Source organism: uncultured Shewanella sp. (genome assembly GCF_947497935.1).
Lineage (GTDB): Bacteria > Pseudomonadota > Gammaproteobacteria > Enterobacterales > Shewanellaceae > Shewanella.
The window spans coordinates 57,672-115,342 of record NZ_CANMIO010000009.1 but is presented as its reverse complement, the minus strand read 5'-3'; the positions used below and the strand labels follow the sequence as shown (position 1 = coordinate 115,342).

General features: G+C 43.4%; 57 protein-coding genes (2 of these 57 cut by a window edge). 34 read left to right on the top strand and 23 right to left on the bottom strand.

The window, feature by feature from the left end; all coding sequences use genetic code 11:
- Both Q1A86_RS12345 and Q1A86_RS12340 read right to left on the bottom strand, forming a co-directional pair.
- On the bottom strand, nt 1-493 hold the 5' end (the start) of the coding sequence (locus Q1A86_RS12345) for a GGDEF domain-containing protein (protein WP_299806939.1). Its footprint begins 869 nt before the window's first position; 493 of the gene's 1,362 nt are visible here — the first part of the coding sequence; it begins with the start codon at nt 491-493; its stop codon lies off the left edge, out of view.
- 300 nt (nt 494-793) lie between these two features.
- Nucleotides 794-1,375: a nucleoside triphosphate pyrophosphatase gene (locus Q1A86_RS12340; RefSeq protein ID WP_299806937.1), complete on the bottom strand. Its 582-nt coding sequence runs from the start codon at nt 1,373-1,375 to the stop codon at nt 794-796.
- Between the two features lie 252 nt (nt 1,376-1,627).
- Between Q1A86_RS12340 and Q1A86_RS12335 the strand changes: the two genes are divergently transcribed.
- The 12 genes from Q1A86_RS12335 to Q1A86_RS12280 all read left to right on the top strand — a co-directional run bounded on the left by Q1A86_RS12335 (nt 1,628) and on the right by Q1A86_RS12280 (nt 10,792).
- Nucleotides 1,628-1,828 carry a hypothetical protein gene (locus tag Q1A86_RS12335; RefSeq protein ID WP_299806935.1) on the top strand — a complete coding sequence of 67 codons (201 nt, stop codon included), beginning with the start codon at nt 1,628-1,630 and terminating at the stop codon, nt 1,826-1,828.
- Nucleotides 1,829-2,241: 413 nt separating this feature from the next.
- Nucleotides 2,242-2,766: a 23S rRNA accumulation protein YceD gene (gene yceD, locus Q1A86_RS12330; RefSeq protein ID WP_299806933.1), complete on the top strand. Its 525-nt coding sequence runs from the start codon at nt 2,242-2,244 to the stop codon at nt 2,764-2,766.
- A gap of 17 nt (nt 2,767-2,783) precedes the next feature.
- Entirely contained in the window at nt 2,784-2,954 is a 171-nt protein-coding gene (gene rpmF, locus Q1A86_RS12325) for a 50S ribosomal protein L32 (protein ID WP_020913118.1), read from the top strand.
- Between the two features lie 15 nt (nt 2,955-2,969).
- Nucleotides 2,970-3,998 carry a phosphate acyltransferase PlsX gene (gene plsX, locus Q1A86_RS12320; RefSeq protein WP_299806931.1) on the top strand — a complete coding sequence of 343 codons (1,029 nt, stop codon included), beginning with the start codon at nt 2,970-2,972 and terminating at the stop codon, nt 3,996-3,998.
- Between the two features lie 10 nt (nt 3,999-4,008).
- A complete protein-coding gene (locus tag Q1A86_RS12315) occupies nt 4,009-4,968 on the top strand; it encodes a beta-ketoacyl-ACP synthase III (protein WP_299806929.1) in 960 nt (319 codons plus the stop codon).
- A 78-nt stretch (nt 4,969-5,046) separates the two neighbouring features.
- Nucleotides 5,047-5,973, top strand: a complete 927-nt coding sequence (gene fabD / locus Q1A86_RS12310; protein ID WP_299806927.1) for an ACP S-malonyltransferase — start codon at nt 5,047-5,049, stop codon at nt 5,971-5,973.
- A gap of 9 nt (nt 5,974-5,982) precedes the next feature.
- The gene (fabG, locus tag Q1A86_RS12305; RefSeq protein WP_299806925.1) at nt 5,983-6,729 is read left to right on the top strand and encodes a 3-oxoacyl-ACP reductase FabG; all 747 of its coding nucleotides are present in this window, start codon (nt 5,983-5,985) and stop codon (nt 6,727-6,729) included.
- Between the two features lie 156 nt (nt 6,730-6,885).
- The gene (gene acpP, locus Q1A86_RS12300) at nt 6,886-7,119 is read left to right on the top strand and encodes an acyl carrier protein (RefSeq protein ID WP_011496723.1); all 234 of its coding nucleotides are present in this window, start codon (nt 6,886-6,888) and stop codon (nt 7,117-7,119) included.
- Between the two features lie 242 nt (nt 7,120-7,361).
- Nucleotides 7,362-8,600: a beta-ketoacyl-ACP synthase II gene (fabF, locus tag Q1A86_RS12295; protein ID WP_299806922.1), complete on the top strand. Its 1,239-nt coding sequence runs from the start codon at nt 7,362-7,364 to the stop codon at nt 8,598-8,600.
- A gap of 247 nt (nt 8,601-8,847) precedes the next feature.
- Nucleotides 8,848-9,216 carry a hypothetical protein gene (locus Q1A86_RS12290; RefSeq protein ID WP_299806921.1) on the top strand — a complete coding sequence of 123 codons (369 nt, stop codon included), beginning with the start codon at nt 8,848-8,850 and terminating at the stop codon, nt 9,214-9,216.
- 65 nt (nt 9,217-9,281) lie between these two features.
- Nucleotides 9,282-9,782 (top strand): acyl-CoA thioesterase, encoded by a 501-nt coding sequence (locus Q1A86_RS12285; RefSeq protein ID WP_299806919.1) that lies wholly within the window; start codon nt 9,282-9,284, stop codon nt 9,780-9,782.
- Between the two features lie 134 nt (nt 9,783-9,916).
- Nucleotides 9,917-10,792 carry an NAD(P)-dependent oxidoreductase gene (locus tag Q1A86_RS12280; protein WP_299806917.1) on the top strand — a complete coding sequence of 292 codons (876 nt, stop codon included), beginning with the start codon at nt 9,917-9,919 and terminating at the stop codon, nt 10,790-10,792.
- A gap of 78 nt (nt 10,793-10,870) precedes the next feature.
- Here Q1A86_RS12280 and cdd read toward each other — a convergent pair whose 3' ends face one another.
- Together cdd and sbcB are read right to left on the bottom strand one after the other, a co-directional pair.
- Complete coding sequence (gene cdd, locus Q1A86_RS12275) at nt 10,871-11,761, bottom strand: cytidine deaminase (RefSeq protein WP_299806915.1); 891 nt, start codon at nt 11,759-11,761, stop codon at nt 10,871-10,873.
- A 96-nt stretch (nt 11,762-11,857) separates the two neighbouring features.
- The gene (sbcB, locus tag Q1A86_RS12270) at nt 11,858-13,270 is read right to left on the bottom strand and encodes an exodeoxyribonuclease I (protein ID WP_299806913.1); all 1,413 of its coding nucleotides are present in this window, start codon (nt 13,268-13,270) and stop codon (nt 11,858-11,860) included.
- Between the two features lie 484 nt (nt 13,271-13,754).
- Here sbcB and rlmA point away from each other — a divergent pair, with 484 nt between their 5' ends.
- The 3 genes from rlmA (at nt 13,755) to Q1A86_RS12255 (ending at nt 15,904) form a co-directional block, all read left to right on the top strand.
- Nucleotides 13,755-14,561, top strand: a complete 807-nt coding sequence (rlmA, locus tag Q1A86_RS12265; RefSeq protein WP_299806911.1) for a 23S rRNA (guanine(745)-N(1))-methyltransferase — start codon at nt 13,755-13,757, stop codon at nt 14,559-14,561.
- Between the two features lie 302 nt (nt 14,562-14,863).
- Entirely contained in the window at nt 14,864-15,070 is a 207-nt protein-coding gene (locus tag Q1A86_RS12260) for a cold-shock protein (RefSeq protein WP_012155714.1), read from the top strand.
- A 669-nt stretch (nt 15,071-15,739) separates the two neighbouring features.
- Entirely contained in the window at nt 15,740-15,904 is a 165-nt protein-coding gene (locus Q1A86_RS12255) for a hypothetical protein (RefSeq protein ID WP_299806909.1), read from the top strand.
- Nucleotides 15,905-16,122: 218 nt separating this feature from the next.
- Here Q1A86_RS12255 and Q1A86_RS12250 read toward each other — a convergent pair whose 3' ends face one another.
- From Q1A86_RS12250 to Q1A86_RS12235, 4 genes are all read right to left on the bottom strand, one after another.
- Nucleotides 16,123-17,028: an ABC transporter ATP-binding protein gene (locus Q1A86_RS12250; protein WP_299806907.1), complete on the bottom strand. Its 906-nt coding sequence runs from the start codon at nt 17,026-17,028 to the stop codon at nt 16,123-16,125.
- Entirely contained in the window at nt 17,025-17,834 is an 810-nt protein-coding gene (locus Q1A86_RS12245; RefSeq protein ID WP_299807067.1) for an ABC transporter, read from the bottom strand. Before Q1A86_RS12245 ends, Q1A86_RS12250 begins: the two co-directional genes overlap by 4 nt.
- Nucleotides 17,835-17,959: 125 nt before the next feature.
- Nucleotides 17,960-18,616 (bottom strand): DUF480 domain-containing protein, encoded by a 657-nt coding sequence (locus Q1A86_RS12240; RefSeq protein ID WP_299806905.1) that lies wholly within the window; start codon nt 18,614-18,616, stop codon nt 17,960-17,962.
- A gap of 118 nt (nt 18,617-18,734) precedes the next feature.
- Complete coding sequence (locus Q1A86_RS12235; RefSeq protein ID WP_299806903.1) at nt 18,735-19,568, bottom strand: S1-like domain-containing RNA-binding protein; 834 nt, start codon at nt 19,566-19,568, stop codon at nt 18,735-18,737.
- A 623-nt stretch (nt 19,569-20,191) separates the two neighbouring features.
- On the opposite strand from Q1A86_RS12235, the gene speA reads away from it, so the two are divergent.
- The 7 genes from speA (at nt 20,192) to Q1A86_RS12200 (ending at nt 27,938) form a co-directional block, all read left to right on the top strand.
- Entirely contained in the window at nt 20,192-22,105 is a 1,914-nt protein-coding gene (speA, locus tag Q1A86_RS12230) for a biosynthetic arginine decarboxylase (RefSeq protein WP_299806901.1), read from the top strand.
- Nucleotides 22,106-22,370: 265 nt separating this feature from the next.
- The gene (locus tag Q1A86_RS12225) at nt 22,371-23,291 is read left to right on the top strand and encodes an adenosylmethionine decarboxylase (protein WP_299806899.1); all 921 of its coding nucleotides are present in this window, start codon (nt 22,371-22,373) and stop codon (nt 23,289-23,291) included.
- 24 nt (nt 23,292-23,315) lie between these two features.
- Nucleotides 23,316-24,245 carry an agmatinase gene (speB, locus tag Q1A86_RS12220; protein WP_220767540.1) on the top strand — a complete coding sequence of 310 codons (930 nt, stop codon included), beginning with the start codon at nt 23,316-23,318 and terminating at the stop codon, nt 24,243-24,245.
- Between the two features lie 141 nt (nt 24,246-24,386).
- A complete protein-coding gene (gene pdxH, locus Q1A86_RS12215; protein WP_299806896.1) occupies nt 24,387-25,025 on the top strand; it encodes a pyridoxamine 5'-phosphate oxidase in 639 nt (212 codons plus the stop codon).
- A gap of 206 nt (nt 25,026-25,231) precedes the next feature.
- Entirely contained in the window at nt 25,232-25,807 is a 576-nt protein-coding gene (locus tag Q1A86_RS12210; protein WP_299806894.1) for a YceI family protein, read from the top strand.
- A 332-nt stretch (nt 25,808-26,139) separates the two neighbouring features.
- Nucleotides 26,140-26,493, top strand: coding sequence for a DUF3802 family protein (locus tag Q1A86_RS12205; protein ID WP_299806892.1), 354 nt, complete (start codon nt 26,140-26,142; stop codon nt 26,491-26,493).
- Nucleotides 26,494-27,062: 569 nt separating this feature from the next.
- Complete coding sequence (locus Q1A86_RS12200; protein ID WP_299806890.1) at nt 27,063-27,938, top strand: RimK/LysX family protein; 876 nt, start codon at nt 27,063-27,065, stop codon at nt 27,936-27,938.
- Nucleotides 27,939-28,025: 87 nt separating this feature from the next.
- Here the strand turns inward: Q1A86_RS12200 and Q1A86_RS12195 are convergent, their stop codons facing one another.
- Together Q1A86_RS12195 and Q1A86_RS12190 are read right to left on the bottom strand one after the other, a co-directional pair.
- A complete protein-coding gene (locus Q1A86_RS12195; protein ID WP_299806888.1) occupies nt 28,026-30,626 on the bottom strand; it encodes a cache domain-containing protein in 2,601 nt (866 codons plus the stop codon).
- Between the two features lie 191 nt (nt 30,627-30,817).
- A complete protein-coding gene (locus Q1A86_RS12190; protein ID WP_299807065.1) occupies nt 30,818-32,314 on the bottom strand; it encodes a methyl-accepting chemotaxis protein in 1,497 nt (498 codons plus the stop codon).
- 451 nt (nt 32,315-32,765) lie between these two features.
- On the opposite strand from Q1A86_RS12190, the gene pheS reads away from it, so the two are divergent.
- The 4 genes from pheS to lpxM all read left to right on the top strand — a co-directional run bounded on the left by pheS (nt 32,766) and on the right by lpxM (nt 37,470).
- The gene (gene pheS / locus Q1A86_RS12185) at nt 32,766-33,749 is read left to right on the top strand and encodes a phenylalanine--tRNA ligase subunit alpha (RefSeq protein WP_220761390.1); all 984 of its coding nucleotides are present in this window, start codon (nt 32,766-32,768) and stop codon (nt 33,747-33,749) included.
- Between the two features lie 16 nt (nt 33,750-33,765).
- Nucleotides 33,766-36,153, top strand: coding sequence for a phenylalanine--tRNA ligase subunit beta (gene pheT, locus Q1A86_RS12180; RefSeq protein WP_299806886.1), 2,388 nt, complete (start codon nt 33,766-33,768; stop codon nt 36,151-36,153).
- 4 nt (nt 36,154-36,157) lie between these two features.
- On the top strand, nt 36,158-36,454 hold the full coding sequence (gene ihfA, locus Q1A86_RS12175; RefSeq protein ID WP_012142935.1) for an integration host factor subunit alpha: 297 nt from the start codon (nt 36,158-36,160) through the stop codon (nt 36,452-36,454).
- A 77-nt stretch (nt 36,455-36,531) separates the two neighbouring features.
- A complete protein-coding gene (gene lpxM, locus Q1A86_RS12170) occupies nt 36,532-37,470 on the top strand; it encodes a lauroyl-Kdo(2)-lipid IV(A) myristoyltransferase (protein WP_299806881.1) in 939 nt (312 codons plus the stop codon).
- A gap of 200 nt (nt 37,471-37,670) precedes the next feature.
- Here lpxM and Q1A86_RS12165 read toward each other — a convergent pair whose 3' ends face one another.
- The 9 genes from Q1A86_RS12165 to hisG all read right to left on the bottom strand — a co-directional run bounded on the left by Q1A86_RS12165 (nt 37,671) and on the right by hisG (nt 46,409).
- On the bottom strand, nt 37,671-38,774 hold the full coding sequence (locus tag Q1A86_RS12165; protein ID WP_299806879.1) for a phosphoribosylaminoimidazolesuccinocarboxamide synthase: 1,104 nt from the start codon (nt 38,772-38,774) through the stop codon (nt 37,671-37,673).
- A 241-nt stretch (nt 38,775-39,015) separates the two neighbouring features.
- The gene (gene hisIE, locus Q1A86_RS12160) at nt 39,016-39,654 is read right to left on the bottom strand and encodes a bifunctional phosphoribosyl-AMP cyclohydrolase/phosphoribosyl-ATP diphosphatase HisIE (protein WP_299806877.1); all 639 of its coding nucleotides are present in this window, start codon (nt 39,652-39,654) and stop codon (nt 39,016-39,018) included.
- Between the two features lie 36 nt (nt 39,655-39,690).
- Nucleotides 39,691-40,464: an imidazole glycerol phosphate synthase subunit HisF gene (hisF, locus tag Q1A86_RS12155; RefSeq protein WP_299806875.1), complete on the bottom strand. Its 774-nt coding sequence runs from the start codon at nt 40,462-40,464 to the stop codon at nt 39,691-39,693.
- Nucleotides 40,446-41,183: a 1-(5-phosphoribosyl)-5-[(5-phosphoribosylamino)methylideneamino]imidazole-4-carboxamide isomerase gene (hisA, locus tag Q1A86_RS12150; protein ID WP_299806873.1), complete on the bottom strand. Its 738-nt coding sequence runs from the start codon at nt 41,181-41,183 to the stop codon at nt 40,446-40,448. The genes hisF and hisA overlap by 19 nt, the downstream gene beginning before the upstream one ends.
- 2 nt (nt 41,184-41,185) lie before the next feature.
- The gene (hisH, locus tag Q1A86_RS12145) at nt 41,186-41,959 is read right to left on the bottom strand and encodes an imidazole glycerol phosphate synthase subunit HisH (RefSeq protein WP_299806871.1); all 774 of its coding nucleotides are present in this window, start codon (nt 41,957-41,959) and stop codon (nt 41,186-41,188) included.
- Entirely contained in the window at nt 41,956-43,035 is a 1,080-nt protein-coding gene (gene hisB / locus Q1A86_RS12140) for a bifunctional histidinol-phosphatase/imidazoleglycerol-phosphate dehydratase HisB (RefSeq protein WP_299806869.1), read from the bottom strand. The genes hisH and hisB overlap by 4 nt, the downstream gene beginning before the upstream one ends.
- A gap of 89 nt (nt 43,036-43,124) precedes the next feature.
- On the bottom strand, nt 43,125-44,177 hold the full coding sequence (gene hisC / locus Q1A86_RS12135) for a histidinol-phosphate transaminase (RefSeq protein ID WP_299806867.1): 1,053 nt from the start codon (nt 44,175-44,177) through the stop codon (nt 43,125-43,127).
- Nucleotides 44,177-45,505: a histidinol dehydrogenase gene (gene hisD, locus Q1A86_RS12130; RefSeq protein ID WP_299806865.1), complete on the bottom strand. Its 1,329-nt coding sequence runs from the start codon at nt 45,503-45,505 to the stop codon at nt 44,177-44,179. The genes hisC and hisD overlap by 1 nt, the downstream gene beginning before the upstream one ends.
- A gap of 4 nt (nt 45,506-45,509) precedes the next feature.
- Nucleotides 45,510-46,409 carry an ATP phosphoribosyltransferase gene (gene hisG, locus Q1A86_RS12125; protein ID WP_299806863.1) on the bottom strand — a complete coding sequence of 300 codons (900 nt, stop codon included), beginning with the start codon at nt 46,407-46,409 and terminating at the stop codon, nt 45,510-45,512.
- Between the two features lie 560 nt (nt 46,410-46,969).
- Here hisG and Q1A86_RS12120 point away from each other — a divergent pair.
- Nucleotides 46,970-48,895: an ATP-dependent DNA helicase gene (locus tag Q1A86_RS12120; protein WP_299806861.1), complete on the top strand. Its 1,926-nt coding sequence runs from the start codon at nt 46,970-46,972 to the stop codon at nt 48,893-48,895.
- On the opposite strand, the gene Q1A86_RS12115 is transcribed toward Q1A86_RS12120, so the two are convergent.
- Nucleotides 48,888-49,313 carry a hypothetical protein gene (locus tag Q1A86_RS12115; RefSeq protein WP_299806859.1) on the bottom strand — a complete coding sequence of 142 codons (426 nt, stop codon included), beginning with the start codon at nt 49,311-49,313 and terminating at the stop codon, nt 48,888-48,890. The two genes, Q1A86_RS12120 and Q1A86_RS12115, sit on opposite strands and share 8 nt — an antisense overlap.
- 362 nt (nt 49,314-49,675) lie before the next feature.
- On the opposite strand from Q1A86_RS12115, the gene tsaB reads away from it, so the two are divergent.
- From tsaB to rnd, 7 genes are all read left to right on the top strand, one after another.
- Nucleotides 49,676-50,392 (top strand): tRNA (adenosine(37)-N6)-threonylcarbamoyltransferase complex dimerization subunit type 1 TsaB, encoded by a 717-nt coding sequence (gene tsaB, locus Q1A86_RS12110; RefSeq protein WP_299806857.1) that lies wholly within the window; start codon nt 49,676-49,678, stop codon nt 50,390-50,392.
- Between the two features lie 49 nt (nt 50,393-50,441).
- Entirely contained in the window at nt 50,442-50,750 is a 309-nt protein-coding gene (locus tag Q1A86_RS12105; RefSeq protein ID WP_299806855.1) for a hypothetical protein, read from the top strand.
- Nucleotides 50,743-51,465 (top strand): M50 family metallopeptidase, encoded by a 723-nt coding sequence (locus tag Q1A86_RS12100; RefSeq protein WP_299806853.1) that lies wholly within the window; start codon nt 50,743-50,745, stop codon nt 51,463-51,465. Before Q1A86_RS12105 ends, Q1A86_RS12100 begins: the two co-directional genes overlap by 8 nt.
- A gap of 75 nt (nt 51,466-51,540) precedes the next feature.
- Nucleotides 51,541-52,371, top strand: a complete 831-nt coding sequence (locus Q1A86_RS12095; RefSeq protein ID WP_299806851.1) for a methyltransferase — start codon at nt 51,541-51,543, stop codon at nt 52,369-52,371.
- An 8-nt stretch (nt 52,372-52,379) separates the two neighbouring features.
- The gene (locus Q1A86_RS12090; protein ID WP_299806849.1) at nt 52,380-53,255 is read left to right on the top strand and encodes an alpha/beta fold hydrolase; all 876 of its coding nucleotides are present in this window, start codon (nt 52,380-52,382) and stop codon (nt 53,253-53,255) included.
- A gap of 186 nt (nt 53,256-53,441) precedes the next feature.
- Nucleotides 53,442-55,109 carry a long-chain-fatty-acid--CoA ligase FadD gene (fadD, locus tag Q1A86_RS12085; RefSeq protein ID WP_299806847.1) on the top strand — a complete coding sequence of 556 codons (1,668 nt, stop codon included), beginning with the start codon at nt 53,442-53,444 and terminating at the stop codon, nt 55,107-55,109.
- A gap of 94 nt (nt 55,110-55,203) precedes the next feature.
- Nucleotides 55,204-56,313: a ribonuclease D gene (gene rnd, locus Q1A86_RS12080; protein ID WP_299806845.1), complete on the top strand. Its 1,110-nt coding sequence runs from the start codon at nt 55,204-55,206 to the stop codon at nt 56,311-56,313.
- Nucleotides 56,314-56,381: 68 nt separating this feature from the next.
- On the opposite strand, the gene minE is transcribed toward rnd, so the two are convergent.
- The 3 genes in view from minE to minC are tightly spaced (at most 31 nt apart) and all read right to left on the bottom strand, a layout consistent with a single transcriptional unit that may run on beyond the window.
- The gene (gene minE, locus Q1A86_RS12075) at nt 56,382-56,642 is read right to left on the bottom strand and encodes a cell division topological specificity factor MinE (RefSeq protein ID WP_220761325.1); all 261 of its coding nucleotides are present in this window, start codon (nt 56,640-56,642) and stop codon (nt 56,382-56,384) included.
- A gap of 3 nt (nt 56,643-56,645) precedes the next feature.
- Complete coding sequence (gene minD / locus Q1A86_RS12070; protein ID WP_299806842.1) at nt 56,646-57,455, bottom strand: septum site-determining protein MinD; 810 nt, start codon at nt 57,453-57,455, stop codon at nt 56,646-56,648.
- 31 nt (nt 57,456-57,486) lie between these two features.
- Nucleotides 57,487-57,671: the 3' portion of a septum site-determining protein MinC gene (gene minC / locus Q1A86_RS12065; RefSeq protein WP_299806840.1), read on the bottom strand. Its footprint extends 481 nt past the window's final position; 185 of the gene's 666 nt are visible here — the last part of the coding sequence; its start codon lies beyond the right edge, outside the window — the gene reads right to left on this strand; its stop codon occupies nt 57,487-57,489.

Sequence of the window (57,671 nt, the reverse complement as noted above, 5' to 3'; positions counted from 1 at the left end):
GCTGCTCAAGTTCAAGATTTATGGTATGGCGCTGGTATTCAACTCCTATTCGCTGCGCAACTAGCCTGAAAAATCCGTTTGATTTGTTGTCTTCTTTTTGGGGTTTTGAATCCAGTACGAAAATATGACCGATTATTTCCCCTCTTTCGTTTAAAATTTGCTCCGCCTGATAACTATCGGCGCCAAGTGTTTTTATTAAATCAAAATCAGGAAAGAGGCTCTGAAGGTTGCGGTTAAAGATCAAGTGACATTGTTCGTTCAGATACACCTGTTCGCAAGGTGAACCATTTAGTTCAAACTCAAAGCTAGGTAGGTTTTCTTCACCATCTAAAAAAGCAATGACTTCGCCGAATCCTTCTTGAGGGGTAGGGCGGCCAAACCCTGCCCAGCGACAACCCGTGACTAAGGTTAACGCTTTTAGGGCTCGAGTAAAAAAATGTTCATCGGTATAAGGTGCAGCGAGTAGAGCGAGCGCTTGTTCTATATTGGTCATATCCCTATCCCAGATACATATACGGTCAGTTAGTCCATTAATCTGTGCTAAGTAAATTGAAGTTTGAATGACTTTAACTTACTCCGCGACGCTCTCTTAAGTCACACGCGAGCATAATCAAAATTAGGCAATTTATTTATTCGTCATATAGTAAAAAACTGACAAATCGAAGTTAATGATATTATTCGTTGATTAAGGCCTCTAACGAGCAAGCTTAATTTGTTAGCACTGATTTTAGTTTAACAGTACTAGATTTGCTTTTTATTTACTCGGTGTCACTGGGCTGATTAGCCATAGGCGTTATAAAACATGAACGCCCTGAGTTTCTAGCAGATCGATAAGAGAAATTAACGGTAGTCCAATAAGGGTGTTTGGATCTTTACCTTCTAACCTTTCAAATAAGGCAATACCCAAGCCTTCACTCTTAAAACTCCCAGCACAGTAAAAAGGCTGCTCGATATCAACATAGTTACAGATCTGCTTTGAAGTCAATGAGCGAAAGTGGACAGTAAAGGGTTCGACAATCGCTTCAACCGAGCCGGTATTTGCATTATGAACGGCGAGGCCTGTATAAAAAGTTATAGCCTGACCACTGGCAGCCGTTAGCTGTACTATGGCTGTTTCACGGTTGAGTGGTTTACCGATGATTTGGTTGTTTATCACTGCGACTTGATCTGAGCCGATAACAATAGAGTTTGGGTGTTGTATTGCTCCAGCCTCGGCCTTTAGTTTCGCTAACCGCAAAACCAGTTCGCTAGGGGACTCATTCTCAAGTGGTGTCTCGTCGACATCAGGCGAGCAGCAGCTAAACTCCAACTCGAGCTTTTTAAGGAGCGCTTGCCTAAAAGTAGAGGTTGAAGCTAGAACGATAGGTATGGACATAGTAAGGCCTTGTAATATTCGGGAATGCTTGAGAAGCCATTCAGTATTGTCACTAAAGTTGCCGCTGGTTAGCAAGGGGTATCGTGATAACTTCAGCTGTTTTAGATATCGCAATAACTCTTTGCTTAGTAATTGATTCGTTGAGCTTACATTCAAGCGGAGTTCTGGTTGACTCGATGAAACAGTATTCAGCTTGCATACAGGCCTTAAACCGTATTCTGTGTTGGAACTTAAACGCTGAGGAGCAAGGTTATGCTTAAATTATGGATTGCGATTTTAATCATGTTGTCTGTAGTCGTTCACTTAAGTGGGGATGTGAGCCGCCCGTTTTATCCGACCATTCTAATTGCGATGGTATTAGGTGCACTTGCACGAGAAGGGATTGCGCGTCTTGATCATGTCGTCGTTCACTGGGCCTCAGGTACTCATCATCTCAATAAGGGTGAAAATTAGCCTATAGTTTGTCGTGTGGAGTTGACTATATAGCTTCATGTTCCAAGCATTGCCGAGTTAAAAGCTAGGGCGGCTACGATCTTATTAGGTGAATAGAAGTGAAATTTAAAATATTCAACTGCTTAAGTTAAAGGCGCTGGTGTTGCAATAAAGTGATTTATTTAGGGGGAAACCAAGGCTACCTAGCTGTATTTATCGAGCCGCTTTATTAACAGCATCACAAAAATAGAATTAGCCGATGGAATTACGAACACTTAAACGCATTTATAGGCGAAATATAATGTATTGGCGGCTTTGTTTCTTGTACAATGTGGTTACCTAACAACTCACTTAGCTGAATCAAACAGTGGTTATTCATCTTGAACGTACAAGAGTATTGACTTCTGCTAAAATTCACCTAAAATGCGCGCCTTATGCAAACAGTAAAGATACCGGTTTCAATTGATCCCGTTCGCGCTGCCAGTAGCCAGATTTCATATGAAGGCTCGGTGCCTGGTAAGCAGTTAAAGCGATTAAATGAATTATGTGCCGGCGACTGTTCTGATGTGGCAGTGTCGCTTGAATGTGGCGTCGATATACAGGGGATAGTCTACCTTAACGGGAAGGCTGTGACGGAGCTCACTCTGGATTGTCAACGTTGTATGACACTATTTACCACTGAGGTTACGGTCGAGTTTAGCTTTGGACTTTGTAAGACTGAAGCTGAAATCGATGAGCTCCCGGATGCGTATGAGCCTATTGAGTGCAATGAAATTGGCGAAATTCGTCTGCATCAATTGATCGAAGATGAATTGATAGTCGCTATGCCTTTGATTGCCATGCATGAGAATGAAGATTGTCATCTTGGTAAGCAAGATATAGTAGTAGGCGAGATCGAACCCGCTCAAGAGGAGCGTCCAAATCCGTTTGCAGTGTTAGAAAAACTGAAGAGCAAGTAATCTAGGAGACAGGGCCAATGGCTGTACAACAGAATAAAAAATCTCGTTCTAAGCGCGGTATGCGCCGTTCACACGATTCTTTGAGCACAGCTCAATTATCTGTGGATGCAACGAGTGGTGAACTTCACCGTCGTCACAACGTGACTGCGGACGGTTTCTACCGTGGTCAAAAGGTTATCAACAAGTAATTTGTTGAGACCCTTATGACAAATCTGACGCTTGCGTTAGATGCGATGGGGGGCGACTTTGGTCCCCGCATCACAGTGCCTGCATCCTTGCAGGCACTTCGCTTAAACCCCCTCCTAAAAATCGTACTCGTGGGCGATAAAACCCTGATAGACGAGTATATAGCATCTGCCGAACCAGCGATAAAACGTCGCATTGAGATTAAACATACGACCGAAGTGGTTGCGATGTCCGATCGACCTGTCCATGCCTTAAGAAACCGTAAGCAAAGCTCGATGCGCCTAGCCATTGAATTAGTGCGTGACGGTAAAGCACAAGCATGCCTGAGCGCAGGTAATACTGGTGCATTGATGGCGATGTCCAAAGTGCTACTTAAGACCTTGCCGGGGATCGACCGCCCAGCACTGGTAAGCTGTTTACCAGCGGTGAATAACACGCCTGTATATTTACTCGATTTAGGTGCCAATATCTCCTGTGACTCCGAAACTTTATTCCAATTTGCGGTGATGGGCTCGGTGCTTTGTGAAACCGTCGATAAAACGGTGTCACCTAAAGTTGCTTTACTCAATGTGGGCATTGAAGAAATTAAAGGTAATGATCAGGTTCAACAGGCTGGTCAGTTGCTGCAACAAATTCCTCAAATAAACTATACCGGTTTTATTGAGGGTGATGAGATTTACTCTGGTAATGTAGACGTGATTGTTTGTGATGGCTTTGTGGGTAATATTACTTTGAAAACCTCAGAGGGTATTGCGCGTTTGTTGATCCATCAACTGAAAAAGAGCCTAAGTGACGGTTTTTTTGTCAAACTCCTCGCTAAAATCATCGCTCCACGTATACGTTCTTTGTTAAATCAGATGAACCCCGACCACTATAATGGCGCAAGTCTGATAGGATTGCGCGGAATTGTAGTAAAAAGTCATGGGTGCGCAGATGAAGCTGCTTTTTTACAAGCAATTACTTTGGCAGTAACCGAAGCGCAACGTCGACTCCCACAGATGATCGAAGATCGTCTAGAGTCGATTCTTTTAGACATTAATAGCTGATAAATTCCTTATGTATACAAAAATTCTTGGTACTGGTAGTTATCTACCGGTGCAGGTGCGTAGTAATCTCGATCTAGAAAAAATGGTCGAAACCACAGATCAATGGATTGTGGAGCGCACGGGCATTTCAGAACGCAGAATCGCGGCAGCGGATGAGACTGTTTCGACTATGGGGTATCAAGCTGCGTTAAAAGCCATTGAAATGGCGGGTATCGAAGCTTCTGAAATCGACATGATCATTTGCGGAACGACCAGCGCTAGCAACGCGTTTCCGGCGGCAGCATGTGAAATTCAAGCCATGTTAGGCGTTCATACCATTCCTGCATTTGACATCGCAGCAGCTTGTTCTGGTTTCGTGTATGCACTGTCTGTCGCGGATCAGTTTGTAAAATCAGGTGCAGCTAAAAATGTACTGGTGATTGGTGCTGACGTGCTTTCTCGTTTGTGTGAACCTGAAGATCGTTCAACCATTATTTTGTTTGGTGACGGCGCGGGAGCTGCTGTTGTTGGTCGCTCAGAAGAACCGGGTATCATTTCTACACACATTTATGCTGATGGTCGACAAGGCGATCTGCTTAAATGTTCAATCCCACCGCGTAAAGGAGAAACCTCTGAAGCTGTGGGTTATATGACAATGAAAGGCAATGATGTATTTAAAGTTGCCGTCACTCAGCTGTCTCATGTGGTGACAGAAACATTACGTCATAACAATATCGATAAATCAGAGATTGACTGGCTTGTACCGCATCAGGCTAACTTTAGAATTATTAAAGCCACGGCTAAAAAGCTCGATATGAGTTTAGATAAAGTGGTGTTGACCCTTGCTAAACACGGTAACACTTCTGCAGCTTCTGTACCGATTGCACTTGATGAAGCCGTGAGAGATGGCCGTATACAGCGTGGCCAGCTATTGTTGCTTGAAGCCTTCGGTGCAGGATTTGCCTGGGGAAGTGCTTTAGTTCGTTTTTAATTTTTGTCTTAGATATCATCTTTGATAAGGCCTTATTGATAATAATCAAAAGGCGTCGATTTAAAAAGGTAGAATAATATGGAAAATACGGCTTTTGTATTCCCAGGACAAGGTTCTCAAGCAATAGGAATGCTAGCTGAGTTAGCCGAAGCTCATAGTGTGATCGGTGAGACTTTCGCTCAAGCAAGCAGTGTTCTAGGATACGATTTATGGGCTTTGGTTCAGCAAGGTCCAGTTGAAACACTTAATGAAACCGATAAGACACAGCCTGCTCTATTAGCAGCAAGTGTTGCTATTTACCGTGCTTATATCGCTTCTGGTAAAGAATTACCAAAGGTGATGGCAGGGCATAGTTTAGGTGAATACTCGGCACTTGTTTGTGCGGGCGTGATCGATTTTGAAGCAGCGATCAAATTAGTTGAACTACGTGGTCAACTGATGCAGCAGGCTGTTCCTGCTGGCACTGGCGCTATGTTTGCTATCATCGGCTTAGATAATGATGCTATAGCAAAAGCCTGTGAAGAAGCCTCTGAAGGCGCTGTTGTTAGCCCTGTTAATTACAACAGCCCTGGCCAAGTGGTTATTGCTGGTGAAAAAGCGGCTGTCGAGCGCGCTGCAGCACTATGTAAAGCCAACGGTGCTAAGATGGCTGTTGCATTGCCTGTAAGCGTACCGTCACATTGTCAATTGATGAAGCCAGCTGCAGATAAACTTGCCGTAGCACTTAACGAAATAGAGTTTAATGAGCCAGCGGTTACAGTTATCAATAATGTTGATGTGGCTAGCGCTCAGTCTGCCGCTGATATTAAAGATGCCTTGGTTCGTCAACTATATTGTCCGGTTCGTTGGTCTGAGACTGTCGAGCTGATGGCTTCTGAAGGGATCACTAATCTGTTTGAAATGGGACCTGGTAAAGTATTGACAGGCCTAACAAAACGCATTGATCGTTCGCTTTCAGCGCAAGCTGTAAACGACGTGGCATCATTAACGGCGTTGACCGAATAAGGAAATCTGATGAGTATAAGTTTTGATCTGACTGGTAAAGTTGCCCTAGTAACAGGCGCTAGCCGTGGTATTGGCCGCGCAGTTGCAGAAACATTAGTTTCAGCTGGTGCCGTTGTTATTGGTACAGCAACCAGTGAGCGTGGCGCTGAAGCGATTCAAGCGTATTTAGGCGATAAAGGCCATGGTCTTGTTTTAAATGTGACTGACGCTGATTCTGTAAAAAGCTTGTTTGAAACGATTAAAGAGAATGCTGGCGATGTTGATATTCTTGTTAACAACGCTGGCATCACCCGTGACAACTTGTTGATGCGAATGAAAGATGACGAATGGCAAGATATCGTAGATACTAACCTAACGTCTATCTTCCGCACTTCAAAAGCGGTAATGCGTCCTATGATGAAAAAGCGTCACGGCCGTATTATCAATATTGGCTCTGTGGTAGGTACCATGGGCAATGCAGGCCAGACTAACTACTCTGCAGCAAAGGCTGGTTTGATTGGATTTACAAAATCTCTTGCAAGAGAGGTTGCATCTCGTCAAATTACAGTTAATGCTATTGCTCCTGGATTTATCCAGACTGACATGACAGATGAGCTGACGGATGAGCAGCAACAAGCTATTATGTCTCAGGTACCAATGGAAAGACTTGGTCAGGCGCAGGAAATTGCTAACGCAGTCCTCTTTTTAGCGTCGGACTCTGCTGCTTACATTACTGGAGAAACTCTCCACGTAAATGGTGGCATGTACATGGTTTAAAGGGAACGGCAGACTGTTATCGCCCTAGGGTGATCTGCATCAACTGCAGGCTTGATTGTGGTTAGACCACGAAATTTGAGCTTGCAATGTCTGCCAAATTCAATAAACTACTCGCAATCTTGCGCAAGTGCGTAATTTGAATAGGAAAGAAAACTAATGAGCAACATCGAAGAACGTGTAAAGAAAATCATCATCGAGCAACTAGGTGTTAAAGAAGAAGACGTTAAATCAGCAGCATCTTTCGTTGACGATTTAGGTGCAGATTCTCTAGACACTGTTGAGTTGGTTATGGCTCTAGAAGAAGAGTTTGACACCGAGATCCCTGATGAAGAAGCTGAAAAGATCACTACTGTTCAAGCAGCGATCGATTACGTTTCTAAGAATCAGTAATCTAGAATTCTTGAAAACAGGCGGCATTTTTGCCGCCTGTTTTTGTTTGTAAAAGCCGCTGGTTGACATAACGTTTTAATCTTCGCTTTCTCAATACTTATTGACCTAGATGAGTATTATTCCAACCAGAACTGGCACATACCCTTTGACACCATGTTTTCAAATACAGGGTATAGGTATTGGTAGTTCAACTTCTTTGCAGCTATCATCATTATTCATTTTTAAAGTAAAAAGGTGACCGCGTGTCTAAACGTCGAGTAGTCATAACGGGCTTAGGCTTAGTTAGCCCAGTGGGAAATACAGTGGACTCTTCTTGGAAGGCCCTGATTTCTGGTAAGAGTGGTATCGCGCCGATAACTAAATTTGATGCTAGCGAGTTCACGACTCGTATTAGTGGTTCTGTAAAAGACTTTGATGTCGAGCAGTACATGTCTCGCAAAGACGCGCGTAAGATGGACTTGTTTATTCAGTACGGCATGGCTGCTGGTATTCAAGCTGTTGAAGATTCTGGCCTTGAGATGGACAAGCTAGATCCTGCACGTGTCGGTACCGCTATTGGTGCGGGTATGGGCGGTATGCCACTGATTGAGCAAAACCATTCGGCTATGCTTAAGGGCGGACCTCGTAAAATCTCTCCATTTTTTGTGCCAAGCACCATCATCAACATGATTGCTGGTCACTTGTCGATTAAATATGGCATGACCGGGCCAAATTTTGCGGTGACTACCGCTTGTACTACAGGTGTTCATAATATCGGTTTTGCCGCGCGTACTATCGCTTATGGCGATGCTGATGTTATGGTTGCAGGCGGCGCAGAAGACGTCACATGCCCATTGGCAGTTGGCGGATTTGGCTCTGCTAAAGCACTTTCTACTCGTAACGACGACCCTGAAGCGGCAAGTCGCCCTTGGGATAAAGACCGTGATGGTTTCGTTATTGGTGATGGCGCGGGCGTGATGGTTGTCGAAGAGTACGAGCACGCTAAAGCACGTGGTGCGACTATCTATGCAGAGCTCGTTGGTTTTGGTATGAGTGGTGATGCGTTCCATATGACATCGCCACCAAGTGACGGTGCTGGCGCAGCTGCAGCTATGGTGAATGCGATTAATGATGCCAAAGTTGCCCGTGAACAGATTGGTTACATCAATGCTCACGGTACTTCGACGCCTGCAGGCGATAAAGCAGAAGCGGCAGCGGTTAAGTCAGTGTTTGGCGATCACGCCTATGACTTACTTGTTAGCTCGACTAAGTCAATGACAGGCCACTTGCTTGGTGCTGCCGGCTCTGTTGAAGCGATTATCACTATTTTGGCATTGAAAGATCAAATTATCCCACCGACATTGAATCTTGATAACCCAGATGAAGGCTGTGATTTAGACTTTGTGCCACACACCGCTCGTGATTATAAGTTTGACTACGGTCTATGTAATTCGTTTGGTTTTGGTGGTACTAACGGCTCACTACTTTTCAAAAAAGTGTAAATGAGCTCCGTTGGTAGCTAATCCGTATATTTTAAAGCGCCACAAGGCGCTTTTTTATTGCTAGAGCCAAGGCAAAATCATGAACAAGTTCACACAATTTTGACGCATTATTAAAAGAGGATAACGCTAAGATTAACCTTAGTTAATTTGCTAAAAAGCCGCTAGAAAATAGAGATCTTTAGGCAGATACTGCAAGCGTCAGCTCAAGCGATGAGCTTAATGCAGGTCTTACCTAAGGGACACGAAAGTGCTTAATCCAATTGTTATTCCTATTATGCCAATCCTAGGCATTATTACAGCCAACATTAATGAACTTATTCGTGGTGAGTCAGCAACCCGTTTTCCCAAACTGCAATTAGGTGTTAAAACCTTCAACTTAGCTGTAGCAGCTTTTACAGTTGTTTGGTTTGCCTTACTTATTGCCGCAATTGATGTGAGTAATGCCAATAGTGTCCTTGCTGGTATTGAAGTAATGGGACTGTTTTTAGCTGGCGTGGCAGCATATACCTTGTTTAACGGCGGCCGTCTTTTAAGAGAGAAATCTCAACTATGGCTTTATCGTTTAGCCTTACCATCAGTGTTAACCGGCAGCTTTTTAGTCAGTCAGTTTGGTTAATAGGTGCTGATGTAAAGAATTTGACGTAAAATACTCAATAGTCAGCAAAATTATTGAGGCCAATCATGGCAGGCGAAGAAAGACAATTAACACTGAGGTTCTTAGCTGAACCTGCGGATGTGAACTTTGGCGGTAAAGTACACGGCGGCGCCGTGATGAAATGGATTGACCTTGCTGGTTACGCTTGTGCAGCAGGTTGGAGCGGTAAGTATTGTATTACCGCTTATGCTGGCGGAATTCGATTTGTTAAGCCTATTCATGTGGGCAACATAGTTGAAGTGACGGCAAAAGTGATTTATACCGGGCGCACTTCAATGCATCTAGGTGTTGATGTAAAAGCGGGCGATCCTAAAGATCAAGATAGGCACTTAACCACTCACTGTGTATTAGTGATGGTGGCGGTTGACGATGAAGGCCAGCCGACTGAAGTACCAGATTGGAAGCCTGTACTGCCGGCGGATATTGAATTAAGAGAATCTGCAATTCGCCTGATGGAAATGCGTAAAAAGATTGGTGCAGAAATGCAAGCCCACGTTGATTTACAGCCTTCTTTACAAGTTCCTTAATTGCGTGTTAATGCTGTTATGAGAGCTAGCCCTTGGGCTGGCTTTTTTATTGCCTGTTTTTCCTGTTTTATTTAAGGGCTAGCCATTAGAATAAGTCAAAACTCGAAGAACCTCACTCTACAGTAGGAAGCAAAATGGCTAAAGTCGCATTTATTGGTTTAGGTGTAATGGGTTACCCAATGGCCGGGCACCTTGTTAATCATGGGCATCAAGTCACAGTATACAACCGCACAGAAGCCAAGGCACAAGCCTGGGCTAAAGAATATGGCGGGGATTACCAACTCACTCCAAGAGCGGCGGCCGAAGGGCAAGAGTTCGTTTTTGTTTGTGTTGGTAATGATGACGATTTACGTCAGGTAACCTTAGGCGATACAGGCGTTTTGTCTGGTATGGACTCAGGCAGTATTTTAGTTGATCACACTACCGCTTCTGCTGATGTTGCCCGAGAAATTAACGCGGTCGCGCTGTCATTAAATATTGGTTTTATGGACGCACCTGTATCTGGCGGACAAGCGGGTGCTGAAAATGGTGTCTTGACCGTGATGACCGGTGGCGAGCAGTCAATATTTGATAGCGCAAAACCTATCATCGACGCTTATGCTCGCTGTGTGGAGTTACTAGGAGAGGTGGGCGCAGGACAGCTGACAAAGATGGTCAATCAAATTTGTATCGCAGGTGTAGTACAGGGGCTTGCTGAAGGCCTGCATTTTGCCCGCAGCGCTGGATTAGACGGCGAAAAAGTTGTCGAAGTGATCAGTAAAGGGGCCGCACAATCATGGCAGATGGAAAACCGTTATCAAACCATGTGGCAGGGTGAGTATAACTTAGGTTTTGCGGTTGATTGGATGCGTAAAGACTTAGGAATTGCACTCACTGAGGCGCGTCGCAACGGCTCACACTTGCCGTTAACTGCTTTAGTCGATCAATTTTATTCAGAAGTGCAGGCCCTAGGCGGCAGCCGTTGGGATACATCGAGCCTGTTAGCAAAACTTGAAAAGAATCGTGGCTAAATTTCATGCTTATAAAGACAAAAAGGACCACATATGTGGTCCTTTTTCGTTTAGCCTTATTCATCTAGAGAGTCAGCTTTATTCTGGCTCAACTACAATATGTTCAAGCTCAACAGCCGCAACGCTGTGAAGGGCGTCCATGGCAGCTCCTACTAACGATATCACCCCTTTAGAAGACTCTATCAATACTGCGCGGTTAATTTCGCTAAAGTCACGGTTGTGACGCGCCATCGTCGATAAAGCCATCTGCATGGGTTGCATTGACGGATTAAATGCTGCGTTCTCGGCATAGCGTCCGCAGTAAGTCGCACCGTCTTTAGTTTCTAGTACAACAGAGGCATAAGCTTTTGTGTAAGGTGCGTAACTTAACCCTGCATGATCTAAGCCTTCGATGATCATCGGGTCGTTTGAATCTAATGTCAGCGTTTGCTGCTGCTTCGAAAGCAAAGGTTCTGTGACATCAAGATCGCTTGGGCCGAATGCATAAGGTAAGTAGTGAGATAGCGGTGCAGTGGCTTGATCGGGCAAGTGAATGTTAACTTTTTCACCGTCAACGAGCTCATTAATGAATTGGCGACAATGCCCACACGGTGACGCATTGACTATAATGTCTTCAATAATACTTTCGCCACTTAACCATGCATGGCTGATTGCGCTCTGCTCTGCGTGAACAGAGTGAAAGAGGGCTTCACCTGGTAGCTCAATATTCGCTCCCATATAGATATCACCGCTCTTACCTTTGGCGATTGCACCGACATGAAATTCACTGATTGGTGGCCTGGCCAAAGCCGCTGCTATTGGCAGTAGTGCCAAGAGTAATTCATTGAGCTCCATACCACTTTTAGTTTGTAACTCGTTTAACTGTAGTGCATCTAAATGGCCTGCAAAGTCTTTATCCAGTAATGGCACGATTGCTGTTGCTAGAGGCTCAGGTAACTTAGCTATGCTTTTTAAGAATCTGTCTTGCATTCGCTATTTCCTTTTTGTTAACGCTAATGAAATATCATTCTAGTAAGCTTGTTACATACAGAATGAGATGAAGATCGCATTTATTATCTATAAAGCCTAGAGGCTTCTAAGATAATGACATAAAGCCTGTAATAATTTTTGCTTAGATTCGTCTTGCTCGGTTTCTTCAAGCAAGTTTTCTAAACGAATAATGTAGTCGGGATCGTTTAATCTCGATTGACAGAATTCGCGCCAACGATATTGCTCTGAGTCACTTAAGGTTTCTGGGTAATTACGTGCGCGGTATCTATACAGCATCTCAGCAAGCCGCTCATCGTCAAAATCAAGCTCAAGTGCCGCTAGGTTGCTCGGTTGAGTATTACGGATGATTTCAATCTTGGCTTTGTCAGCAGAGCTGAAAAAACCGCCGCTATAGAGTGCTTGATCGGGATCAACAGTTTTGTCTTCATGCTCGACCTCAAATACTGCAACTAATTTTTCGCGCAATTCTGGGTGCTGCTTTAGTTTTTTGTATTGTGCTCTGGCAAAGGCTTTATCAAAATCAAGCCTTGCTGCATTTTCGTCAGTTAACGTATTTGCAGGCGCAATAAATGGACTCTTATTAATGTGGATCTGCTTTAAACCAATAGGTAATTCGTCGGGTGCTAAATCGCTGCGAGGGGTGTACATACGCTCACGGATCTCTTCGACGCTCAACTCGATAAGCGGTGAGACGTCCATAGCAAGGTTAACGCAAATAACCGCATTTTTATTAGTGGAGTGATAAGCAATAGGTGCGATGATAGTTGTACAACCGTTTAGCGCGCTGATCTTGGAGCTAACATGCACAAGTGGCTTCATATCAAGTACATCAATTAGCTTTGATACCGCTTGTTTCTGTCTGAGGCTAAAGTAATAGTCAAATAGCTTAGGTTGCACAGATTTAATCAGTTTCGCCATATCGATGGTGGCATATACATCTGACATAGCATCATGGGCTTTTTCATGGCTTAAGCCATTGGCCACTGTAAGTTGTTCAAGTTTAAAACTTGGCGAGCCATCTTCTTTTTCTGGCCAATTGATACCTTCTGGTCTAAAAGCGTAACAAGCACGTACTAGGTCAATAATATCCCAGCGAGTATTGCCGTTCTGCCACTCACGTGCGTAAGGATCGATAAAGTTACGATAAAAGCCATAGCGCGACACCTCATCATCAAATCGCAATGAGTTGTAACCAACCACACAAGTCTTTGGCTGACTAAATAGGCTATTAATCTTGTTCATAAACTCAGACTCAGGCATGCCTTTTAAGTTTGCAAGCTGTGGAGTAATACCTGTGATTAAGATAGCTTCAGGTGACGGCAGATAATCATTAGCCACTTTACAATAAAAGGTTTCTGGCTCACCGATGATATTAAGATCCATATCTGTGCGCACGCCAGCAAACTGAGAAGGCCTGTCTTTAGGGGGGTTAGCCCCGAAAGTTTCATAATCGTGCCAGAAGAGGGTAGGTTGGTTATTGGTAGACATATATTGATTGGCTATCACAAATAATAATTATGCCTATCATAGCACTTGAGTGATTTGAATGTCTTAGTTTCCTTTTGCTCCATAGCGCTGTTTTCCGGAGTTTATGCCTGCTTACTGACTGGATCGAAAAAGGCAAGCGAAGTAGAATAGCGCTCCGATTTTTACACCGTAAAGATGTTGCCGCTGCCAAGAATTATTGGCTCTAACGCCCGTTACCAATCATATATCTAGTACGTGTGGTTAAGATTCAAGAATGGATATATCAAAGTCAGTAGTGTCTGTATATTGGTAGCAAGTAGAAGCCGCATTTGAAGTCATCATAGTCGTATTACTCATTAATATCTTGGGGTACCGGACTCTAGCCAGAAGAATCCTAAGGCTACGGTTAGTTCGTTTATGATTGAATGTATAGCGTTACCTTTATTTGCGCGAGTTAGAAGATAAGTCTTACTTCTAAAACATGGTCTTTTTTGGAGATTGATTAATGATTTACCGCTGCCCGTTATGTGAACAGGCTTTATCAAAACAAGATAAGACCTGGTGCTGTCCTGCTAACCATAGATTTGATTGTGCAAAAGAAGGGTATGTGAATCTACTGCCTGTACAGAAGAAAAAATCTAACGATCCTGGTGACAATAAAGAGATGATGTTCGCCAGACGTGAGTTTCTTAATAAGGGTTATTACCAAGTTCTTAGTGACAAGGTTAATCTTTTAGCTAACGAGTATCTCGATGAAGCTCGCTCGGGCTTAGATATTGGTTGCGGAGAAGGCTATTATTCAAATCGCTTGGTTGAGAGCTTACCACCAGAGTTTGCACTTTATGGTGTCGATATCAGTAAATCAGCTCTTAAGTATGCAGCTAAGCGCTACCCTAAGATTGCTTTTAGTGTCGCCAGCGCGTTCGATATGCCATTCCCTGACAATAGCTTCGATTTTATGTTACGGATTTATGCGCCATCTTTAGATGTCGAGCTTAAGCGAGTGATTAAACCGGGTGGGATTTTAATTACGGTTTGCGCAGGACCAAGACATCATTTTGCTCTCAAAGAGCTGATTTATGATAACCCTAAAGAGCATACGCAAGAAGCTTCGCAAATAGAGGGCTTTGAGCTAATCCATCAGGAGCGGATTGAGCAGTTGTTAACACTGAGCGATTCTGATGACATAGGTCATTTCTTAAAGATGACACCTTATAACTGGAAATTAACAGAAGAACAAAAATTAGCATTGGCTAATTCTGGTTTGAGCTGTGAGCTAGATTTTAAAGTGGAAGTCTTCAGAGCCTTATAAATCAAAGGTTGCAGCTTGGTGGTTGTTTTTTAAGCGGTTGTTGTGGTTTAAGTTTGAACGGATAGAAATTATTTTTTGTTATATTTAGCAAGCTTCAGAAATATAAGTAAAAAGACTCAAAATAACGATACGAATGAGTGTTGACTTATGATGAGAATGGTTTATAGTGGTTGCAGCTTGAAGGTTAGGCTTATTTTTATGTGTTCAATACGACATGTTCGTCCTGTTAACATTAAGTAAACCGGCATTTTCCAGCTCTACTGCCGTTAAGGCTTTAATTTATATTTACAGGATTCAATATTATGTCTCAAGTTACTGGCGTTGTTAAGTGGTTCAACTCTGATAAAGGTTTCGGATTTATCGAGCAAGAGTCTGGTCCAGACGTATTCGTACACTTCCGCGCTATCAACTCTGACGGTTTCAAGACTCTTGACGAAGGTCAAAAAGTTCAGTTTACTGTTACTCAAGGTCAAAAAGGCCCACAAGCTGAGAACGTAACTGTAGTTTAAGTTACCAGCTTGATTAGCACTAGCTAATCACACAGAATTTTGAAGAGCCGTGGTTTACCACGGCTCTTTTTTCGTTTCTAGTCTTAGACCCGCCAACTTTCTTTAGACTTTCGATTCAGCGATTAAGTCTTAACATTCCTAGTTTTGCCTCTAACAGACTGCCGTACTTTTTAGTTTCTGTAATATCTATGGTTAGTGTTTTAAGTTAGCCTTTTTGAACCCTTGGTTCTGAATGCTTGCTTCGAGCTTTAAGCTTCATACGCTCGGCTGTGTGCCTTATACCAATCAGTATAAGATATTGATTTACCCAGAGCGTTTTTGGCAAACTAATTCAAGGCGATTAGCTGAAAGAATGGTTACTCCTTGTGAAGCATTTCAAAGCAGAAGTCAGCAGCCAAAAAACGCTCCCAAATGACGAGTTTCAGCGGTTCTGATGCTTTGACTCTTAATAAACAAATCCCTAGAACAACTATGCTCTTCACTCGCTGCAAACCCCACTGATTGGTATTAGTGCTTCACCAATCACAATCCCAAGGTTCATTGTTACGGACCCACACATTCGCAGTTTGTATTCAGCCCCTAAAGCCACTCGGTTATATGGCTGACTTTACTTGGTTGATAATTATTTGATTGAGTTATTTGATTGAGTTATTTGATTGAGTTATTTGATTGAGTTATTTGATTGAGTTACTTGGTTGGATGTTACTTGGTTGGATGTTACTTGGTTGGGTGTTGGTTGGTTGGATGTTACTTGGTTGGGTGTTACTTGGTTGGATGTTACTTGGTTGGACGATACTTGGTTGGACGATACTTGGTTGGACGATACTTGATTGATAGTCACTTACTAGGTTGGTACTTCTTGTTTGAGCGTTACACAGGTTTCTAGCTGGGGAGTATGGTTGCTCTCTTTTAATCAGTTCTTTTTAAAATGAGTTCTCATTTGAATTTACTTGCTTCAAATTTAATGGCTGCAGCTGCGTCGAAAATGCTATGCAGGTTGATAAAAGAAAAAGGCGCCGAGCGGCGCCATTTCTATTTTACATCTAATTGAGTTAAGGCTTAGAGAAAAGCTGTTCTTCTAAGGTTCGCCCTTTCAAGATAGCCTTATACTGCCAGTTGTGTTGTTTAAATAAGCCGAGTAAAGCTATCTCGATAGCAAAGGTTTCTTCGCTATTATGCTTAATTAAAAACTGGTTGGCTTGGCGCTCATCGATAGAACTAATATCAGCCATCTCCATTACCGCAGAGATCAATGCATTTGCATCGCATTGCTGCATAGTGAGAGTTAAGTAATCTTCATGTTGCGACTCTTTCATCGATACAGATTGGCTTAATTGACCTTGCTCAAGGTAAAGCACTTGATCACATAGTTTTTCCAGTTCGTCCAAATTATGTGAGCTGATGATAAAAGTTGTTTGCTCGGCAAGTGTCTTAACTAACTCTCGGATCTTCTTAGCATTCGCGGGATCTAAGCCTGCCGTTGGTTCATCGAGTAGTACTAACTCAGGCGAGCCGATAAGTGCTTGAGCGATGGATACTCGCTTTGACATACCATGGCTTAATGACTTCGGCTTTTGTTGTGCACTGTCGGCTAAGTCGACCAATGTCAGAACTCTTATTCCCTCGTCTTTCGCTGCCTTAGTTGAGAATCCCTGTAATCTGGCAAACAGCGTTAGCTGAGTGATGATATCAAGATTGGGATCGAGCGCGGCATCTTGAGGAAGAGAGGATACTCTCCCTAGCAATGCCTCACTGCCAGGTTTTTCTCCCAATAAAGACACTTCTCCTGATGATGGGGTGATAAATCCGCACAGAAGGCTAAATAGCGTGGTTTTACCAGCACCATTAGGCCCAACTAATGCAATAGGGCTACCGGCCTCAAGGGTAATGTTCACCTGTTTTAAGGCTTGTTTACTGCCGTAGGACTTAGATAATCCTGTGCAACTCACTAAGCTCATAATGCGCTCCTATTGATATATATTTTGCCTAAAAACAACAATGCAATGGCTTGTAACAACGGTACTGGAGCGTAGATAAAGCTGCCTAAACCTTGGGTATTTATCATCAAGGAGATTTGTGAGCCTGGAAGGATCCACTTCCATTCGCTAATGATGGGTAAATAGTTGTTGATGATAGCAATGCTCACCGACATCAAGGCCCAAACTAAGATAGCGTAGATAGTCGCTTGTCGGGCCGAACTGGCATAAAGCGATAAAAGCGCCATTAACGCGGTATAAGGCAATAACACTATGATGAGGTTAACCGTGACAATAAGCCCCGAGAACAAAGATGGCATTAGCAGGGTCGTATCTCGACTGACGGCAAGCACAATCGTGGCGATGACGGTTAATATGAGCAGCAGACTCTGTAGCGCCATATGGCCTAAGTAGCGACCGAAAAACAGGCTGTCTCGCCCAGTCCTCAGAGTGTAGAAGCGAAAGGTACCCCGAGACTTATCGGTTGCAAATTGATCAGCGGACACAAAGATACTAAATAGTGGGAAAATATAAAGTGCTGCAATCCAATAGACTGCCATTTCGGCCACAGGCCATTTAAACAGTTCGTTTACCGCTTGTGGGCCGAAAATCCCTTCGATTAATCCTCTAAAATCTGGGTTGAGTAAGAAGCTTGATGCACCACTAATAGGGTAGAGCAAAATGAGTAGCCAAACGAGCGAAAATGCGATGAGTGCAATTACCCCTCTTGGGTTAAAGAGCATTTTTTTAAGCTCAAACTGTGCGAGTAATAGCGTATTTTTAAGCATGCTATTTTTTGGGGAGCTGTTTTGCAAACTAATCCCTTAATAGTTGGAAGTTGATAGAAATATCAGATTAACACCTATTGCGATTAGGCGTTAATCTTAAGCTTGTAAATGAATGTGAATAAGCCTTAGTGACCAATTAACTCTTCAAGCTGTGCCTTTAACTCGGCCATTTCTTGCTCAAGAGCTGTGACTCTCGCTTCGAGGGCCGTGGTGTCCTGCGCCGCTAAGCTATCCGCGCCATTACTAGAGGATGGCTGCAAAGATGGCTCTTGACTGGCATCGATCTCTGTGAACAGTTGGCGGTAGCGCGCTTCGCGTTTACCAGGCTCTTTAGCTAATAACATGACAAGTGGTGCTTCTCGTCTTTGTAGCTCGTTTAGAGTTGCCTCGACTTCGTTAACATCATGAAAATCATGTAATCGATTGCTGCGAGTCCTGAGCTCTCCAGGCGTTTGTGGTCCGCGAAGGAGTAAAAGGCAGATAACAGCCAGTTCGGAAGATTTAAGTTGTAGGTCGCTAAATTCTGTATTGCAGAAACGATGTTTGTATTTTACCACTCGGCTACCAAAGCCTGATTGTTCTGAGATCAATCGCTTTTTAGTGAGTGTGTCTAAGGTATTTTGCACCTCTGATTCACTGAGGCTTAGGACGGGTTCTCGGCTGGTTTTTTGATTACAGCCTGAGGTTAAACTGTTTAAAGAAAGCGGATATTGCTCTGGGGTTGTGATCTCTTTTTCGAGTAAAACACCAATGACGCGAGCTTCGTGTAAAGTCAGTTCCATATTAACCTCTTAATAAAAAAGCATGACTTTGTTATAACAGAGCCATGCTTTAATGCAAGAGAGTATATAAGGTTTAGCTCGGTAATTGCTTGTTTTACAAGCATTACGGCTAAATAACTTAATCTTCGAGACGGATCCCATCTGGTGAGATAGTGATCTGCTTACTCTTATAAAGGCCACCAATACTCTTTTTAAAAGCTTTCTTACTCATCGATAGTTGTGAGTAGATGACTTCGGCATCGGTTTTGTCATTTAGCGGTAAGAAACCACCAGCTTGCTTAAGCTTGATCATAATCGTCACAGAGTGCTTATCAAGCTCTTCTTTTGCACCTTTTTGTAAGATAAGGTCAATTTTACCATCACTTCTCATGCGCTTGATAAAGCCTTTCAATTTTTGGCCGAAGCTTAAACGAGTATAAACCTCATTTTTGTACAATACGCCCCAGTGGGTATTGTTGATGATGGCTTTGTAGCCAAGATCGGTTGAGCCACCAATAATGAGATTAACTTCTTCATCATTGCGGAATTTAGGTTCAGTTAAATCAAGGAACTTATCGACCTTAGCTGACGCGACGATACGGTCATCGACATGGCTGGTATAGATGTAAACCAAGTAGGATTTACCCACTTCGATTTCTCTGTGCTGCTCACTAAAAGGTAATAACAGGTCTTTTTCTAAGCCCCAATCTAAAAAGGCGCCATATGGGCCGTTTTCTTTTGCTTCTAAATAAGCAAATTGACCGACTTGCGCATAAGGACGCTTAGTCGTTGCAATGATCATGTCTTCTGAGTCTAAATAGAGAAACACATTGACCATATCTCCAACATGGCAATCCTTTGGTACAGCTTTGCGAGGAAGAAGTACCTGGCCCATCTCTTTAGCGTCTAAATAGACACCAAAATCAACTTGTTTGACGACTTCTAACTTACAGGTTTTGCCTATCTGGATCATGATGTTCTCTACTTTAAAAACAGTAACGATTAAATTCAGCTGGGATTATAGTGGAAAACATTCCAATATGCTTTAGCCTCTTGAAACTAATGCCCTAAAGAGCGGGCATACTGTAATTAAAATAGGGCATTTATCACGAATAGAGGCATAAATGGTACGTTATGTTATCGCGCTATTATAGGGTGATAATAAATTAGCACTAAATGCGCATATGAGTCTTGCATTATCACTTGTCTCAAGGTTTAATTGCGCCGCAAAAATTCTGTGGGAAAAGTGCGTTGTTCGTGCTCACACTTTTTGAATGAAAAATACCGAACTGCGGTTAGGTAATATTGAAAGTCACAAATAGTTTTTTACGGATTAGATTTTACATCTTTGCTCTAAGGGCATACATTCATTAGTAACCGTAAAAGTAGTGAATCGACCTAATTTTAACAGGCGATTTTACTGGGTATAGTTAATACTTATTGAGGGTAGCGCTGACGATGTTACTGAGTGTTAATCCAGACAATTTGTACTTTGTAGATGAATCGGGATGTTACTGATTTAAATAATCGCAAGTTGATTGAAATGACAAAGGTTCGATCAGCTTATTTAAGTTAAATAGACAGGTTAGGACAAATATGAGCAATTGGTCTATTGATGATGCACGCGCAAGTTATAACGTAAATCACTGGAGCCAAGGACTATACGGCATTAGCGATGACGGAGAGGTGACAGTTTCACCAGATCCAAGCCGCCCAGATTGTAAAATTGGTTTGAATGAAATGGCAAAAGATATGGTCAAGTCAGGTGTGGCTTTACCGGTTTTGGTGCGTTTCCCACAAATTTTACATCATAGAGTAAATAGCGTTTGTCAGGCATTTAATCAGGCAATTAATAAGTATCAATATGAAAATGATTACTTGCTGGTTTACCCGATTAAAGTAAACCAACAGCAAACTGTTGTTGAAGAAATCCTTGCCAGTCAGGTTGCCAAAGAAGTACCACAGTTAGGCTTAGAGGCGGGCAGTAAGCCTGAGCTAATGGCTGTGCTCGCGATGGCACAAAAAGCCAGTTCAGTCATCATCTGTAATGGCTATAAAGATAAAGAATACATTCGACTTGCACTTATCGGTGAAAAGCTTGGTCACAAGGTGTATATCGTCCTTGAGAAGATGTCTGAGCTTAAAGTCGTACTTGAGCAAGCTAAAGAGCTTGGCGTGACGCCACGTCTTGGTTTGCGCGTTCGTTTGGCATTCCAAGGTAAAGGTAAGTGGCAAGCAAGTGGTGGCGAAAAGTCTAAGTTTGGTTTGAGTGCGGCTCAAGTGTTGCAGGTAATCAACTCGCTAAAGCAAGAAAACATGCTTGAGTCATTAGAGTTGCTGCACTTCCACTTAGGTTCGCAAATCGCCAACATTCGTGATATTAGACAGGGTGTAAGCGAAGCTGGCCGTTTCTACTGTGAGTTGATGAAGCTTGGCGCTAGCGTTAAGTGTTTTGACGTGGGTGGTGGTTTAGCGGTGGATTATGATGGTACTCGTAGTCAAAGTAGCCATTCAATGAATTACGGCTTAACAGAGTACGCGAACAATATCGTGAGTGTTCTTACTGATATGTGTAAAGAGTATGAGCAGCCGATGCCGAGAATTATCTCTGAATCGGGCCGTTACTTGACAGCACATCATGCGGTATTGCTAACAGACGTGATCGGTACTGAAGCTTATAAGCCTGAAGATATTCAGCCTCCAGCAGAAGACGCGCCTCAATTACTACACAACATGTGGCAGTCTTGGATTGAAGTCAGTGGTAAAGCCGATCAGCGTGCCTTGATTGAGATTTACCATGATTGTCAGAGTGACTTAACAGAAGTGCACTCACTGTTTGCTGTTGGTCAGTTAGGTTTAGCTGAGCGTGCATGGGCTGAACAGGTAAACTTACGTGTTTGTTACGAACTACAAGGTAGCATGAGCTCAAAGTATCGTTTCCACAGGCCTGTTATCGATGAATTAAACGAAAAGTTAGCTGACAAGTTTTTTGTTAACTTCTCATTGTTCCAGTCGCTACCTGATGCATGGGGTATCGATCAGGTGTTCCCAGTGATGCCACTATCGGGTCTTGATAAGGCGCCAGAGAGCAGAGCAGTAATGCTGGATATCACTTGTGACTCTGACGGTACTGTGGATCAGTACGTAGAAGGTCAAGGTATTGAAACGACGTTGCCTGTACCAGCTTGGACACAAGAGAGCCCGTATTTAATCGGTTTCTTCTTAGTCGGTGCATATCAAGAGATTTTAGGTGATATGCATAACCTGTTTGGTGACACTAACTCAGCAGTTGTGCGTTTGGACGAAGATGCGCGCACTAATGTTGAGTCGGTATTAGCCGGTGATACGGTTGCTGACGTGCTTAGATACGTTAACTTGGATGCGGTTTCATTTATGAGAACCTATGAAGAGTTAGTAAACAAGCATATCGCAGAAGACGAGCGTGCTAACATCCTTGAAGAATTACAGCTAGGTCTTAAAGGTTACACTTACCTAGAAGATTTCTCGTAATCGGATGCCTAGTCGCGTGAGGTTAGTAGCCTAAGTATTTTTACAAAGGCTAATAACTGCTCTCGAGCTACATAACCAGCTTTAAGTTCGCTTGAAGCTGGTTTTGTTTTAAGTCTGACATAGATCAAACAATAGCTTCCAAGGCCTTTTGACTTAGAGCTCATCTAAGCTCGTAAAGGAACTTTAATGCGAGTTTTGCGTTCAAACTACTTACGTTAGATGAGAGTTTTTATTGCTGGCAGATATTTGAAGGAATTACGATAAGATGTTTTTTGAAGGGTCGGAGAAGAAAATAGAGCTACACATGAGTCGTAGTGCTGTTTCATTACGATCTTTACCTAACGACTTTTGGCAGCAAGCACTTGCAGAAGCTGGAGCCGAGATCTTATCGGTACTTTCAAATCAACATTGTGATGCTTATGTGCTTAGCGAATCGAGTTTATTTGTCTGGGAACATAAACTTCTATTAATCACATGTGGAAACACGCGCTTAGTCGATGCGGCAACTTATTTGGTTGAACAGCTTGGTACAAAGTGTATCTCAAGCTTAAATTATCAACGTAAGAGTGAGTTTTTATCCCATCTCCAAGCAAGCCGTTTTGAGGATGATATAGAGCAACTTAAAGCTCATATTCCAGGCATCGCATATCGAGTAGGGCATTTAGATAACCACCACCATTACCTATTTTGTAGTCAACCAAGCCAAGATAGTTACAGTGGTGCGAGTTTGTTGATGTATCACATCAAAGGTGAGGTAGCTGAGTATTTGCGCAGCGATGAACAATCGAGTGAGCAGATCCGTAGTTTGTTGCAATTAGAGCGGTTATTACCGCAGTTTAAGTTGGATGATTACCTATTTAAGCCCTGTGGTTATTCAGTTAATGGCTTGTTTGAAGATAGATTTATAACCATACATATTACGCCTCAAGAGCGAAGCTCTTATGTGAGTATTGAAACGAACTTGCATTTTTCGCAATACCCGTTCAATATTTTCTCTGAGTTGTTGAAAATATTGAACCCCCGCAGTTGGGACATCATTGGGATGAATATGCAGATTTACAATCAAGACTTTCCTTCGCATCGAAGGCTAGCGAGTTGTGATCTACAGTTAAATCAGCTTAATGAATTTAATTACAATCACTATATACAAGCTGACAGTGAAATCCTGTGCGCTGAAGTATTGTGACTCTAGACATTTTATGGAGTATTTATGACCACTATTGCAGATAAGCCTGATTATTCGCTTTATTCAAATGCATTTGGTTACTTAAGACAGCCGTTAGACTTCAAACCATTAGAAGGCGATGCGGATGTTGTAGTGTTAGGCTTACCTTTTGATATGGCTACAACGGGCCGCTCTGGTGGACGTATGGGACCAGGTGCAATTCGTAATGCTTCAGTAAACTTAGCTTGGGAAGAAACTCGCTGGCCTTATCAGTTTAAATTAAGCGAGCACGTGAAAATCGTCGATGCGGGTGATTTAGTTTATAACTGTGGTGATTCTGCTGACTTTACTCAGCGAGTTGAGGATTTCGCGACAAAAATCCTAGAAGCTGATAAGGCAATGCTAAGCTTTGGTGGCGATCACTTTGTGACTTTGCCTCTGCTACGTGCGCATTATAAGAAGCACGGTAAGATGGCGTTATTGCATTTTGATGCACATACCGACACTTATAGCCAAGGTAGCAAGTATGATCATGGCACCATGTTCTATCATGCGCCAAACGAAGGGATTATCGCAGCTGAGAATTCAATTCAAGTCGGTATTCGTACCGAGTACGATACTGCAAATCATCTTTTCAAAGTTATTGATGCGGCGGCAGCGAATGAAATGACTGCTGATGAGATCGTTGCGCAAATTCGTGAGCGTGTTGGCGATATGCCACTATACGTGACCTTCGATATTGACTGTTTAGACCCAGCTTTTGCACCAGGTACAGGTACGCCTGTATGTGGCGGTTTGACCAGCGACAAGGCAATGAAAATTATTCGTGGTCTAAAAGGCATGAAGATTGTGGGCATGGACGTGGTTGAAGTCGCTCCTGCTTACGACAGCGCAGAGATCACTGCTTTAGCGGGTGCAACCTTAGGCCTAGAGATGTTACACGTTTGGGCTGAGTCTAACGGCAAAATCAAATAAGTCATCCTAGCTAACGTATTAGATGAAAATATCTAGTCAGGGAGTGTGTTAAAAGGCTCCCGCCTAACGACTAAGATTGTTATGATTAAAGAAGCGCTCAATGAGCGCTTCTTTTTTTATGTGCTTTGAAAGGATTTTAACATGTCAGAGATCAGTGATATCAGACGCGAATACACATTAGGTGGATTGCATAATGAAGAGGTGCCTAGTGATCCTATGGACCTATTTAACGTGTGGTTGGAAGTCATTCGTGATTCTGACATTAAAGATCCAACGGCAATGTCTGTCGCGACAGTCGATGAGAATGGTCAGCCTTTCCAGAGAATTGTATTACTCAAGCGATTTGATAATGATGGGTTTGTATTTTTCACGAATCTAGAGAGCCGTAAGGCCCAGCATATTGCTAATAATGCACAGGTTAGCATTCTATTTCCTTGGCATAGCTTAGATAAGCAGGTTGCGGTTACTGGTGTTGCGGAGCCGCTGTCTAAAACCGAGGTACTGAAGTACTTTATGAGCCGTCCCAAAGAGAGCCAAATTGCTGCTTGGGTATCTAAACAATCTAGCCCTATTAGCGCAAGAAAAGCGCTTGAAAGTAAGTTTGCCGAGATGAAAGCTAAGTTTGCTAAAGGTGATGTACCTCTGCCGAAATTTTGGGGCGGTTATCTTGTTAGGCCAACAAGTATAGAGTTCTGGCAAGGTGGCGAACATCGTTTACACGACCGATTTATCTATACCAAGAACGAAGATAGCTGGGAACACAGTCGTTTAGCTCCATAACTATCGTTTTTTTTAAAAGCCGCATTTGTTGCGGCTTTTGTGTTTCTGGCGATCCATCCTAATATAAATGAATGTACTGGTAAGTTATCGATCTAATCATTACTGGGGCTGGTAGTTTAAAAATAAGCGCTTGTGAATGGTAAATCGTTGAATTAGATTAAGCTTAACTATCAAGGTGAATAACTAAATCTCGAGAGGAAGTGAAAATGAAAAGTATAATCATAGGCATATTATTGCTGCCTTTGTCGCTGGTGGCTTCAGCAGGTACCTGGACTGTTGAGAATGACGGCTCCAATGTAAACTTTATATCGATTAAGAAGGGCGATATTGCTGAGGTCCATCATTTTAACTCTGTTGCAGGAACCTTGAATGATAAAGGACAGTTCAATTTTTCAATTTCCTTGGCAAGTGTGGCAACAAACATCGACATTCGTGATGAGCGTATGGACTCTCTACTGTTTGAAGTGGATAAGTATCCGAAGCTGACTCTGAAAGCCAAGGTTGACCCTAAGTTGCTCGCAGATCTAGCCGTAGGTTCGGTGAAGGTGGCAACTGTTGATGCAGAAGTAGCGTTGCATGGTAAGAAGCAAAAGATGGCTTTTACTGTGAGCATCGCCAAGTTATCTGATTCTCACATTCTCGTTGCCAGTGTGGCCCCAGTAATAGTGAATGCTGACAGTTTCGGTCTGACAGCAGGAGTCGAAAAACTGCGTGAAGTAGCTGGATTATCGGCGATTAGTAAAGCGGTACCTGTCTCTTTTATGCTGAACCTAAAACAATAGTTATAAAACGCGTTTAGGGTTATTAGATTTAGGGTTGTACTGTCATTTTAGCGGATGGTACAGCCTTTCACTTAGATATGCTTTGCTCTTGCTTAGTTTTTACAAAGTTACTTGGTCTCGCAGACTTTAATTTTGTGAGATTAGGGGACTGAGCGTTATGTTCAATGTAGCGCGCTTCATCGCAAAAGTGACACGGTTCAAATCGGGATGATTTCAATTAGAAATAAACTCAGATAGTATCCACTCTAGAAGATAAATAATAAATTTTTCACGTATCTTGTGCTTTAGAGAAAATTCTCAGAGTGTTTGGATTTGTGTATTTTAGGTTGAGTATGGTTACTGATAAAGATGGATATGTGCACCTGATCCAGTATTTGACTGAGCATTTAGGAATATTTGAAAACTCACAGCAACATAACGCCTGTGAAGAAACAGTCATGGAACTGTTTGAAGAACAACTTGCTGCACAAATCATCATGGTTTGTGGCCAAAACCCTTCACTGACTTTCTCCCAGAGAAACCTAGTGATCCGAGAAGTCGATGCCATTGTTTACGATCTTGAGGAGATCTTGGCTCGAGTGGCTAGTCATAAGGCAACCGCGGAGCAAACTCGGTTTATTTCCGAGTTTTCCTGTTTGATTAAGAATCTGTTTGACCAAGAAATTGCTAGATTAACTGCTGAATGATTTTAGGCATTTTATATTTAGTTACAGTTCTCTCTCGCTATCAGCTTGTTGCTCTTGGCCTAAAGGCCTAATGTTGCAGTATCTATGCGGGAGTGCACTATGCTGAGTAATATAAGAAAATCCATGAATAGGCAGCATATGTTTGTATATGCCTGTTTGCTCGTGTTTTGGTTTTTTCTGAGATTGTTCAGTGAAAACGCTCTTGATCTTGGTTGGGGCTTTTTTCCTTTAGTGGTGTCTTTACCATTTGTACCCTTCGTCTTAGTCTGGCTGGCAGTGCAGTTTTATCGGCATTTAAGACTGTTTAATACGAGCTTTAATCGAAAATGGCATGCTTACCACTGCACCTGTACATCCGCATTATTTAGCTTATTCATATTTCAGTTTATATACTAAATGCAATAACTTAATTTTTAATGTTAACCAAGTACAGCCGTTATTTTTGTTAAAGGACCAGTATTCATACAGCTTTGATATGTAATAATCCCCGCTCTTCATTCACCTTTATTTCTTGCTATCATGAAGCTAAACAAGTCTCTGTTAATTATTAACCATATTAAGGAATCACAATGCTTAAAAAAGTAGGGTTGTGTTTATTACTACTAACGTCGTCTCTGTCGGTGGCAGCGAGTGAGAAAGCTGTCATTGGTTCTACTGCCAAAATGTCGGTGGCCCATGCAGGTCTTTCTTATGTTGCACGTATCGACACCGGAGCGGGTAATACTTCACTGCATGCTTATGACATTGAAGTAGAAGGTGGTAGCGCTAAGAAGATGAAAGATAACATTGGCAAGATGGTTTCTTTTACGACTGAGAACAATCTTGGTGAAAAGCAGCGCTTGAAGGCCAAGATAGTTAAAACCTCCACAGTGAGTAATTCTCAGGGAACAGAGACCCGCTATATGGTCGACCTCGATGTTGGCTTTAAGGGCAAAGAGCGCAAGGTGAGAGTAAACCTTAGAGATCGTAGCCATATGGACTATAAGCTGTTGATCGGGCGTAACTGGCTTAAAGATCGCTATGTTGTAGATGTGTCGGAGAAGAAGTTAATTGGTCCGACTGCACCGATTAGTATTGTCGAATCTGGATTAATCTTTAAAACCCGTATCGATACAGGGGCGGTAGAAAACTCATTGCATGCCTATGACATGAAAATTGAAAATGAAGATCCCGACATGGAAAAAAATGTCGGTAAGGTGATTCATTTTACCACTGAGAATGAAAAGGGCGAGTCCCATGTGGTTAAGTCTCGCATTGTGGAAACCTCATTGATCAGAAACGCACAAGGAAGCGAAATCCGTTACATGGTCGAGCTCAAGGTGGGTGAACCAGGTCAAGAATATAAAGTGAAGGTTAACCTAAGAGACAGAAGTAAGATGTCTTATAAATTATTAATTGGCCGTAATTGGCTTCAGGGGCACTACATTGTTGATGTGTCGCTCTAGCTTTAGACTCGTTCTTCACGCCTATAGATAGAACGGCTAGAAAAGACACCCGCACATTTTCCGTTGTGAGGTGTCTTTTTCGTTAATTTAAGTCGATAAGTTGTAGCTTACCAAAGTGTTAAATCCTGACTCTATTGGTAAGCGTGTCACGCTAACTTTGCCGTTAAACTCACTCTTTAACCACACAGAGAGTGCCGATAGGGTTCCTTTCACTTCTGCTTGCTCAAGCGTCCTCTGAAGGTCTGCTAATTGAGTATTATCGAAGCCTTTGCCATTATCATATATGGTCATCACAATTTGCTGACTATCTTTGCTTAAGCCAACCTTCATCTTGTGAGCCGTGCCTTGCTGATAAAACGCATCGGTAATGGTATTACTGATCGCTCGATAAAAAATTAGCAAGAAATGCCAATGGACTCCTTCGACGATGAACCTCTTATCGCTATCTATCTCTAAAACAATACTCTTCGCGATTAATTTGGGTTGCAACAGCGCGACAATATGTTCAAGCAGCGAGACTAAGTCTATAGGCTTGGCGATATAATCTTGGGCGGAAAATAGATACTCAAGATGTCTTAGTCGCTCAGTTTGTGCAGCTAGTTTGGTGTTAAAGTCGGTCACATTAATCTCGCCATTTGCAAGTCTGTAAGCACTGGCCGCTAAATCATCTTGTTTTCTGAATATGGGCTTTACAATTGTTGAGACAAGAGAAGGGTACAGGGTTTGATTCTCACGCTTGACCCTTTCGAAGTTGTTTTGGCGGTTATTGTCAAACTTGGCTTGCTGGCTTTCACTCTGTAAACGTTTATTTGTCAACTCAAGCTTTTCAATGAAGCGAATATTATCTGAGGTTTCCTGCCTCAGGATCTCAAATTGCGCCCGTTTTTTAAGCTCAATTTCTTTGTTGGCACTGATATCAAATGCGATTGTACCGACAGAGGTTAGTTCTTTGTTCTCATTGAAAATAGGGAACTTAGTGACGAGATAGATATGTTGCTTCCCATCGAGTGGAAAGCTTTGTTCGTAACTTAATTCAAGCTTTTCATTGAACACAATCAGATCTTTTTCTTGATCTAGCTTTGCAATCTCTTTAGGCATTATCAGTTGATCTTTGTTGCCTAAAATCTTCTCACGCTTGAGAGCTAACGCACTGCAGAACTGGTCGTTGACTAAGGTAAATTCACCTTTTCTGTTTTTGATGAATATTAAATTGTGAGCGGAATTTAGTACTGAGTTAAGCTGCTCTTTTTTCTCTTCTAATTCTGTTTTAGATTGTTGTTGAACGTCTAATTGTTGCTCTAAGGCAAGGTTAGTGGCGTCTAAACTGGCTAGCGCGATTTCTAATTGTCGAGTCCTAGAACTAAAGGCTTTGGCGAGCATACCTATTTCATCATTACGTGTTGTCGCTTCAAGTTCAATTTTGGCTGGATTTGAATCATTTAACGCGCGAACCATACGGCTTATCGGCGTGATAAACAATTTATTCTGTACAATGAAAAGCAGGATCAGCGCAAATATTTGTATACTAACTAAGTAGATGCCGACAGAGCTTGCTAATGACTCAGCGTTATAGGCGATGCTCGACATGGGGGTGACTAAGACAATCTTCCAGTAGGTTCCCGGCATTAAGAATACGGTAACAATGACGGGTTCTTTAAGCCTAGGATCGCTATCAAGTTGAAGGCTTGCGACGAGTTCTACCTGTTGAAGTTTGTTATTAGCATTTTGATTTATCAATGCCACAAGCTTAGCGCGTTCATTCTTCGGAATATTTTTAATTATTTTAACTAGCTGTGCTTCTTCATAGGCTTTATTAAGGTTTGCCTGTTGAACAAAATCGACATCAATCTGCTTGATGGTTTCTTGAAGAGGCTGGAAAGAGGGGTGTACTTGGGCAAATTTAGTGAACGGTTGAAACAGTGCCTGTTTATCGACGTCGTTGTTATTGTCTAGGTCTGGATAGGATAATAAACGGTTTTGTTGATCAAGCGCGAATACATAGCCGCCTTGGCTCGATATTGCAGTGTTAAAAAAATTATCTAAGCTCGATAGTGCTACATCTACTGTGGAGACCCCGATGAACTCATGGTCTTGCCACATAGGAACGGATGCTGTCAGCATCGCCTTTTGGGTAAAAGGGTCAATATAAGATTTAGACCAATAGGTCGTATCTGTTGGGTAGAATTTTGCTGGAATATACCAATTTTCATCGTAATAGGGCGATATATCCTCAGCGTTATAGTCGTTGACTGCAATCAGCTCGTCGGCAAAGTTTCGCGCCCAAAAGTAACTGTCTTTTTTATTGTTAGGGTCAAATTTAAACGGTTCGGGCCATATTCCACCGCCGAGTATGACTTCTTGTTGGCCTGGTTGATCTAATAGTGCAGGTATTGCAGTTTGTAACTGTTGATGATTATGTTGGTACAGTTCTCCTAAAGCACCCATTGATACGGCGAGGTTTTCAATTTTATTGGTTTTTTGCTGCAGTTTAGCGACGATGGTTTTTCCTTGATTGATACTCAAAAACTCTTGGTTATCAATCAAGCGCTCAGTTTCGATGGTTTTGAGAAACCACACGCTGGTAATAATGATAACGGCGGCGACGAGCAGTTGAACCAACATAAACTGCATGGGTAAATTTGAGCGCCAGTCGGTTAATTTTGCATACTGTGTATTGAGTTTAGCCATGTATAATTATCTACTCAAATAATGAATTCCCCCCTTCATTGGTATCCGTACTAAATAAGATATGGGGCTTGTTGTTTAGCTAATTATATAAGTCTTGTTGTTTTTTTGTAAAACAAAGGCGGGCTTTAGTGAGTGAAATTTCTTTAGAATTAAAAAAGCAGCCAGATGGCTGCTTTTTTATATTGGTAGAACTAGACCTTTAAGCCAATAAGCAGTTTATCTAGCTGTTCGGCAGTTGCATGTAGTTCATCACAGCCTGAAACCGATTGATTTGCAGATTGCTCGACATCATGAGATTGATTGCGAATGTCCATAAGATTAGTGGCTATCTCGTTTGCAACAGAGGACTGTTCTTCGGCAGATGTGGCAATCAACTCACTCATCTCGAAGACTTTGGCACTGTGATGAGCTATGCCTTCCAAGTCTTTACCCGTATCTAGTACGTGTTTCTTACCTTCTTCAGCTTTCTCTACGGTTCGATGCATGACTTGCTTAAGGTTACGCGCCCCTGATTGTAGTGCTTCAATCATGGTTTTGATCTCAACAGTTGCTGCTTGAGTTCGTCCGGCAAGGGTCCTAACCTCATCGGCGACCACAGCAAAGCCACGGCCTTGTTCACCTGCTCGTGCCGCTTCAATGGCTGCATTTAAGGCTAATAAGTTAGTCTGTTCAGAAATAGCATTAATTGTGGTGACCACTTCATCGATTTTTGCGGCATTTTCATTGAGCTTGTTTACCGCTTCTGAGGCGTCACCAATTTCTACCGATAACCCGCCGATCGCTTCAACTGTAATGGCAATGTCTCGTGAGCCAGCGTCGACTTGGATATTAGCTTCCTGGGTTTCAGCTGAAGACAGTTCTGCATTACGCGCGACTTCAGATACAGCGGCCGTCATCTGCTCCATCGCTGTCGCTAATGAGTCGATATGTTGGCGCTGATTCATTGCTAATGATTGACCTTCCTCAGCTGTATTTCTAAAAGCTTGAACTACATTGTGAATTTGTTGACTGGCACTGGTTATTTCACTGACTAGCTTATGTTGGCGCTCGACTAAGGTATCGATACTGATGGCAAGGATACTGAACTCATCTTTCACTTCAAAGAAGTTAAGTCGACCTGTTAAATCCCCCAGGGCGGCTCTCTTAAGCGCCATGACGTTGGTGTAGAGTGCGCCGCCAACGAAACTTGAAATATAGTAACTGACAATTAGGATAATCAAGATCAATAGGCCTGTAGCAAGATAGGCCACATATTCGTTATGGCTGCTTGTATTTTGCTCTGTGGTTAAAACGGTAATAATGCCTTGTGAGCCAATAGAGCTGACGCTTTCTATCATATCCCCATTGATATTAGCCTCACCACCTTTAGCGGCCATAGCCGATATTTGCTGGCTGGCATTTTGCTTATGATAGACAGACAGGTCGCCTTTTATGGCAGTCAGGAATGCCGCTTTGTTTTCTTCGGGAATATACTGGTAGGCAACATCGAGTGCTTCATTGAGTGTATGGTTGAACTCTTGGGTTTGAGTGATTTGGCTATCGAGCAGGTTTTGTCTGTATTCGCTGTTCAACAGAGCCGATAAACCTAAGAGGGTGATGATGGGGATTATCGCTAATAATGCAAACTTTGTTTTGAGTGTCATATGGATAAGATATTTATCAACCCAGCGGAACTTAACTTCTTTCATCATATTCTCTTTATTTTAAACGCGACGACTTATCTCGTTATCGGAATGCTAGGCTGTTTCCTTAACTGTTTTTTTACAATAAATGCGAGTTTGTTGGCTTTTTACTCGATCTAATAGGTAAGTTATTGAATAAGTTTGCCCATGGTTTTTATCTGGTGAGTTTGGCAATTTTTAAACGGGTTGAACAGCAAGTACTTTATAGACGCCTTAGTTGGAATAACTGGACCCTGTGAATGAGGGGAAAAGTCAACATGATGGATAATAGGAAGCTGATTTAGTGATAGCTTGTATAAGGACTAAGCAAAATAGGCAGTTAGCATGGAAAAAAGTGAATTAGCCCTAGTCAAATGCCCCTGTCTAACGTAAAATTTTAGTCTTTTTCTATTTTCACAAAGAAAATACGTTAGCCCAAAAGTCGTAGGTCTAGGACTTACTTGCACTGGAAGAGATGATGTCACAGTTAACAGAGATCGTAGAACAGGCTTTAGCCGCCATCGAAGGAGCTACAGATTTAAAAGCTCTCGATGACCTCCGTGTCGATTACCTTGGTAAGAAAGGTCAAATCACCGACATGATGAAAATGATGGGGAAACTTCCTCCTGAAGAGAAGCCAGCTTTTGGTCAAGCAGTAAACCAAGCAAAGCAGGCGGTTCAGCAGCAGCTTTCTATTCGTATTGATGGCCTTAAAGCTGCAGAGCTTGAAGCACAGCTTAAAGCTGAAAGCATTGATGTGAGCCTTCCTGGTCGTCGTATCGAGAACGGTGGTTTACACCCAGTTACGCGCACCATTGAACGTATTGAAGCTTTCTTCGGTGAGCTAGGCTTTGTTGTTAAAGATGGCCCAGAAATCGAAGATGACTTTCATAACTTTGACGCGTTAAACATCTCTGAGCATCATCCTGCTCGTGCGGATCACGATACTTTCTACTTTAACCCGAAAGTGATGTTACGTACGCAAACTTCAGGTGTGCAGATCCGTACCATGGAGCACGAGAAGCCACCATTACGTATTATCTCTCCTGGCCGTGTATATCGTAACGATTACGACCAAACACATACGCCAATGTTCCATCAGGTGGAAGGTCTACTTGTTGCTGAAAACGTTAACTTTGCTGAACTTAAAGGCATTTTGCACGATTTCTTACGTAATTTCTTTGAAGAAGATTTAGAAGTACGTTTCCGTCCATCTTACTTCCCGTTCACTGAGCCTTCTGCTGAAGTTGACGTAATGGGTAAGAATGGTAAGTGGTTAGAAGTATTAGGTTGCGGCATGGTACATCCAAACGTACTGCGCAGCGTTGGTATCGATCCTGAGAAATACTCGGGCTTTGCATTCGGTATGGGCGTTGAACGTCTTTCAATGTTGCGTTATGGCGTTAATGACTTACGTTCATTCTTTGAAAACGACCTACGCTTCCTGAAGCAATTTAAATAAACGGAGCTGTAATAGCATGAAATTTAGCGAATCTTGGCTTCGTGAGTGGGTTAACCCAAGTGTTAACCGCGAAGAATTATCACACCAAATTACTATGGCCGGTCTTGAAGTTGACGGCATTGAGCCTGTAGCGGCAGATTTTAGCGGCGTTGTTGTTGGTGAAGTGGTTGAATGTGGTCAGCACCCAGATGCAGACAAACTACGCGTAACTAAAATTAATGTTGGCGGCGAAGAGCTCATCGATATCGTGTGCGGTGCATCAAACTGCCGTTTAGGTCTTAAAGTTGCGGTTGCTATGGTTGGCGCTGTGCTACCTGGCGATTTCAAAATCAAAAAAGCTAAGCTACGTGGGCAACCATCATTTGGTATGTTGTGCTCATTTGGCGAGCTTGGCGTTGATATCGAAAGCGATGGCATCATTGAATTGCCACTAGATGCACCTGTTGGCCAAGACGTACGTGAATACTTAGATCTAAACGATGCTGTCATCGATGTAGACTTAACGGCTAACCGCGCAGACTGTCTAGGTATGGCTGGTCTTGCTCGTGAAGTTGGCGTGCTAAACCGTCAATCGGTTACAGAACCGACCTGGGATGCGGTTGAAGCGACTATTGCTGATGCAGTTACAGTTGACATTCAAGAGCCTAAAGAATGTGGTCGTTACTTAGGGCGTGTGATCAAAAACGTTAACGTTAAAGCTGACACACCACTATGGATGCAAGAAAAATTGCGTCGTAGCGGTATCCGCTCTATCGACCCAATCGTTGATATCACGAACTTTGTGTTGATTGAGTTTGGTCAGCCAATGCACGCATTTGACTTAGCTAAGTTAGATGGCGGTATTGTGGTTCGTAAGCCTAACGGCGAAGAGAAACTGACTCTACTTGATGGCAATGAAATCACTATTCCTGAAGGCATGCTGATTATTGCTGACCAAGTTAAGCCATTAGCACTTGCGGGTGTATTTGGTGGTGAGCACAGCGGTGTAACCACTGAAACCACTGATATCGTACTTGAGTGCGCTTACTTTGCACCGCTAGCTATCTTAGGCAAGGCGCGTAAGATTGGTCTGCATACTGATGCATCACACCGTTTCGAACGTGGTGTTGACCCAGAACTTCAACAAAAAGTCATGGATCGTGCTAGCCGTCTAGTATTAGACATTTGTGGTGGTGAAGCGGGCCCAGTTGTTGAAGCTAAATCTGAAGAGAATCTACCTAAGCCAGTACAGATTGTATTGCGCCGTAGCAAGCTAGATAAGACTTTGGGTCATCATATTGACGATGCTGAAGTTAAAGAGATTCTTGAGCGTTTAGGCTTTATCGTTGAAGTGAGTGAAGGCTTGTGGAATGTAACCACGGCAACTTACCGTTTCGACATGGCGATTGAAGAAGATTTGATTGAAGAAGTTGCCCGTATTTACGGTTACAACAACATTCCAAATATCGCGCCTGTTGCTCAGCTAAGCATGTCAGACCATAAAGAGTCTAACATTAACATTAAGCGTGTTCGCAGCATGTTAGTGGCTCGTGGCTTCCAAGAAGCGGTGACTTATAGCTTTGTTGATCCTAAGCAACAAGAGCTAGTGCATCCAGGTGCAGAGGCGATGATTCTTCCGAACCCAATTTCGGTTGAAATGTCTGCTATGCGTCTATCTATGTTCACCGGTCTTTTGACTGCAGTAGGTTATAACCAGAGCCGTCAGCAGAACCGCGTAAGATTGTTTGAGACGGGCCTGCGCTTCGTACCAAATGAGTCAGCAGAATCTGGCGTGTCACAGCAACCAATGCTTGCTGCTGTGATTGCTGGTAACCAAAATGACGAACATTGGACAATGGAGTCGAAAACCGTTGACTTCTTCGACCTAAAAGGTGATTTAGAAGCTGTCATAGGTTTGACTGTTGCTGATGCTGAATTTAGCTTCAGAGCGGCAACTCATCCAGCGCTTCATCCGGGGCAATGTGCTGAAATCCTAAGAGATGATCGCGTAATTGGTATCATAGGTACGGTTCATCCGAGCCTAGAGAAGCCATTTGGCCTAAACGGAAAAACAATTATTTTCGAGCTAGAATTAGATGCTTTATTGCACGCTAATTTGCCGCTAGCCCAGACTGTATCTAAGTTTCCAGCTAACCGCCGTGATATCGCCATCGTAGTTGATGACGCTGTTGCAGCGAATGATGTTGTAAAATTGATAAGAAAAGTTGGCGAAAATCAGTTGGTTGGCATAAACTTGTTCGATGTATACCGAGGTAAAGGTGTAGAGGAAGGCAAAAAGAGCCTTGCAATAGCACTCTTATTACAAGACAACGCTCGTACATTGGAAGAGAAAGAAATCGCTGAGATGGTAGACGTCGTGGTTTCTGCTCTGAAAGACGAGTTCAACGCATCGTTGAGGGACTAAAAGTATGGCACTTACCAAAGCCGAAATGGCAGAACATCTTTTTGAAACGCTAGGTATCAACAAGAGAGTAGCGAAAGAGATGGTAGAGACGTTTTTCGAAGAAATTCGTCAAGCTCTTGAAAGTGGTGAGCAGGTCAAGCTATCTGGCTTTGGCAACTTTGACCTGAGGGACAAGAATCAAAGACCGGGAAGGAACCCAAAGACGGGAGAAGATATCCCAATTTCGGCACGCCGTGTTGTGACGTTCCGTCCGGGACAGAAGCTCAAAAGCCGCGTCGAAGAGGCTAACGCGAAGAAGTAATCGCTTTAGCACTGTAATGAAGAGGCCACTCAATTGAGTGGCTTTTTCTGTTTCCATTTGCTGTAGAGGTTTTATCCTTGTCTAGAAAGCCGAAGTATTTTGACCGACGTTTTAAGCTTAGTTTGTTGCACCCAAGATATTGGCTAACCTGGGTCGCGATTCTAGTGCTGGTGGTATTTGGTCTTATGCCTGCTTGGTTAAGGGATCCAATCGCTCGTACTCTAGCTATATTAGTGATGAAAATTGCTAAGAAGCCGATTAAGGTTGCTAGGGCAAATTTGACCACCTGTTTCCCTGAAAAAACCGCTGATGAGATTGAAGCGTTAGTCAAAGATAACGTCGAAAATTTTGTGATGATCTTGCTGGCACAATCAGAATTGATGCTAAAGTCTCGAGCTCATATGAGACGTCGAGTGCAACTGCATGGTTTTGAACATGTAGAAAAAGCGCGCGCAGCGGGTCAACCAGTGATTTTTATCATGCCCCATGTATGGGGAATAGAATACGCAGGTTTACGTCTTAACCTCGATTTACCTATGGTTTCGATGGCCAAGGCCCACAAGAATGATCTGTTTAACTGGTTTAATAACCGCATGCGTAGCTCCCAAGGGGGCAATATCTATATGCGTGAAGCGGGGATCAGAGCCTTGCTTGCTGAGCTTAAGCAAGATAACAGCTTCTTTTATCTGCCCGATGAAGATCTTGGGCGAGATAAGAGTGTATTTGCGCCGTTCCTTGGTACCACCAAGGCGACATTACCTGTTGTGGGCCGTCTAGCTCAGGCGGGTAATGCTCAGGTTATGCCAGTCAAGATTGGTTATGATAAGATTAAGCGTCATTTTGATTTAACTGTCATGCCCGCAATCGCCCCTGAAACCATGCAGGGCAAAGAGAATGAAGCCATTGCCTTGAATAAGGCGGTAGAGCAGGTGATCTTAGCTTACCCTGAGCAGTATATGTGGTTCTTGAAGGTATTAAAGACACGCCCTGAAGGCGAAGGCTCTATTTATAAATAGTCTTGGTTAATCCTTTCGATAACGTGTTGTAGCCAATAACTTTTGGGGTCCTACTTAGGAGCTCTTACTTAGGGTCTCTTACTTAGGAGCTAGCGCTGCACACATTGATCCATAAAAAGCCGCAATTGAAATTGCGGCTTTTTATTTTGTCTAAACAGAGGCCGGCAAACGAAGCTTGGGCCTCTGTCATTTATTATCGACTAGACGATAAGTTGGTACTCGTCGCGCAAGATATCGATGATTTCCTGCTTAGGATTATCACTGATCTGCAGCTTTTGTCCGATGATCTTCTCAGCAATACCTACATATGTATTCGAGATATCCATCATCACAGATTCTGGTAGCTTGTTATCACTCGCTAGTGCGAAACGCTCTTCCATGCGGTTCTTGTTTAACAAGATATCTGGATCTGGGAAATGGTTAAGCAGCCACTGTCTAAAGCCTTCTTTAGATTGCTCGATGATCTTACCATCACGGTGCGATGAACCATCCCAAATGCGAGAGCTATCAGGTGTACCCACTTCATCCATATAGATGAGCTTTTCATTACCAGCGGCGTCATTGACGTAGCCAAACTCAAATTTAGTATCGACAAAAATTTGATCGTGCTCAGCTAATGCGTCGCTAATCACGTCAAAGCCTTCTTTAAGCAATTTCTCGTAAAGATCGATATCTGACTCATTGCTGAAGTTAAAGCCTTTAACGTGGCGCTCAATGTCGCTGCGCGATACGTTAACATCATCAGCTTCAGGCACGCCTTCAAGACCCGTTAGCACACCTTTAGTAGAAGGAGTGATCAATAGCTCTGGTAGCTTTTGATCTTTTTCTAAGCCTTCAGGAATAGTGATGCCACAGAATTCACGCTCACCTTTGGTGTATGAGCGCCACATAGAACCAGTAATATATTGACGAGCAATCGCTTCAATCATCACAGGACGGGCTTTTTGCACTATCCATACGAGTGGGTGAGGGATATCAAGGATATGGCTGTCGGCAAGCCCCTTGTCTTTGAAAAGTTTAAACCAGTGATTTGAGATGGCATTAAGCGCGGTACCTTTACCAGGAACGCCATTTAAACCATTTTCACCTTGCCATACGCAATCAAATGCTGAAATACGGTCACTGATCACCATAATGGCAAGCGGTGCATCGGCTGGTACATCGTAACCTTTATCTTTAATCAACCGAGCGCTATCTTCTTCGGTTAACCAGTAAACACTGCGGACCTTACCCGAGTGAACAGGTTTGTCGGTACGAATTGGGAGGTTGTCATTTACGACTAAAACTTTATCTGCAAGATTCATAGGGCACACTTTTATTATTGAGAAGCTTAATTTTAGTGGCGCAGATTGTATCAGAAGTTGAGGTTTGCAACACTAGGGCAACGAGGGTTTTACTCTTTGTAAAAACAGTGTTTTCTATAGTGTAAAATAGCAGGCTCAAGTTGAGGGCAATTGAAATATTATGCTGCTAAAGCTTGCAGAAACGGAATTTATTCTTGCTAAAGAAAAAGGGCGTAAATTTAGCTTACGCCCTTAACATTGGCTACTTAGCCTTATTGTGTCTTTTCATCAGGTTTAAGTTGATATCTTGCATACTTAAATCCTGATCTTCTAATAGCACTAACAGGTGGTAGATAAGATCCGAGGCTTCATCTATCAGCTCTGGCTTATCATTAGTTGCCGCGGCCAAGGCTGTTTCTAAGCCTTCTTCACCGACTTTTTGAGCTATACGTTTGGTGCCTCTCTCAAATAGGTGAGCGGTATAGCTTGACTGTGGATCTTGGCCTTTACGTGATGCGATGAGTGTTGTCAGGTTATCGATAAAGCTGTGGGCTGTACCATCTTTCCAGCAGCTTTCGGTACCTTTATGGCAAGTAGGCCCATTGGGGATCACTTGTACTAACAGGCTGTCATTGTCGCAGTCCATATCGATGGCCACTAATTCAAGTGTATTACCTGAGGTTTCCCCTTTGGTCCACAGTCGTTGTTTGCTGCGGCTAAAGAAGGTGACTTGTTTAGTCGATAGGCTCTTGTCTAACGCGGCTTTATCCATATAGCCTAGCATTAAGACTTTACCGGTTAAAAAGTTCTGTACGACAGCCGGGATTAGGCCATCGGTTTTATCCCAGTCCAATTGACTGATTAGATCGCCGTATTGCTGGTTTTGATTGGTATCTGTCATGTTACATCCTTAATTTGAGACAAGATCTCACTTACTTTAGATCCGAACAGCAATATTCTTACCGTTTAGATAAGTTTTTAGCGCCTGAATGTCAATAATCCCTTTGTGGAATACGCTAGCCGCAAGAGCGGCATCGACATTGGCTTTGCTAAATACCTCTGCAAAGTGCTCCATGGTACCGGCTCCACCAGACGCGATTAATGGCACGTCACAGATCTTTCTGATCATAGACAATTGCTTAATATCGTAACCTTGACGAACGCCGTCTTGGTTCATCACATTAAGCACTATTTCTCCGCAACCTTGCTTTTGAACCTCTTCTACCCAATCTTGGGTGAACCATTGAGTATCTTTGGTTGCAGCCTCGTCACCGGTGAATTGTTTAACCATATAGCTATCACTAGTCGCGTCATAATAGGAGTCGATACCTATGACGATACACTGCCTACCAAATTCATCCTGTAATCGTGCAATTAAGCTCGGATCGGTTAGCGCGGGTGAATTGATGGATATTTTATCTGCGCCAAAGGCGAGTTTTTCTCGTGCCTGTTCAATGGTTCTAATGCCGCCGGCCACGCAAAATGGGATATCAATGCGTTCAGCGACTCGGCTAACCCATGACTTATCAATCACTCTATCGTGAGCGCTAGCGGTAATATCATAAAACACCAACTCATCGGCGCCTTCTTCAGCGTAGCGCTGGGCGAGGGGAACAATATCACCGACTATTTCGTGGTTTCGAAATTGTACCCCTTTAACGACTTTACCTTCTTTGACGTCGAGGCAGGGAACTATGCGTTTGGCCAACATGCGATAGCCTCCTCAACGGTAAACTGGTTAATGAGTAACGCTTTGCCGATAATGATGCCTGTAGCACCACTTTGTTTTACCGCATTAACGTCGTCTAAGGTCGCAATGCCGCCCGATGCTTGCCATTGGATTTCTGGATACAGGCTGGCTATTTCGCAATAGAGTTCAGTATTGGCGCCCTTGAGTGTGCCATCACGACTAATATCTGTGACTAGCGCGTGTTTTAGACCAACGGATTTAAATTCTTCCACAAGCGACTCTAAGCTCTTACCACCGCCAGACTGCCAACCTGATACGGCGACAATTTTTTCGCCTTGTTCATTAATATTAACGTCTAATGCTAGGCAAATAGCGTCACTGCCATATTTGATAAACCAGCTCTTTACAAGCTCGGGCTCTTTCACGGCCAATGAACCGATAACCACTCGGCTGACACCAATTTCTAGCAACTCGCTTAATTGAGCTTCGGTGCGAATACCGCCGCCGACTTGGATCGGAGTATCCAGATTATTAACTAACTCCGAAATGAGCGCGGTCTGACGCCTTTCAGGTTCTTTCGCCCCAGTGAGATCGACGATATGCAGAAGGCTAGCACCTTGTTTCTGATAAGACTTAAGCTGATCTAAAGGGCTAAGGTTAAAAGTCGTTTGTTGCTGATAGTCCCCTTGGTAGAGGCGAACAACTTGACCGTCGATAAGATCGATTGCTGGAATAATCATGACTACGCCTCTTGCTGGCCATTTGCCAGTTGGTTATTTGTTGGACTCAATGTTGCTTTACCCATCATCAGGAAGTTTTTAAGCATTCTTGCACCGACTTCAGCACTTTTCTCAGGGTGGAACTGCAGGCCAATGAAGTTATCTTTAGCGATTGCAGCGCTAAAGGTTTCACCGTGCTGCGCCGTCGCAATCGTGTAATCACTGATTGGCGCTCGGTAGCTGTGAACAAAATACACATAACTGCCTGTTGTGATCCCATCAAAAATAGGATGTGAGCCTGGCACTAGCTGATTCCAGCCCATATGCGGTAGGGGCAACCCTTGGGTGTCGAGCAGGTTAATATCTGTCGGTATAATATCAAGGCACGGGCAATCATCACTCTGATTGCCGCGCTCTTTAGAGACACGAGTTAGCATCTGCATACCTAAACACACACCAAGTACGGGTTGAGTTAATGTTGGAATAAGTTGAACTAAGCCTTTGCTCTGTAAAGCACTCATTGCCGCAGCGGCGGTGCCGACACCGGGCAAAATTACCCGCTCAGCGTTTTTTATCATCTCGATGTCATCGGTGACATATAGGCTCTCACGTTCAATATCAGTCATTAAGCGTTCAAAAGCGTATCGTACAGAGCTTAAATTGGCGCAACCTGTGTCAATAATGACGGTATTACCGATTATCGCATCCTCATTACTCAAGCCAGAACTAACGCTCAAGGCTGAATCTTCGCTCAGGACTGAATCTCCGCTCAGGGCTGTTTTATCTTGTTGGGTCATAACACACCTTTACTTGAGGGCAGCGCGTCACCTTCTATCGCAACGGCTTGGCGAAGAGTACGACCAAGGACTTTAAATAAGCTCTCGACCTTGTGGTGATCATTATCCCCTTGAGTGCTGATGTGTAGAGTGCAGCGCAGGCCATCGGCGAATGAGCGGAAGAAGTGCGGTACCATTTCAGTGGCCATCTGACCAACAAGCTCTCGGTCAAACTCGCCGTCGAACTTGATAAAAGGGCGACCAGATATGTCTAATAGGCAGCTAGCACTGGCTTCATCCATAGGGATTGCCTGCTGAAATGTATTACCAAAGCGTGCAATGCCGCGCTTATCACCTAGGGCTTGACGCAGCGCATCACCGATTGCGAGCGCCGTGTCTTCTACACTGTGGTGATCGTCAATCTCTAAGTCGCCATCGACTTGAACCTCGAGTTTGAAATTGCCGTGGGTAGAGATCTGTTCAAGCATATGGTCAAAGAACCCTATGCCAGTGTTGATAGCCCCTTTGTCGCTTGCGTCTAAATCAACAGTGACACGGATGTCAGTTTCTTTGGTGGTGCGAGTCACTGTCGCGCTGCGATTTTTGTTCAGTAATTTAGCGGCAATCGCATTCCAATTAAGTGTTTCTGGGTGGTATTGCAGCCCCAATATGCCCATAGAGTCAGCAAGACCAAGGTCAGTTTCACGATCGCCAATCACAGCAGACTGAGTAAAGTCTATCTTGCCAGAAGTTAGGTAATCTTTGACTAGGCCAAGCTTAGGTTTACGGCAGCTACAGTTTTCATCGTTAAAGTGAGGGCAGATCAATACGTCATCAAATAACACTCCTTGGCTATTTAAGATCTGCATCATCATATCTTGCGGCGCGTCAAAGTCATCTTTAGGGAACGAAGGCGTGCCAAGACCATCTTGGTTACTAACCATTACCAGCCTGTAACCCGCATTCTGCAGTTTTAATAGGGCAGGGATCACATTTGGTTCAAACACGAGTTTAGCTAAGCTATCGACTTGTTTATCAGTTATAGGCTCTTCGATAAGGGTGCCATCTCGGTCGATAAATAAAATTTTCTGCTTCATAGCGGGTATACCTTTCAGATTTGCGCTTGACTAAATTGAAACCAGTCAAGCTATCGTTATTTTTTAATTATTAGCTTTTATGAAATCTATTACTGTTGAAACAGTTGAATGAGATAGTCTGTTTGCGCTTGATTAGTAAAACTAAATCGAATGGCTTGGCTAAGGCGTGGATCACTGTAAGATCTGGCGATAACACCCGCCTCCGACAGCTTTTGTTGAACCCGCTCTTTATCTGCAAACTCAGCAAGTACATAGTTACCGTGCGCTGTTACGACCTTGGCACCATAGCTCTGTAATGCATCCGCTAACCTCAAGCCCTGTTGTTTCATGTCATTGACTTGTCGGCTCATAGTTTCAAGCCCTGCACTGCTCAGTGCCTTTTCAGCAACGAGACTGACAGGAAGCGGCACAGGGTAGGGCGCGATAACCCGCATGCAAATATCAATAATATTGGGGTTCGCGAGCAAGAAGCCGCAGCGTGCTCCTGCCAATGCAAATGCTTTTGACAGAGTACGCAACACCACAAGGTTGGCAGAAGTTACGACTAAATCGGCGACGCTAAATTCTGGGCTAAATTCGATATAAGCTTCATCCACAACCACGATAGCATCTTGACAGCTGTTGATTACCTCAATCACCTTCTCTCGGGGGATCACACTGCCTGTTGGGTTATTGGGATTGCATATAAAGACCAACTTAGCGCCGTTTACTTGTGAAAGGTAATCACTGGGTAGCTGAAAATCTTCAGTCAGTGATAACGCTTTTACACCCACATTAAAGGTTTTGGCACTGATGGCATACATGCCATAAGTTGGTCCGAAAGTTGCGATACAGTCTTGAGCCGGTATGCAAAAAGCACGGATCAGTAACTCAATCGCCTCATCGGCGCCGCGACTGGTAATAATGCTGTCAGCTGCGACTTTGCTGTATTGGCTATAAGCTTTTATCAGCTCTGGAGGTTGACATTCAGGGTAGCGGTTGAGATTTTCAAGCTCACTATTATTAAATGGTGACTCGTTGGCATTAATCCAGATATCCCCCTGACCGCCAATTCGGCGAGCAGATTGATAGATCTGTAGACTGAGCAGCTCAGGTCTGGCCAAGCGTTGAGCTAAATTCAAGCCGTTAATTACTGTGCTCATTATTGCTCCTCATTGCCGCTATTCGTGCCATCAGTTACGCCGTTAAGGCTCGCGATTCGAATAGCTATCGCATTCTTGTGGGCATCGAGTTGCTCTGCCGCCGCAAGAGTCATCACGCTATCAGCAATAGTTCGTAGGCCTTGAGCATTGAGCTCTTGTACCGTAAATCTTCGGCTAAAGTCTGCCAAAGATAGACTCGAAACCGTTTTACTATAGCCGTAGGTCGGTAGGACGTGATTTGTACCGCTGGCATAGTCGCCAACAGATTCAGGAGTATAAGCGCCTAAAAACACAGAGCCCGCGGCGCGAATATTACTTAATACATCTCTTGGCTGCTCAGTTTGAATAATGAGGTGTTCAGGTCCGTATTGGTTTGAAACCTCTGCTGCCATCTGCATATTAGCAACAATTAGCGTACGACTACTCTTAAGAGCTGTAGTTGCTATCTCAGCACGAGACAATTGCTTAAGCTGATCAGTCAGAGCTGTGTTGACCGCTTCTGCGAGCTCGGTTGATTCGGTGACTAACATGACTTGAGAGTCTGCGCCGTGTTCTGCTTGAGATAAAAGATCCGCAGCGACAAAATCAGCATTAGCTTGGCCATCAGCAATAATTAATACTTCTGATGGTCCAGCAGGCATATCGATACTGACGGTGCAGCGATTATCTTGGCTAACAGCACGCTTGGCTTCGGTGACAAAACGATTGCCCGGTCCAAAGATTTTATCTACCTGCGGAACCGATTCGGTGCCAAATGCTAATGCGGCAATCGCTTGCGCGCCACCAACTTGATAGATCTCTTCTATACCACACTCATTTGCCGCATAAATGATAGCGTCATTAATTGGCGGTGGACTCACCAAAACTCGTTTGTTACAACCAGCAATTTTGGCTGGCATTGCTAGCATTAACACGGTGGATATAAGCGGCGCAGTGCCACCTGGAATATAGAGTCCAACACGCTCAATCGCCTCAGAGCGAAGCTCACAGCGGATCCCCGCCTGAGTTTCGATATCAACTATTGGTTGTAACTGCGCCTGATGAAATCGCTCAATGTTGGCCTTAGCCTGAGCGATAGCCTGTTTCAGGGGATCAGGTACCAGTTTGCAGCTCTGCTCAATTTGGGTAGCCGTTAGTTTAAGCGTTTCTACGTTTACCCCATCAAACTCGCGACTAAAGTCTTTTAGCGCCTGATCGCCGTTAGTCACAACGGCTTCAATGATCCTCGCCACATTTTGCTCGAGGCTGTTGTCACCAATTAATGGCGAGCGCTGCAATGCATCTAATTGCGCTGCTGGTGTGAGTGATTGCCAGTTGAGGATCTGCATGAGCTTACCCCATCATTTTTTCGATAGGCATGACCAAAATAGAGCTGGCACCTAACTGAGTTAATTGCTCCATCGTGTCCCAGAACAGATCTTCAGTACTAACAGCGTGGATAGCAACACGGTTAGTATCATCATTAAGTGGCAGTACCGTTGGGTTTTCAGCACCAGGAAGCAGGGCTACAATCTGTTCTAGCGTTTCTGTTGGAGCGTGCAGCAAGATGTATTTGCTCTCTTTTGCTCTTACAACACCATTGATGCGCGACAGAATTTTATTGATAAGTGCTTGCTTGTCATCGGGCTGAGATTGAGTCGATTGAATGATGCAAGCCATTGAGCGATAAATCACTTCGGTTTCGTAAAGGCCGTTTGCCTCGAGGGTTGCCCCTGTTGAAACAAGGTCACAAATACCGTCAGATAAGCCTGCACGCGGTGCAACTTCTACTGACCCCTTAAGCATACAATCACGGTAATTGATGCCTTTCTGCTCCATGTAACGGCGTAGCAGGTTAGGGTAAGAAGTGGCTATTCTCAGTCCTTCTAGTGAACTGGCATCTTGATACTCAAACTCATTGGGTACTGCTAATGATAAACGGCAAGCACCAAAGTCTAATTCGCGAAGCTTCACGCACTCGGCGGGTTTTCCAAGGCTTTGACGCTCGATTTGTTCCTCTTCAAGCACATTCTCGCCAATGATCCCAAGGTCTACAACGCCATCCATCACTAGGCCTGGAATATCGTCATCACGAACACGTAATAGATCGATTGGCATATTGTCAGAGTGGGCGATAAGGCGCTGTTCATTGACATTAAATTTAACGCCACAGCTCTTTAGAAGCTTCTGTGATTCTTTCGATAAACGACCTGATTTTTGGATAGCGATTCGTAATCTTGTTGACTCTGACATGGGGTACTTCCTATTAGTTAATTTAAAAATTCTTATAAAACAATCTATTAAGATAAAACCAAAAAACCCTTGGAATTCCTTCCAAGGGTTTTTGATATTTTTAAATCAACCGCCGGAAGGAAATAGACCTTCGGCAGTGAGCTTCCGAAGGCTACCGCATATGGTGATGATGATGCATAGTGTTCAAAAGCTGTGTCATATTCGTGTCTCTCAATCTAAATCTGTGAGCTCAATGGCTCAGAATGCTCAAGGCTTGCTCATTGAGCTAAGCGACTTGTTTGTCTTAGTATTTAAATTAATCAGTTTTAAAAATGATTGCAACCACTTATTTCATCAGATGAGTAAACTTCATCTAAATGTCATTTTTAGCCTAATTTCGATAACTCAAACCAGTGTTAATAGAGTACTGTTCTGAAAATAAGACAATTTCAAGTGATGTTTTACCTGCAATGGATAAGAGAGCGGATAAAACAAAAGCTAATCTTGCAACGCTAATTAAGATAAACTTCACCACACTCTGTAAAGTAAGCCGTGCAGGCTAATTAAAGGTTCCCAACCACTTGAGCGTTAGATTAACACAACAAGTCGCTGCTGCATTTTCAAGCCAAGGTGTATTAGCCCAATCGATTAAAGGCTTTAGTCGCCGAGATGTGCAAGCCGAGATGGCTCACGCCGTAGCAGAATCTATTCATAGTCGTAAAAACCTAGTGGTTGAGGCGGGCACGGGGGTTGGTAAAACCTTTGCTTATCTGATCCCCGCGCTATTGAGTGGCAAGCAAGTCATTATTAGCACTGGCAGTAAAAACCTGCAAGAGCAGCTATTTTACAAAGACCTACCTGCCTTGCTGGCTATGCTTGGTCTGACGCCAAAAGTCGCTTTGCTAAAAGGCCGTAATAACTACCTGTGCCAACATTTGATGGAGAAAGAGCTATCGGGCGCAAGCTCGATGGAAACTCAGGTATTAGATGATCTGCTCAGAATTAATCAGTGGGCAGGACAAACAACTGATGGTGATATTGGTGGCCTGACGGCAGTAGCTGAAAATTCTCCCGCGATACCGTTAATTGTCAGTAGTAAAGAGAGCTGCACTGGCCAGCGCTGCGATTATTATGAGGAGTGCTTCACCCGTAAGGCCCGCAACCGAGCCATGGATGCGCGGGTTATCGTGGTTAACCATCATCTATTTTTAGCCGATAGGATCATAAAAGAAACGGGTTTCGCTGAGTTACTTCCGGATTCTGATGTGGTGATTTTTGATGAGGCGCACCTGCTCCCTGATATTGCTGTGACTTATTTTGGTCAGCAGTGTTCAACGAGGCAACTCTCCGATCTATTTGACAAATTAATTGACATTTATCGTCAAGAGCTTAGAGATGCTAAACAGATAGAAGCATTGAGTTCTCGCTGCGCCGCTATTTTAAATGAGTGGCATCAGATGTTGTTTGAACTAGGAGATAGCGATTGGCGCCGCCTATTAGGTAATAAAGCTTTGTCGGTACTGTCTTGGGGATTAATTAAAGAGATTAAAGTGCTGCAGAGTCTCTTGTTAGGCCATGTTGGGCGCAGTGATAACCTAGACGATACAATCGAGAAACTAGAGGTCATCACAAATAAGTTAGAGCTATTTTTCCTCTGTGAGAACAATCAGGCGGCTTACAGTATCGATTATGGTCATCGTTATTTGGTACTGCGTATCGCGCCCATTGATGTGGCTAGAGAGTGTCGTAAACTCTTTGAGTCTAATGTTTCTTGGATTTTCACTTCGGCAACCCTACAAATTAATCGTGATTTAAGTTTGTTTACCAGACAGCTGGGTTTAACTCAGTGTCAGGAGATGTTGTTAGAAAGTCCTTTTGATTATGCGAATAATGCACTTTTTTGTGTGCCTCGGCATTTAGCGAGTGTGAGTAACCATCATGCTGCGTTGTCGCAATTTGTTGATGTCTGTGTCAAGGCGGTTAATGCCGCAAAAGGCCGAACCTTCATCCTGTTTACAAGCCATAGAATGCTAAACCTTGTTGCACCAGCACTGCAAAGAAGGGTGAGTTATCCACTTTTGGTTCAGGGGCAGGCGGGCAAACAGAGCTTGTTAAAGAAATATCGTCAGCTTGGCAATGCGGTATTACTTGGTACTGGCGCCTTTTGGGAAGGGGTCGATGTACGTGGTCGACTGCTGAGTTGTGTGATCATCGATAAGCTTCCCTTTATCTCACCCGATGACAATTTGTTTCGAGCACGAAGCGAAAGTATTGAGCGAGAGGGCAAAGACCCTTTCAGTGAAATTTCATTGCCACAAGCGGTGATCACGTTAAATCAGGGCGTTGGGCGTTTGATCCGAGATGAGAAAGATAAAGGCGTGCTGATTTTATGTGACAATAGAATCGTTAATAAGCCATATGGCCAAGCTTTTTTAAACTCTTTGCCCCCAATGTCGAGGACCCGAGACTTAGATAAGGCAACCGCCTTTTTAGAGCAGATCAAGTGATCAGTAAAATGAGAAAATAGATGGCGGTCAGTAAGATGAGTGCTAGTAGACAACGTCGGCGATAAGTTAACCCTTGTGGATTGAGTAAGCTTGGAAACAGTAAAAAATTTAATGGGTTAAAGAGAGTTTTATAGCTAATGAGTGCAACTCCAGGGTTACGACCGCGATAGAGCATTTTAGAAAAGTAGTAGAGAAAGCGAAACAGTAGCAGTGGAAAGCTAATGTATATGAGCAGTGTGAGTGTTAGCTCGAGGGTCATCTCATACTCTGAAAATGTTAACATCAAGCCTTTCTGCCAAGCTTCTTTCAGACTATTAGAAAACCAGATCAACATAAAGACGGTCATCAACATAGAAAAGATGATGAACAACAGTGAGTAACGAAATAAACGCAACCAATCTATGGTGATCTGTCGCATTCCACCTCCTTGAGCCTTATCTTTGCTCTAATAATCTTGAGCTAATCTCTAAATTTAGAGCAATTTAACCGTTTTAGCTTACTTTCATGAGTGATTCATTAAACTTAAGCATATGTTTGTTGTATTTTGCCTGCCAGTGACTTAAAGAACTATTTTGACTAGATTAGCGTATGGAGTAAGTATTTTGGCCTTAGGACTTAATGCTTTGGCTTTAGTTGGGGTATAATTGCCGTAATAAATATTCACCGAGTCGTTCGTCGAAACGAGTTTGGTTGAGCCTTTAATCGTCGGCTTATAGTGTGGTTTTTTTGCACCTTATTTCGATGTTAAATCATACAATTAATAGGTTTGGTAAGTAATTCATGACAAAAGATTCTAACGATACGACACAGTTGAGCGTACTCGCACTCGATACCTGCACTGAGTCGTGTTCTGCTGCGGTTAGCCATCAAGGTGTTGTCTATAGTGAGCAAGCGGATGCGCCGCGCGAGCATAGTCAGCGTTTATTGCCTATGGTTAAATCGGTATTGGCTCAAGCCCAGTTAAAGCTGCAAGATGTCGATGTCATTGCTTACGGAAGAGGGCCTGGCAGCTTCACTGGAATCCGAATTTGTACCAGTATTACCCAAGGGCTGGCTTTAGGTCAGGAGTTACCTGTTATCGGCATTTCAACCTTAGCGGCCATGGCACAATCGGCTATCGATAAAGGGGCGACTCAAGTGTTAGCCGCTATCGATGCTCGTATGGGTGAGGTCTACTGGGGGCAGTATATTGCGGTGGATGGGCTAGCGACCTTAGTGAATGAAGAAGTGGTCAGTGCGCCCACCGATATCGTGTTAACTCTAGACTTAACTCAGCCGATTGCGGTTTGTGGTACAGGTTTTGATGCTTATCCTGAAATACTAGAGCACAGTGAGACTATGTCTTTATGTGAGGCGGCAAAGTTCCCTGAAGCCAAATACATGTTAGCACTGGCTCAAGATGGCGTAGACAAAGGCCAAAGTACCTCTGTCGATGAGTTAGCGCCTGTTTATCTGCGTGATACAGTAACATGGCAGAAATTACCAGGCAGAGAGTAGTCTTTACCGTTTAAGGAAAGTATTTTCTGAGTGAATTAAGGACGATAGAATGCAGATCAACACCAGCCAACTTACTGCAAATAAAGTTGAAATCAACAAGTCTATCGCCTCAAGTCAGGCGAAAGCTGTCGACACTGCTAGTGTTGAAGCTGCATCGTCGATAAAAGCTCAGCAAGCGTTAGTGGTTAATGATTATCACGAAGATGCTGCAGCACTTCAGTCACGGCTTGGTGCTCATGTAGAATATGAAAACCAAACGAGTGGACAACGAGGTGCAGTGGCACAATATCTCATCAATCAACATGCCGCTAAACGAGAAGAGATCCAACAGATGGTAGGCATAGATACTTATGCCTGAACACCATTCCGCTCACTCGGCTACGTTAGTTCCACGCACCTCCGGCGCCCCTGGGCGTACGCGTTTCTTGCTCGAACTCTTTATTGCCTTCTTAGTGACTCGCTTGCCCTTTATTAGCGTGCCATTTAAATGGTTGGAAAGTTATTTTCACGAGCTTTCCCATGGCCTCGCGACGGTCATAAGCGGCGGTCTTGTCAGTCATATTCAGCTGTTTCCTAATGGCGCCGGGCTATGTTTTAGTCAGGGAGGATGGCCGCTATTGATTGGCTTTGCGGGTTACTTTGGCGCGGCGTTATGGGGCTATCTCATCTTCATGTTTGCTACATGGCCCCGTGGAATACGCATTAGTTTCGCGATTCTAGGGGGCGCTGTGATCCTGACAACCATACTCTGGGCACGGGATCTACTGACTGTTTCCATTCTAGTGAGTTTGGCGGTGTTATTTTTATTGCCCCTAAAGCTTAAGCAAAATCAATTTCTTGCCAGTGGCCTGAGGGTCATAGCACTGATGATAATATTAAATGCTTTAGCAAGTCCCATGGTGTTATTGGGTCTAGAAGGGCAGGGTGATGCCAATATGCTGGCTGGAGCAAGTTGGTTGCCAGCCTGGTTTTGGGTGGGTATATGGCTAGCCACAAGTGCTTTGATGCTCTTTCTATGTTGGCGTAGAGTCGACAGCGCAGCAGAAAAGCGCAGTCAAAAAATTAAAATGTAACGCTCTGTTTATAGTGGTTGGTTTTTTGTTAACTGACCTGCTAGGTTGATGTCTGTCATCAATAGGGGAATTACAATGAAAAAGACAATGTTAGCGGCAAGTGTTTTGCTTGCAAGCACGTGTAGCCTATCGTTAAGTACTATGGTCAATGCACATAATCATGAGAATACAGCCTTAGAAACAGCGGTAAGTAGTGACTTTAGACAAGCTAAAAATAGCGCTCGTGATCAATACCGCCATCCAGAACAGACCCTCAGCTTCTTTGAGATTAAGCCTAGCGACACCGTAATCGAGCTATGGCCCGGTGGCGGTTGGTACGCCGAAATTTTAGCGCCTTATTTAGCTAAAGAGGGGCAATATATCGCAGGTAACTTTGATACTAACCCGGCAGATGAGAAGGCTAGAAATGGCTATCGTCCAAAAGTGGGTAAGAAGTTTGAAGCTTGGTTAAAAGATAATAAGGCTCAAGTCGGCTCAGCCAGCATAGTAACATTCGATCCTCCTAGCTATTACGCTATGGGAGATGATAATAGCGCCGATGCAGTGCTAACCTTCAGAAACTTGCATAACTGGGCGATGAAAGGCTATTTAGAGCCTGTATTTGACTCTGCGTATAAAGTGCTTAAGCCCGGTGGTACATTCGGTATTGTTGAGCACAGAGGCGAGCCGGATATGGACGTTAAAACAGGTTATATGGATCAAGCTGAGGTGATAAAACTAGCTGAAAAAGCAGGTTTCACACTGGTAGCTAGTTCTGAGGTCAACGCCAATATCAAAGATACCAAAGACTATCCAAAAGGCGTTTGGACACTGCCCCCTAGGCTAGCACTTGATGGACAAGACAAAGAAAAGTACCTCGCTATCGGCGAAAGCGATAGAATGACGCTGAAATTTGTTAAAAAGTAAGACTATAGATGAGCTTAGTACGAGAATTTGGTGATGAAATTAGTATCCAGTTACCCCATATTAAATTAGCCGGACGGCTATGGGGGGACTCGGATAAGCCACTGATATTAGCGCTGCATGGTTGGTTAGATAATGCCAATAGCTTTCAGCCCTTGAGTGAATATTTAACCGATTATCAAATTCTCGCCATCGATTGGCCCGGACATGGTGCTTCAGATCATCGTCCGGGCGCTTACCCTTTGCATTGGATTGATTATTTGTATGATCTCGATGCTTTACTCGATAGATTGCCAAGTAATCAAGCGCCAGTGGTAATATTAGGTCACTCACTCGGTGGAATTATTGCGTCGGCTTATGCGGCTACATTTCCTGATAGGGTCGAAAATTTGATCTTAATAGAGGCGCTATCTCCACTTTATGAAGATGAAACTAAGGCCAAAAAAAGGCTAGATAAGAGCTTTAGTGGTCACCGCAGGTTTCTCGCCTCAATAGATAAACCCGCCAGTGTTTACCGAGATATGGCTGTCGCTGTGCACGCACGGCACAAATTAACCGCACTAGAGCTGCAATGGTGCGAATTATTGACCCAGCGCAATATGCAAATCTTCGATTCTGGGGTATGCTGGCGCAGTGATCCGCGCTTAAAATTAGACTCCCCTTTAAGACTGACATTTTCTCAAGTCGATGCCTTAATGCAAGCCCATAAAGTCAACACTCTTTTAATTTCAGGTAGCCGAGGTTTTCCTCAGTTACGTGAGGCGATCCCTATAGCAAATCGTTGGTTTGAGCGATTACATAGTGTAGCGATTGAGGGGGACCATCACCTTCATATGGGGAGCGCTGATCAGGTTTCAAAGGTCATTAGAGCCTTCTTAAATGGCTAAGAAAAAAAGAGGCTAGGATTTTTGTCCCATTTATGTGATGATAATCAAAATTTAAACGCTCGTATGATTTATCGGCGTTTCCAATAAATATAAAGAATAGACAGTATGTTAGCTTGCTCATTGGCAAGCTGCTAACGACCATTGTGGTATTGTTTATACCGCAGCTGGAGATATTAGGAGATTTTTGTGGACCAACTTTGGATTAATAATTTACCAGATGATGTGCCTTCTGAAATTGATGTAGAACAATATGCATCGCTTGTCGATCTGTTCGAAACATCGGTGAATAAATATGCGGATCAACCTGCGTTCGTGAATATGGGCGCAACCTTAACGTACCGCAAACTTGAAGAGCGCAGCCGAGCTTTTGCGGCTTATCTGCAAAATGATTTGAAGTTGAATAAAGGTGATCGTGTCGCCATTATGATGCCTAACTTACTGCAATATCCAATTGCTTTGTTTGGTATTTTACGAGCAGGTATGGTGGTAGTTAACGTCAATCCATTGTATACCCCACGTGAACTTAAACACCAATTGACCGATTCAGGCGCCAAAGCGATTGTTGTCGTTTCCAATTTCGCTCACACCTTAGAAAAAGTGGTTGCCGAAACTCCGGTCGAAAGTGTTATTTTGACAGGGCTTGGCGATCTACTCAGTGCGCCCAAGCGTACTCTAGTTAACTTCGTCGTTAAGTACATCAAGAAGATGGTACCTAAATACCATTTGCCACAGGCTATCTCTATGCGTAAGGCGCTATATAAAGGTCGCCGTTTGCAGTATGTAAAGCCAACCGTTAAAAAAGATGATTTAGCCTTCTTACAATACACTGGTGGAACAACGGGTGTGTCGAAAGGCGCCATGCTTAGCCACGGCAATGTTGTGAGTAACCTTTTACAAGCGGACGCAGCCTATGGCCCTATGCTAGATGACGGTAAAGAGTTCGTAGTAACGGCATTACCCTTGTATCATATTTTTGCACTAACAGTTAACTGTTTGCTATTTATCCATAAAGGCGCAAATAACTTACTTATCACCAATCCGCGTGATCTACCTGCCTTCATTGGAGAGTTATCTAAGCACCCGTTTACCGTGTTAACGGGTGTCAATACCTTGTTTAATGCCTTGGTGAACAATGAAGACTTCGCGAAGCTAAATTTCACAGAGCTTAAATTATCAATTGGTGGCGGTATGGCAGTGCAGCGCGCTGTTGCCGACAAATGGCAGGGGTTAACTAAAACTCGCCTGCTTGAAGGTTATGGCCTAACAGAAGCCGCGCCACTGGTGACCTGTTGTCCATATAACCTTGATGGCTACAATGGTTCAATCGGTTTCCCTGTTGCCAATACTGATATTCAAGTACGTGACGATGACGGTAAAGTTCTAGCGCAAGGTGAGATTGGCGAGCTGTTTGCAAAAGGTCCACAGGTGATGGTGGGATATTGGCAGCGTCCAGAAGAAACCAGTAATGTCATCGACCCACAAGGTTACTTGGCTACTGGTGATATCGGTTATATGGATGAAAAAGGCTACTTCTTCATTGTTGACCGTAAGAAAGATATGATCTTAGTTTCTGGATTCAATGTATTCCCGAATGAAGTAGAAGAAGTGGTAGCATTGCATCCAAAGGTGATTGAAGTCGCAGCAGTCGGTGTGCCTCATGAAGTTTCAGGCGAGTTGGTTAAGGTGTTTGTGGTCGCAAACGATAAATCTTTGACCAAAGAGGATGTAATCAAGCATTGTCGCGTGCATTTGACGGGCTATAAGATCCCTAAGCTGGTAGAATTTAGAGATGAACTGCCTAAAACCAACGTAGGTAAGATCCTGCGTAGGGAATTGAGAGATGAGGTTAAGTAAGACTAACCTCGTCAGTCATTAAGTGGTGATTGCCACTTTTGATACACTAAAGCCGGCAATAGCCGGCTTTTGCATATTTATGGAGTAGACAACTTTGTTAGCGTTTCAATATATTGAAGATGATGCCAGTTTAGCGGCCCTTGTAGAGCAATACCAAGATGCTGATTTATTGGTGCTAGACACAGAATTTGTTCGTACTCGTACCTATTATGCAAGATTGGGCCTTATTCAAGCCTATGACGGTAAGACGCTAGCGTTAATTGATCCATTAGCGGTGAGTAACCTAGATTTATTTTGGCAATTATTAAAGAAAGAAAACAGCGTTAAGTTGCTGCATTCATGTAGTGAAGACTTAGAAGTGTTTGCACGCTATGGTCAATGTCAGCCTGCTAATCTATTTGATAGCCAAATAGCCGCTGGCCTTGCTGGAATGGGGCATGGTCTAGGTTATGCCAAACTTGTAGAGCAAACTCTGGAAGTCAGTTTAGATAAAGGTGAGTCTCGTACCGACTGGCTTAAAAGACCTTTGACTGAGGCACAGCTGAACTACGCCGCAAATGATGTTTATTACCTTTATAAGCTCTACCCGCAACTGGTTAAGTTATTAGAAGAGCAGGGCAGACTCGATTGGGTCTATGAAGAGGGCGTTCGTATGACTCAAGGACGTTTAGATACTCCGGATCCTGAGACAGCTTATCTAAAAGTGAAAAATGCTTTTCAGCTATCTTCCAATCAATTGGCAGTATTAAGGGATTTATCTCAGTGGCGTCTTAAACGTGCATTACAAAAAGATCTCGCTTTGGGCTTTGTTGTTAAAGATCACGCGTTGATTGCTTTAGCCAAGAAGCAACCTAAGTCGACGAATGATCTCTTCAAAATGTCAGAACTTACGGAGCAGGAAAAGCGAATTCATGGCAAAGAGATCATTAAAATCATAACGAGTGTCAGTTACGATAATCCGCCTAAGCCGTTAGATGTTATCGCCCTTAAAACGGGTTATAAAAATGCATTTAAGAGCATTAAAAACTGCATTACTGAGCAAGCTGAGGCTAAGAGTATTCCGTTAGAGTTATTAGGCTCTAAAAAGTATATACATGAATACTTACAGTGGATTTGGGATGCGAAGAAAGGCGATAAGCCACTGATACTAAAGGGATGGCGAGAAGCGATCGTTGCTGAGCCCTTATCTGAACTGAAGTTATAATACCAATTCGTAAAACAAAAAAGCCCGCAAATTGCGGGCTTTTTCATTGTTCTTCTTTAACGCTTAGCCTAAGCTTTTTCAGGCAAAGTTACGTTAAGCTCAAGCACTGAGAAATGATCGTCAGTCTGCTCTAGTTGAACCGAGACTTGGTCTGGACCAACTTGCACATACTTACGGATCACCTCAATGATCTCTTGCTTCATTTGAGGGAAGTAATCTGGCGCTTCACGCTCCCCTCGTTGATGAGCTACGATAATTTGCAGTCTTTCTTTCGCTGTGACCGCAGTGCTTGGTTCCTTTTTCGTTTTAAAATAATCAAGAAGAGACATAAGTTAGCTACCAAAAATTCGTTTTAAGAAACCTTTCTTCTCTTCCGTAAGAAATCGGAAAGGCAGTTCTTCACCTAATAACCTTTCTACAGCATCGCTGTAGGCCATACCTGCATCGCTTTCTTGATCGATAATGACAGGTACACCAGAGTTAGAGGCTTTTAATACGGCTTGTGATTCCGGGATAACTCCCAGTAATGGAATTGCTAAGATCTCTTCAACATCTTGAACACTTAGCATTTCGCCTGTTGTCACGCGAGCGGGAGAGTAACGAGTCAATAGTAAATACTCTTTGACTGGCTCTAGTCCTTCTTCTGCACGCTTAGATTTACTCTGTAACATACCAAGAATTCGGTCTGAGTCACGTACAGAGCTGACTTCTGGGTTGGTCGTTACAATCGCTGTATCAGCAAAATACAGCGCCATCATAGCACCGGTTTCGATACCCGCTGGTGAGTCACAAATAATGTACTCAAAATCTTTAGCTAAATCTTCAAGAACCTTACCCACGCCTTCTTTAGTTAAGGCATCTTTATCACGAGTCTGAGAAGCGGGTAATACGAATAGTTTTGGAGTGCGTTTATCTTTAATCAGGGCTTGATTAAGATTAGCTTCGCCATTAATTACGTTAACAAAGTCATAGACTACGCGGCGTTCACAGCCCATGATTAAATCTAGGTTACGCAGTCCGATATCAAAATCGATAACAACCGTTTTGTGGCCTTTCATTGCAAGACCTGTGGCAATTGCAGCACTTGAGGTGGTTTTACCCACGCCACCTTTACCCGATGTGACAACAATAATCTGTGCCATTGATAATAATCCTTTCTAATTTACACTCTATTTAAAGAGGCAATGATTCAACCGTAAGCGACTCGCCTTCTAGACGAATACAACCGCTTGGTGCGGCTCCGTTTTGCTGAAGGTTCTCAGTTAACCAGTATTGACCTGCAATCGATACTAGCTCTGCTTCAAGTTTCTTTGCCATGATAACAGCCTGTCTGTCGCCTGAGGCGCCAGCCATCGCTT

Coding starts and splice junctions, on each gene's coding strand:
- Q1A86_RS12340 (WP_299806937.1), bottom strand. CDS start 1,375: ATGTCCATACCTATCGTTCTAGCTTCAACCTCTACTTTTAGGCAAGCG.
- Q1A86_RS12335 (WP_299806935.1), top strand. CDS start 1,628: ATGCTTAAATTATGGATTGCGATTTTAATCATGTTGTCTGTAGTCGTT.
- yceD (WP_299806933.1), top strand. CDS start 2,242: ATGCAAACAGTAAAGATACCGGTTTCAATTGATCCCGTTCGCGCTGCC.
- rpmF (WP_020913118.1), top strand. CDS start 2,784: ATGGCTGTACAACAGAATAAAAAATCTCGTTCTAAGCGCGGTATGCGC.
- plsX (WP_299806931.1), top strand. CDS start 2,970: ATGACAAATCTGACGCTTGCGTTAGATGCGATGGGGGGCGACTTTGGT.
- Q1A86_RS12315 (WP_299806929.1), top strand. CDS start 4,009: ATGTATACAAAAATTCTTGGTACTGGTAGTTATCTACCGGTGCAGGTG.
- fabD (WP_299806927.1), top strand. CDS start 5,047: ATGGAAAATACGGCTTTTGTATTCCCAGGACAAGGTTCTCAAGCAATA.
- fabG (WP_299806925.1), top strand. CDS start 5,983: ATGAGTATAAGTTTTGATCTGACTGGTAAAGTTGCCCTAGTAACAGGC.
- acpP (WP_011496723.1), top strand. CDS start 6,886: ATGAGCAACATCGAAGAACGTGTAAAGAAAATCATCATCGAGCAACTA.
- Q1A86_RS12285 (WP_299806919.1), top strand. CDS start 9,282: ATGGCAGGCGAAGAAAGACAATTAACACTGAGGTTCTTAGCTGAACCT.
- Q1A86_RS12280 (WP_299806917.1), top strand. CDS start 9,917: ATGGCTAAAGTCGCATTTATTGGTTTAGGTGTAATGGGTTACCCAATG.
- cdd (WP_299806915.1), bottom strand. CDS start 11,761: ATGCAAGACAGATTCTTAAAAAGCATAGCTAAGTTACCTGAGCCTCTA.
- sbcB (WP_299806913.1), bottom strand. CDS start 13,270: ATGTCTACCAATAACCAACCTACCCTCTTCTGGCACGATTATGAAACT.
- rlmA (WP_299806911.1), top strand. CDS start 13,755: ATGATTTACCGCTGCCCGTTATGTGAACAGGCTTTATCAAAACAAGAT.
- Q1A86_RS12260 (WP_012155714.1), top strand. CDS start 14,864: ATGTCTCAAGTTACTGGCGTTGTTAAGTGGTTCAACTCTGATAAAGGT.
- Q1A86_RS12250 (WP_299806907.1), bottom strand. CDS start 17,028: ATGAGCTTAGTGAGTTGCACAGGATTATCTAAGTCCTACGGCAGTAAA.
- Q1A86_RS12245 (WP_299807067.1), bottom strand. CDS start 17,834: ATGCTTAAAAATACGCTATTACTCGCACAGTTTGAGCTTAAAAAAATG.
- Q1A86_RS12240 (WP_299806905.1), bottom strand. CDS start 18,616: ATGGAACTGACTTTACACGAAGCTCGCGTCATTGGTGTTTTACTCGAA.
- Q1A86_RS12235 (WP_299806903.1), bottom strand. CDS start 19,568: ATGATCCAGATAGGCAAAACCTGTAAGTTAGAAGTCGTCAAACAAGTT.
- speA (WP_299806901.1), top strand. CDS start 20,192: ATGAGCAATTGGTCTATTGATGATGCACGCGCAAGTTATAACGTAAAT.
- Q1A86_RS12225 (WP_299806899.1), top strand. CDS start 22,371: ATGTTTTTTGAAGGGTCGGAGAAGAAAATAGAGCTACACATGAGTCGT.
- speB (WP_220767540.1), top strand. CDS start 23,316: ATGACCACTATTGCAGATAAGCCTGATTATTCGCTTTATTCAAATGCA.
- pdxH (WP_299806896.1), top strand. CDS start 24,387: ATGTCAGAGATCAGTGATATCAGACGCGAATACACATTAGGTGGATTG.
- Q1A86_RS12210 (WP_299806894.1), top strand. CDS start 25,232: ATGAAAAGTATAATCATAGGCATATTATTGCTGCCTTTGTCGCTGGTG.
- Q1A86_RS12205 (WP_299806892.1), top strand. CDS start 26,140: ATGGTTACTGATAAAGATGGATATGTGCACCTGATCCAGTATTTGACT.
- Q1A86_RS12200 (WP_299806890.1), top strand. CDS start 27,063: ATGCTTAAAAAAGTAGGGTTGTGTTTATTACTACTAACGTCGTCTCTG.
- Q1A86_RS12195 (WP_299806888.1), bottom strand. CDS start 30,626: ATGGCTAAACTCAATACACAGTATGCAAAATTAACCGACTGGCGCTCA.
- Q1A86_RS12190 (WP_299807065.1), bottom strand. CDS start 32,314: ATGAAAGAAGTTAAGTTCCGCTGGGTTGATAAATATCTTATCCATATG.
- pheS (WP_220761390.1), top strand. CDS start 32,766: ATGTCACAGTTAACAGAGATCGTAGAACAGGCTTTAGCCGCCATCGAA.
- pheT (WP_299806886.1), top strand. CDS start 33,766: ATGAAATTTAGCGAATCTTGGCTTCGTGAGTGGGTTAACCCAAGTGTT.
- ihfA (WP_012142935.1), top strand. CDS start 36,158: ATGGCACTTACCAAAGCCGAAATGGCAGAACATCTTTTTGAAACGCTA.
- Q1A86_RS12165 (WP_299806879.1), bottom strand. CDS start 38,774: ATGAATCTTGCAGATAAAGTTTTAGTCGTAAATGACAACCTCCCAATT.
- hisIE (WP_299806877.1), bottom strand. CDS start 39,654: ATGACAGATACCAATCAAAACCAGCAATACGGCGATCTAATCAGTCAA.
- hisF (WP_299806875.1), bottom strand. CDS start 40,464: ATGTTGGCCAAACGCATAGTTCCCTGCCTCGACGTCAAAGAAGGTAAA.
- hisA (WP_299806873.1), bottom strand. CDS start 41,183: ATGATTATTCCAGCAATCGATCTTATCGACGGTCAAGTTGTTCGCCTC.
- hisH (WP_299806871.1), bottom strand. CDS start 41,959: ATGACCCAACAAGATAAAACAGCCCTGAGCGGAGATTCAGTCCTGAGC.
- hisB (WP_299806869.1), bottom strand. CDS start 43,035: ATGAAGCAGAAAATTTTATTTATCGACCGAGATGGCACCCTTATCGAA.
- hisC (WP_299806867.1), bottom strand. CDS start 44,177: ATGAGCACAGTAATTAACGGCTTGAATTTAGCTCAACGCTTGGCCAGA.
- hisD (WP_299806865.1), bottom strand. CDS start 45,505: ATGCAGATCCTCAACTGGCAATCACTCACACCAGCAGCGCAATTAGAT.
- hisG (WP_299806863.1), bottom strand. CDS start 46,409: ATGTCAGAGTCAACAAGATTACGAATCGCTATCCAAAAATCAGGTCGT.
- Q1A86_RS12115 (WP_299806859.1), bottom strand. CDS start 49,313: ATGCGACAGATCACCATAGATTGGTTGCGTTTATTTCGTTACTCACTG.
- tsaB (WP_299806857.1), top strand. CDS start 49,676: ATGACAAAAGATTCTAACGATACGACACAGTTGAGCGTACTCGCACTC.
- Q1A86_RS12105 (WP_299806855.1), top strand. CDS start 50,442: ATGCAGATCAACACCAGCCAACTTACTGCAAATAAAGTTGAAATCAAC.
- Q1A86_RS12100 (WP_299806853.1), top strand. CDS start 50,743: ATGCCTGAACACCATTCCGCTCACTCGGCTACGTTAGTTCCACGCACC.
- Q1A86_RS12095 (WP_299806851.1), top strand. CDS start 51,541: ATGAAAAAGACAATGTTAGCGGCAAGTGTTTTGCTTGCAAGCACGTGT.
- Q1A86_RS12090 (WP_299806849.1), top strand. CDS start 52,380: ATGAGCTTAGTACGAGAATTTGGTGATGAAATTAGTATCCAGTTACCC.
- minE (WP_220761325.1), bottom strand. CDS start 56,642: ATGTCTCTTCTTGATTATTTTAAAACGAAAAAGGAACCAAGCACTGCG.
- minD (WP_299806842.1), bottom strand. CDS start 57,455: ATGGCACAGATTATTGTTGTCACATCGGGTAAAGGTGGCGTGGGTAAA.